This is a genomic window from Pelagibacterium mangrovi (assembly GCF_036662815.1).
In the GTDB taxonomy this organism is placed as follows: domain Bacteria; phylum Pseudomonadota; class Alphaproteobacteria; order Rhizobiales; family Devosiaceae; genus Pelagibacterium; species Pelagibacterium mangrovi.
Window position 1 is genome coordinate 57672 of the sequence record NZ_JBAFXA010000003.1, and the last position, 55465, is coordinate 113136.

A 55465-nucleotide genomic window follows, 5' to 3' on the forward strand; every position below is an offset into this window, starting at 1 on the left:
GAAGACCCCGGCTCGGAATCGACCGGGGTCTTGTCATTTTGTCCCTGGGAATGGTCGGCGGTCTTTGGAGCATTTCCGCGCTTCTTCGAAGCGCTTCAATTGCTCAGGTTGTTGTTCTATCGCGTTTCCGAACCGCAAAAGTGGTATCCACTTTTACTGGAAACGCTCTATTGACGCGAACAGGGATTGCGCCTAATCAGGCGCGGCATTTGCTGCCGGAAACCTTCCGCAGCCGACCCGCGAAACCCATGCGGGCAAGGGCGATTAGCTCAGTTGGTAGAGCGCCTCGTTTACACCGAGGATGTCGGCAGTTCGAGTCTGTCATCGCCCACCATTTCCTCTCTCGGAACCCTTGACGTTCAGCTATGCGGGCATGATCCAGATCGTTCCCGAGCGGGGATTGCGCGTCAATGTGGCGTCGATCCGAAAAACGTGGGACAGGTTCGCGGACGTCAGGACATTGTCGGGCCGGTCGCAAGCGACGAGCTGGCCGTGGTGAAGTAGGCACAGCCGGTCGCAGAACATGGCGGCGAGGTTGAGGTCATGCAAGGCGGCTATCACCGTGATGCCCAGGTTGCGGACGAAACGGAGCAGGTTGATCTGGTGGTGGATGTCGAGGTGATTGGTCGGTTCGTCCAGCACCAGCACGGCGGGCTGCTGCACCAGGGCGCGGGCCACCAGCACGCGCTGGCGCTCGCCGCCAGATAGGGTGCGGAACAGGCGTTCGCGCAGTGGTTGAAGCTGGAGCAGGTCCAGAGCGGCTTCGATTAGCTGATGGTCATGGTCGGTGTCGGCTTCGAGCAGGCGCTTGTGGGCCGAGCGGCCCATGGCGATCACGTCGCGCACGGTGAGGGGGAAATCGGCGGGCATGTCCTGCAGGACCGCGCCGACATGGCGGGCCGTCCATTGCGCGGATTGCTGCCACACGTCCTTGCCGTTGACCAGGACGCGGCCGCCCGTTGGGCGGTTCGTGCGGTAGATGGTGCGCAGGAGGGAGGATTTGCCGGCGCCATTAGGGCCGAGCAGGCCGATCATTTCCCCCGGCGCGACGTCGAGGGAGACGGACTGGACGAGCGACTTGCCGTTGACGGCAAAGCTCACGCCGTCGAGGGTCAGGGTTCCGGGGTCGATGACGCTCATATCGTTTCGCGGACCTTGGCGTCGCGGCGCAGCAGCCAGATGAAGAAGGGCCCGCCGACCAGGGCGGTGATGATGCCGACGGGCAGTTCGAGCGGGGAGATCACTGCGCGGGCCACGAGATCTGCCGCGATGGCGAAACTGGCACCGACCAGTGCGACCGCAGGAAGGGCGCGGCGGTGATCGGCGCCAACCAGAAAGCGGACGATGTGGGGCACGATCAGGCCGATGAAGCCGATGACGCCGGAGACGGCCACCATAACCCCGGTGAGGGCGGCGGTGAGGACGAACATGGTCTGGCGGAAGCGGTGCACGTCGAGGCCCAGTGCGGTCGCGCTTTCATCGCCGGCCATCAAGAGGTTGAGGCGCCGGGCCTGGATCAGCATTGTGCCAAGGCCCAGCACCAGTGCGGCAATGGGCAGGGGGAGCAGTTTCCATTGCGCGGCGGCAAAGCCGCCCAGCGTCCAGAACAGGACGCGCGATGCCAGTTGCGGATCGGGAGAGGTGAGAACCAGAAGGCTGGTGAGGGCGCTGAGGACAGCGCTCATCGCAATGCCGGCGAGGACGAGACGGGTGGGCGTCATCTGTCCGCCGGTTCGGGCGACCCAGAAGACGATGATAAGGGTGATGAGAGCGCCCGCGAAAGCAGAGATATAGAGCGCGAACGCGCCAAGGCCGATCAGGCCCCAGCGCATGACGACGACGGCGCCGGTGGCGGCGCCCGAGGAGACGCCAAGGATGCTGGGGCCGGCAAGCGGGTTGCGGACGATTGCCTGAATGGTCATCCCGGTTGCCGCGAGCGTGGCCCCGACCGCGCCGGCCAGAATGACGCGGGGGATGCGGGTTTCGATGATGATCGTCTCATAGACGTCGCGCCAGGTGACGGGGACCAATTCAAAGCCGAAGAGCCAATTGATGAGAATGCCCAGCGCTGTGGGCGCGGGGACGGAAACCGAACCGAACATCAGGCCCAGCACGGCAAGAATGGCCAGTGCAATGGCCAGAAGCCCCATGGCCAGTCCATAGGGGAGCGACGCCACCCGCTCGGTTTCGGGTGGCGCGTTGACCGCAAGAGAGCCGGCGCCCGAGGTGTCGGGCGTGGATCGCAACATGGCAAGGAGCCGGGACTGCTCCTCGCTGTCGATGGTGTCCGGCTTGCGGTCGAGCATGGGCTGCTTACTCGCCAAAGAGGTCCGGATGGAACGCTCTCGCCATGGTTTCGACGGCATCGATGGTGCTCGGGCCGGGCTGTCCGACGACCGAATCGATGAGGATGAAGTGGTCGTTGACCACGGCGGGCACGTCGGCGATGGCGGGGGTGGCCTTGAGGGTGTCGATACGGGCCTGGCCGAGCTCGGTATCGGGATCTTCAACGATCTGGCCGCTGGCCGTGCCGGAATAGAAGACCACGATATAGTCGGGTTCGCGCTCGGCGATCTGTTCCCAGCTCACCTGACCATAGCGGTTTGCGATATCGGCGAAGATGTTCTCGCCGCCCGCTGCCTCGACGGCTTGCGAGAGCAGCGTGTTGCCCAGAACGGCATTGGGTGTGGTGTCGCCGCCATTGAAGATGAAGACCGAAATGGGGTCGGTGCCTTCAAGGTCCTGTGCCACGGCGTCGAGGCGCGCGGACAACTCCCCGATCAGCGCTTCGCCGCGATCGGCGACGCCGAAGATGGATGCGACGGAGCGGATTTCCTCGAACAGTTCGGGAAAGCCGAACGGGCCGAGATTGCAGCCCTCGGTATTGAGGCGCGTCTGCATGCCAAGATCGTGCAACTGATCGCGGGTGTGGCGGGATTCGCTGAATCCGTCGGGGTAGCCGGCATAAACGAAATCGGCTTCGACCTCGATCAGTTCCTCGGTGGTGGCAACGAGGGGCGAGATGATCGGCACGCCGGCGTAGGCTTCGGCATAGGCGGGGCTGATCTCGAGGTTGGCCATGTAGGACGTGCCGGCCATCCGCTCTTCAAGCCCCAGTGCAAGCATCAGTTCGGTGGCGTTGTTGGAGAGCGTCACGGCCCGTTCGGGTGCCGCCTCATAGGTCGTGGAGACGCCGCAGTTCTCGTCGGTGTAGGGGAAGCCGGTGTCTTGGGCGGCAACCGGAACTGCGACCAGCAGGGCGAGCGTAAGCGCGCTTGCCTGGGCCAGCGGATGGCGGAGAGTATCGATCATGAAACGACCTCGATGGGTGGGGTTGTGAGAGAGGGAAGGGCCTGAAGCGCGCCGAGCGCTTCGCGGCCGAAAAGAGTGGCCATGGCATCGGCCTCCGGCTCGGGGACCTCGCCATTGCAATTGAAGATCAGGCGGATGCTGTCGATGCCGGTTTGCTGGCGGAGAGCCTCGAGCTGTTCGACGCAATCGTCGGGGCTGCCGGCGATCATCTGGTGGCTAAGAAAGACATCGCGGTCGATCGGCTTGATGGTGTCGAGAGGGCGGTTTTGGGCGATGGCGTAGCGCCTGCGGCGGTCGTAGAGCCGAGGCAGCAACGCATCGACGGCATTAAGGGCGGCGGCGCGCGAGGGCGCTATCGTCACATAGCGCGAGATGGAGAAATCGGCGGGGTAGCGCCCAGAGCGGTTGCCGGTCAATTCGTCATAGATTGCGAGCTGCCGGGCTTCGGGCGGTTCGAGGCTGAGGAGGAGGGGCAAGCCGTGATCTATCGAAAAGCCGATTGTTTCGGCGGTCGAACCGGCGGCGTAGACGGGCACGGTCTGGCCGGGAGGCAGAAGAGGACCAACGGCAAATGAGGAGCTTGGCCAAACGCTTTGTGCGGGGATCAGGGTCGGCTGGGTCCAGGCCGATGTCATGAGAGCGAAGGACTGCACGAAACGCTCACGGGTGCTGTCGGCCGATATGCCCAGAGCTTCAAGCGTTGTCGGATGCGTGCCGCGCCCGATGCCGAGATCGAACCGTCCGCCGCTCTGCCAATGGAGCTGGGCGATCTGCTCGGCCAGGAGCAGGGGGTGGTAGAGCGGAAGGACGACGATCGAGGTGCCGACGCGGATGCGTTCGGTCCGCGCGAAGATTGCGGCGGCTAGAAGTAGGGTGGACGGGTAGGGATCGGGCGGCTGCTGGAAATGGAATTCGTTGAACCAGATGCCATCATAGCCCAGAGCGTCCATTCTGGCGCAAAAATCCAGAACGGCACGGTGGTCGAGGGTTTTGGTGCCGCGTGTGAAGCCGGCGATATCAATTCTCAAGGATGGATGCTCCCCATGCCCGGCTGAACCCACGAGATGGCGTCAAACGGCGGCAGGAGGCCGCGCCGCAGAGCGCCGAGTCCGATTCTAGCGTTTAATGGAAAGATGGCGCCTGCACATTCCCGCTTTCCGGAAACGGGATGCAAGGATGCGGTGAAAAGCACACGGGAGCGGCGCGGTCATGATCTATCCCCTGCCGGAACACCTCGTCCGGCTTCATGGTATCGTGCTTGGGCAGGTCTCCTGGCTCGCGGCTCTGGCGCGTTCGCTGCCTTCCCGGACAAAGCCAGTGGCATGATTGCGAAACGCTCGCCGCTTACAGTTGCGAGGGCAGCCACGGTTTTGGCCCCTGATGGGTAATCCGCACCGTGTTCCCTTTTAATCCGCGCGCAATGGCGGAACCGAAGCGCAATGTTTCTTGCACAACGGTTCCCGCCAGACAAGATGCTCTATGGGTTCTGCTACCTCAATTGACGCAGAAGGGTTCGCGTTCGAGGCTGAGGCCGCCGCCCCAGGGGTTCCAGCGATTGACCAAGCGCCATTCGATCCTTTCGCAATCGCCGTTCCCATCCGAGGCCGCCTCGTCTTCCGAGCCGGGTTGAGGCTTTTGCTCGGGTTCTGGCTGGGGCACGGGCCGCGGACGTTCGACATCGAGCGAAAAGATCGCCGTGAAGTCTCGCTCCTCGGCGGGGGCGGCGTCGGTGGGGAACCTGCGGAAGGTGAGGGCGCCACCCTGGGCGTCGAATTGCCCGGTCCAGATCAGTTCGAACCCGCCATCGAGGGAAATAGAGAGGAGTTTCCCCTCCGGGTCGAGCTGGACCATGCCTTCGGGTGAGAGCGAACGCCAGATGCCATCGGCTTGTTCGGTGAGTATCACGGACACTTCGAAGCCGTTTTCCTCGTCTATCTCGCCCGTGGTGGTGAATTGCACGGTGCCATCGGCCAACCGGGAAAAGATCACCTCGGCGCTGCCCCAGTCGCGAAAAATGCTCGATCCGCCATCGACGGGGAACAAGTCGACGGAGAGACTTCCCGTATAGGCTTCATCGAGCGTGGCCGGAAAAGAAGTTTCCTGGGCGACAAGAGGGGCTGCCCACGGGATCGTTGCGGCGGCCAATATGACGCTTGCGCGTAATGAAATACTCATTCGCTCCTCCTCCTCCTTCCGGCCTTACTGCTTCATGCTTCAACGATTAGGACGTTTCGAGCCGGGCGAACCTTGGGCGATAGTTGCCGAAAAATGCAGCGTGGTCACCAATGGAGGTGATCAGTCATTCGAGGGGTTTTTCTGCCGGAGGGCCTTGATGGCGCCGCGATGGGTTTTGGTATCCATGCGCCGCCGCTTGGAGGCCAGCGTCGGCTTTGTGGGACGGCGCTTGCGGGGGACGATGGTGGCCGAACGGATCAGCTCGGCCAGACGGGACAGCGCGTCAGCGCGATTGAGCGGCTGGGTGCGGTGACGGTCGGCGGTGATGACGATAACGCCTTCACGCGTGGCGCGGGCGCCGGCCTTGTCGATGAGACGGGTCTTCACTGGCTCTGGAAGAGACGCCGAGGCCGGAACGTCGAACCGAAGCTGCACCGCCGTTGCGACCTTGTTGACGTTCTGGCCGCCGGGACCGGAACTGCGCACGAAACTCAATTCGATTTCGGAAAGGGGAATCGCAAGGTTTGGCGTGATTTCGAGCTGTTCGGGCATCTCGCTTGCGGTCAGTCGAGCTTGACGGCGGTGCCATAGGCGAGGATTTCCGCCGCGCCTTGCGAGATGGTCGATGTTGAGAAGCGCATTGCGATGATCGCATCGGCACCCATGGCCTGGGCGCTGGCCACCATCCGGTCGTAGGCCTGCTCGCGGGCCTCGGCCAGGAGCTTGGTGTATTCGGGGACCTCTCCGCCCACGATGTTACGCAGGCCGGCAATGATGTCGGTGCCGACGTGGCGAGCGCGGATGGTATTGCCGCGCGCGATTCCCAGGGTTTCGCCAATGGTGTGGCCGGCAAGGGTTTCGGCGGTGGTGACGATCATCGAGGCAGCTCCTATTTGTCGACGTTCTTGTCGTAATAGTCATCTTCGGCATTGCTGAGCCGCTGATAGATGACGACGACCAGCAGCCCGATGACAATCGCGATCGGGACGAGCCCGAGGACGCCGAACGGCACGGCGGCGATGATGCCGGTGACGGTCACCCCCAGCCAGAGCAGCGCAAAGACGATGACGATGGCGAGCGCTATGGCATCGAGTCGCATGGATTGGGCTCCAATCGAAGGCTGTGGAATAATCCTAGCAGCCAAGGTCACTCCGGGACAGCTTTTTAGATGGCGAAAGCTATTCGGAAATTCAAGGAGTTACGGGCCTTTCAAAGGCGTTCGGATCGGCGGTGACACGGAAAGTACATTTTCTTCACAAAAGCGGATGGGAAGCCGCTTGACTTGCACAGGGGTCCCCGTTAAACGAAGCCCACCTTGCGGGGGCCGAAGCGCTTCCGACACGCAAGGGGGTGTAGCTCAGTTGGTTAGAGCGCCGGCCTGTCACGCCGGAGGTCGCGGGTTCGAGCCCCGTCACTCCCGCCACTTTCTTCCAAAGTTTTCAGATGTTTAGGTGCTTTCCGTTGAAAGCACCTTTCGGTCGTTAGCGTCGGATATGAAAATGGGGCAGGCTGTAAAGCCTGGCCCCATTTCTGCATTCTCACAAACGTGGATGCTGAGCGGGTCAGCGCATTTCTTCGGAGATCGCCACGCCAGCAGCGCCACCGCCGGCCGCACCGAGGATGGCGCCCGGGGTTCCCGCGACCGCGCCGCCCAAGGCAGCTCCGGTCGCGCCGCCGATTGCGGCGCCAGTCAGATTTTGCTGCGTCGAGGTGCAGGCGGTGAGGGACAGGGCGCCAACGACGATCAGCGCGGTAGAGGCGAGCTTTTTCATGGATACGAATCCTCCAAGGTGTGGAAACAACGCCAGAATCTCTATGGGGCCAGCTTGTCCCAACCGTGGCGATATTTCGGCAAATGGACGCTGAGCGTGCCTTATTGTCGGAACTCCTGGAGCGTGCCGTCCTCATAGACAAGGGCACTGACGCAGGCGATTGAGGCGATATCGTCCGGATGGAGTTGTTCGAGGCGTTCAAGGACGGTGCCTGCGATAATTTCGTCATGAATATAGGGTTGGCCCGGCACGATTCCTTCGGCGCGTTCGAGGATGAATTCGGCGACCCGGTCGCCCAGCACGTCCTCGAAGCGGATCGTGCCGTCTATGAGGCGGATGCCCAGATCGCCCTGGAGCTCCAGGGTGATGGCGATGGCGCGTTCGTCGTCGGGGCCGGCGCCGTCGCGCAGCTCCCATGACTCTATCGCAAGAATATCGGAGGATTGGCCGTTGAGGCACTCGATGGCGAGAACGGCATGGGCTGGAGCGAGCCAGAGCGTTAAAGTCAAAAGTATCTGTCGCATTGCAATCTCCTGAAATGAGAAGGAAATGCGGCGAGGGACCAGTCGGTTTCATGAAAAAGCCGGGCGCGCGATGTGCCCGGCTTCTGACGTTGGGGAAAATTCTATGCGCAATAGACGCGAACGAGATTTCCGGAGGCATCAACCTCAAGATTGAGGCGGTCGGCGCGGAAATCCTGGGTGACGGCCATGCCTGGAGTGATGACGCGGATCGAGCCAGGGACTGCTATCGATTCTCCGCCTACGCGGACGTCCTGGGCGGTGCTGCCGATGACCGACTGTCCGGTTTTGCCGGAGAGCGCCTGTGCACCGCAATCGACCGGCGGCGGCATGGACGTGTCGGGCGGATTGGTCGTGCTCGAACAGCCGGCGAGGGCAAGCGCCGAGACCAAGGCGAAACCGGCCAGGGCGGATGATCTGGTTTTGATGGGGGGCATGCACGTCTCCTCTTGGTGATACTCAATCCCGGTAAACTGCAAGCGGACAACGAAAAAGGCCGGAAAACGATCCCGGCCTTGTGGCTTTGGCGAAATTGAGCCGCTTAATTGTTTAATTGTCTCGAGGGGAAACCAGCTTGCGCAGGCCACCCTTCACCCAGCGGTAAAAATGGCCGTAGCTTTCCCGCGCATCGCCTCTGAGATCCTGATAGATGCCCGAAAGCATCAGGCCGAGATCGCGCAAATTTTCCACCCACTCGGGTTCCGGCGCCGTCATGGCGGCCTGGGCGCGGCGGGCGCGCAGACGCAAAAGAAGCGAATTTTCGTTGCGGGCCATCTCAACCCCCTGTTTTATCGTTACTCAATCGTTGGCAATATAAGTGTGGCGAATGCAAGGACAATGTCCATCCTGCCAACAATGTTCCCAAAGGCGGGCGCCGTTGTGTTGCCGGACGATCACGCATATGGGTTGGCCGGGAAAATAACCGGCGAGAATCGGCCGCCGGTCAAGGGGATGGAAGGAATAATTTCGATGCATCAAGCTCTTCGGATCGCAATCGTTCTGGCCGGGGTGGTCTTTTCCATGGGACCGGCCATGGCGCAGCGAACCGATATCGTCGTAGGCTTGGTGCTCGAACCGCCCCATCTCGATCCGACATCCAATGCGGCCGCGGCCATCGACGAGGTGGTCTATGCCAATGTCTTTGAGGGGCTGACGCGGTTCGGGCCGGACGGAGACATTCTGCCGGCGCTGGCCGAGAGTTGGGACGTTTCCGAGGATGGGCTTACCTACACATTCCATCTGGCCGAGGGCGTGGCGTTTCATGATGGCAGCGCGATGACGGCCGAGGATGTCGTCTTTTCTCTCGACAGGGCGAGGGGCGATGGATCGGTCAACGCGCAGAAATTCCTGTTCGACGATATCGAAACCGTCGAGGCGGCGGACGATATGACGGTCGTCGTGACGCTGGATCGCCCCAATGGTAGCTTTCCCTTCAACATGGCGTGGGGCGATGCGGTGATCGTGGCGCCGGAAAGCGCTGAAACCAATGTGACGAACCCCGTGGGCACGGGACCGTTCCGGTTCGAGGGCTGGCGGCAAGGCGACAGCGTAACGCTGGTGCGCAACGAGGATTATTGGGGCGAGCCGGCGCTGCTGGAGCGGGCAACGTTCCGGTTCATCTCCGACCCCACTGCGGCGTTCGCGGCGATGATGGCCGAGGACGTTGATGCGTTTTCGGTGTTTCCGGCTCCCGAAACCTTGAGTCAGCTGGAGGTTGATCCGCGTTTCGAAGTGGTGGTGGGGACGACCGAGGGTGAGACGATTTTGGCGATGAACAATCGCCGCGAGCCGCTCGACGACGTTTTGGTGCGTGAGGCGATTGCGCATGCCATCGACCGGCAGGCAGTGATCGATGGGGCGATGTTCGGATATGGAACGCCGATCGGGACGCATTTCGCGCCGCATCATCCGGCCTATGTCGATCTGACGGAGTTGTCGGCCTATGATCCGGAGCGTTCACGGGAGCTTCTGGCCGAAGCGGGCGTGGAAGGGGTGCGGCTGTCGCTCGCTCTACCGCCCCCGGTGTATGCCCGGCGCGGCGGGGAGATCATCGCGGCGCAGTTGCGCGAGGTCGGCATTGAGACGGACATCGTCAATGTCGAATGGGCGCAATGGCTCGAACAGGTGTTCGGGAACGGGGATTTCGACCTGACGGTCATCTCGCATACCGAGCCGATGGATATCGAGATTTACGGGCGCGAGGACTATTATTTCGGCTATGGCGCGCCGGAGTTTCAAGCCCTGTGGGACGAACTCAGCCGCACGACAGACACCGAAGCCCGCAATGGCTTGCTGGGCGATCTGCAGCGCAACATCGCTGAGAATTTCGTCAACGCCTACATCTTCCAGCTCGCCAAGGCGGGGGTGGAGCGCGTGGAACTCGAGGGGATGTGGGTGAACGCCCCGACGCAGGCGACCGATCTGACCAAGGTGTATTGGGCACAGTGATGCGGCGAGGACGAGCGATGCGATGCTGAGCTTCGTCCTGCGCCGCGCGATTTCGCTGGCGGTCAGCCTCGTGGTCGCCAGCGTGGTTATTTTCTTCGTCCTCGAGGTGCTGCCGGGCGATCCGGCCAGGTTCATGCTCGGGCTCAACGCTTCGCCCGAAGCGCTTGCGGCGCTGCGGAGCCAATTAGGGCTCGACGTGCCGCTTCCCGTGCGGTTCTGGGACTGGATCGGGGGCATGGCGCGGGGCGATTTCGGGATCAGCTACACATATCGGGTGCCGGTGGCCGAATTAATCGGCGCGCGGCTGTGGGTGTCGCTGCCGCTGGCCATCTACGCGCTGGGGCTGGCGGTGCTGATCGGTATTCCGTTGGGCGCATTGGCGGCGAGCAAACGCAACACGCCTGTCGATTTCGGGGCGATGGGGCTGGCGCAGATCGGCATCGCGCTGCCCAATTTCTGGTTCGCCATGTTGCTGGTGCTGCTGTTCTCGGTGACGCTGCGCTGGTTTTCGTCCGGGGGATTTCCCGGATGGGACGATCCGGGGGCGGCGCTGGCGGCGCTGACTCTTCCGGCCGTCGCTCTGGCCTTGCCGCAGGCGGCGATCCTGGCGCGGGTGATGCGGTCGAGCCTGCTCGATACGCTTGATGAGGACTATGTGCGCACGGCGCGCGCCAAGGGGCTTTCACGGACACAGGCGCTGTGGCGCCACGCGTTCCGCAACGCGCTGATCCCGGTGCTGACCATCATGGGGCTGCAGTTCTCGTTTCTTCTGGCGGGCGCGATCATCATCGAGAACGTTTTCTACCTACCGGGTCTGGGGCGGCTGGCGTTTCAGGCGATTTCGGCGCGGGATCTGATCGTTGTGCGCTCGGTGGTGATGATCCTGGTCTTTGCAGTGATCCTGGTCACCTTCCTCGTCGATATCGGCTACGCGGCGATCGACCCGCGCCTGCGGAAGGGTGGGCGATGAGGCGGGCGGGGCTCAACCTTTGGATCGGCGCGGCGCTGACCGGATTGCTGGCCGCGACGGCGCTGGTCTCATTGTTCTGGACGCCATTCGATGTGACGCAGATTTCGGTTAGCGCGCGGTTGCAGGCACCGGGCGGCGAACATTGGCTGGGCACCGATCACTTCGGGCGCGATATCTTCTCGATGGTTCTGGTGGGCGCGCGGACGTCGATTGCCGTTGCGCTGGTCGCGGTCGGGCTGGGGATGGCGGCTGGCGTGCCGCTGGGGCTGGTCGCCGCTGCGCGGTCGGGCGGCTGGATCGACGATATGATCATGCGCGGCAACGATCTGGTGTTCGCTTTTCCGGCGCTGATCATCGCCATCCTGATCACGGCGGTGTTCGGGCCGGGGGCGATCAATGCGATAATCGCGATCGGAATTTTCAACATTCCGGTGTTCGCACGGCTGACGCGGGGGGCGGCGCTGTCGATCTGGCAGCGCGAATTCATCATGGCAGCGCGGCTGGCGGGCAAGGGCAGGGCGCTGATTTCGCTCGAACACATACTGCCCAATATCGGCAACATGCTGGTCGTGCAGGCGACGATCCAGTTCTCGCTCGGAATTCTGGCGGAGGCGGGACTGGCTTATGTAGGGCTGGGCGCCCAGCCGCCGCTGCCGAGCTGGGGGAGGATGCTGGCCGAAGCGCAGACGATGATCGCGCTGGCGCCGCATGTGGCGCTGGTGCCGGGGCTGGCCATCGTCTTTTCGGTGCTGGGGCTGAACCTTCTGGGAGATGGGCTACGGGACCTTTTCGACCCGCGTTTGCGTGGGAGGGCGGCATGAGCCTTCTCAAGATCGAGGGGTTGAGTCTTGCGATTGGCGAAGCACCCATTCTCGATGGGGTGTCGCTGGAGATCGGGGCGGGTAAAGTGCTGGGGCTGGTCGGCGAATCCGGATCGGGAAAATCGCTTACGGCGTTGTCGGTCATGGGACTTTTGCCTGCTGGAGCCGTGCGGACGGGTCGGGTCATGCTCGAGGGGCGCGATCTGGTGGCCGCCGGCGAGGGCGAGATGAATGCGTTGCGCGGCGACGCGATCGGCATGATTTTTCAGGAACCGATGACTGCACTCAATCCACTGATGACCGTCGGCGATCAGGTGGCGGAAACCGTCCGCGTTCATCGGCGAATGGGGAAGGCAGAGGCGAGGACGCTGGCGACCGAAACCCTGGAGCGGGTTGGGTTGGCAAGCATTTCGCCAACGCGCTATCCGCATGAACTTTCAGGCGGCCAGAGGCAGCGCGTGGGAATTGCCATGGCGATTGCCCTGCGGCCCAAGCTGCTGATCGCGGACGAACCGACCACGGCGCTGGACGTCACGACGCAGGCGCAGATTCTCGATCTGCTTGCCGGGCTCGTGCGCCAGGAGGGCATGGCCCTGATGCTGATCACCCACGATCTGGCCGTGGTGTCGCAGATGGCCGACGCTATTGCCGTGATGGAGGCCGGGCGGGTTGTTGAAGCCGGGCCGGCGCGTGCCTTGATCGCGGCGCCGCAGCATGCATACACGCAAAGGCTTTTGGCCGCGACGCGGCACGTACCGCGCAGGTTGGAGCGCGAGGTGGCGGGCGAAGCGCTGCTGCGAGTGGAGGGGGCGGTCAAGGACTATACACTCGGGCACGGGCTGTCGCTTGGGCCGCGAAAACTGTTCAGGGCGCTGGATGGCGTGGGTTTTGCGATTGGCCGAGGCGAGAGCGTGGGGCTGGTTGGCGAGAGCGGGAGTGGAAAATCGACGCTCGCACGCGCAATTCTGGGCCTCGATCGGTTGACCGAAGGGCGGATCGAATTTGCGGGGCAACCGGTCGGTGCGGCGGGCCGCGCGGCAAAGCTGCGGCTGCGCGATATGCAGATGGTGTTTCAGGACCCTTACGGCTCGTTCGATCCGCGCCACAAGGTTGCCCGACTAGTGGCCGAGCCGCTGCATCTTCTGGGAGAGGATGCGCCACGTGGCAAGGAGCGGGACGTGCTCGTCGGGCGGGTGCTCGACGCCGTCGGGATCGGGCCGGAGGCCGCTGAGAGGTATATCCATGAATTTTCGGGCGGGCAGCGCCAGCGGATCGCGATTGCGCGGGCGCTGATCGTGGAGCCGGCGCTGATCGTGCTCGATGAAGCGGTTTCGGCGCTCGATGTATCGATCCGCGCTCAGGTGCTCGACCTTCTGGCCGAGATCTCCAGGCGATCGCAAATCGCCTATCTTTTCATCGCTCATGATCTGGAGGTGGTCCGGGCCATCACCGACCGTGTGCTGGTGATGCACGCGGGACGAATCGTGGAAGAGGGGCCGACGGAACAGGTGCTCGACCATCCGCGCGACTACTATACCAAGGCGCTGGTTGCCGCGACGCCGCGCCTTGCGACGGGCTGAGGCTTGCATGGGGTAGCGGGCAACGGTATTGACCGCATATCGGCGCTACAATCACGACTGGGGCATTGAACGATGGTGGATTTTGCACGCGCACGCCGCACTATGGTCGACAATCAGTTGCGGACCAGCGGCATTACCGATTGGCGGATTCTCGATGCGATGAACCGCGTGCCTCGGGAGCGCTTCGTTCCCGACCATCGGGCCTCCTTTGCCTATAGCGACGAGGACATTCCGCTTTCGCCCGGTAGGACGCTGGTGGCGCCCGCCGATTTCGCGCGCATCGTGCAACTGGCCGACGTGGGCAGCCAGGATGTGGTGCTCGATGTGGGGTGCGGCACGGGGTATTCGACGGCCGTGCTTTCCGCGCTGGCCAATGCCGTGGTGGCGTTGGAGAGCGACGAGGTGCTGACGGGCAAGGCGAACGATATTCTCGCCGATCTCGATATCGGCAATGCGGCAGTGGTCGCCGGGCGGGTCGAACAGGGGCTGGCCAGGGAAGCGCCGTTCGACGTCATCATCCTCGAAGGTTCGGTTGACGAAGTGCCCGCGGCACTGTTTGCACAGCTTCGCGATGGCGGGCGGCTGGTTGCGGTGCTCGGGGACGGTAATGCAGCGGTTGCCCATCTCTACGTCAAATCGGGCGAGGACGTGGCCGGGACGCCTACGTTCAATGTCAGCCTGCCGCCGCTGAGTGCGATTGCCCCGGCGCCGGAATTTGTGTTCTGACAAGAAGTTGGAAGTCCTCGTTTATTTTCCGCTTGACATGCTTTGCTTCGGACCGAGTGTTGCCGACTCACAACTGATGCAATCTTGATGCAATGTTGCCGACATTAAAAATTGGATAAGGCGTCCGTTTGGCGTTGAATACGGACTAGCAGGCCCATAGGAATGGGGCGTGGCGCTGGAGGCCGCAGCAATGTTGTTTTATCGCGTAATGAAATTTGGCGCTGTTGCGCTGTTGGGGCTGACTACGGCAACGGGGGCACAGGCGGAAAGCCTGACGTCTGCTCTCGCCTATGCCTATGAAAACAATCCGGAAATTGCGTCCTCATTCGTCTCTGTCCGCAGCGCGCGGCAGGACGTGGTTCAAGCCGGCGGGGCGCATCTGCCGACCATCGGGGCGCAGTTGAGCCTCAATCAGACGTTCACCAATTCACCGGAGGGGGTCAACCCGATTACCGGACAGACGGTCGGCGGACGCAGTTCGAGCACCAGCGACAGCATCGGGCTCAACTATTCGCAGAATCTCTGGGACAATTTCGCGAGCGACGCAGGGATGCTCGCCGCACAGGCGGCTTACGAGGCGCAGGCCTATTCGGCGGCCAACACCGAGCAGACGGTTCTGCTCAGCGCCGCGACGTCGTATTTCAACGTGCTGCGCGATCGGCGGCTGGTGCAGATCGCCGAGGAAAACCTCGGCTTCGTGGGCGCGCAGTTGCAGTCCGCGCGCGACCGGCTGGAACTCGGCGAGGGAACCGAACTCGACGTGGCTCAGGCACAGGCCGCAGTGGCGCAGGCAACGGCTGCCTTTCAGGCGGCGCGTGCGAGCCTGCTTTCCAGCGAAGCGTCGTACCAGCTCAATGTGGGCCGTGCGCCCGGCGGCCTTTCGAGCGGTTTTATAACCGCCAGCATGCCCGGTTCCATCGATTCAGCATTGGCAGCGGCGCGTACGGCCCATCCGGCCCTTCTGGCGTCGCAGGCGCAGGTGCGGGCTGCGGCACACCAGGCCGATCAGGTCGACGCCAGCTTCGGACCGCAGCTTTCGCTGAGCGCCGGCGCAGGCGTCAGCGGGTTTACCGGAACCGATGGTGTGACCCAGCAGGCGCAGATCGGGCTCAACCTTTCGGTGCCGATCTTTACGCCGACCCGCGACCCGAGTGTTGAGCGCGCAAATCTGGCGCGGATCAGCAGCGAGTTGCAATCGCTTTCCACCTACAACACCCTCGAAGAGGCGATCCGCAGCGGGTGGGCAGGCGTGCAGACGGCCACCGCGCAGATCGAAGCGACCACGGCGGCGGTCGCGGCGAGCCGACTGGCGCTCGACGCGGTGATCGACCAGAACGAACTGGGGCAGGCGACGACCCTCGATGTTCTCGACGCGCGTGCGGATTTGCTGGCGGCCGAAGAACAGCTCGTGCAGGCCCAGGCCCAGCGCGCGCTCGCCAGCTATTCGCTGCTCTCGGCAACGGGACGGATGACGGCCACCTCGCTTGGTCTTCCGGTTCAGCCGCGCACGGTGGAAGGTGATGTCATCGTTCCGGCCGCTGCGCCGGAAACGAGAGATGCCTGGAGCGGATTGCGGTAAATACCTAGTGGTTTCTTCCATTGGTGGAAACGCAGGCCTGTTTAAAGCCTTGGTTTTTAACGTTTTTCGCGATTGAAAAGGGCGTGTCCCTTTTCCAAGAGGATTTTGGCTCCGCTTTTCCGTGGATTACCGCGGCGCAGCGGAGCCTTTCTCTTTTCGGGCGCAAAACTCTCGCGTTAAGATAACGTAAAGCGAATCAACGGTCTCGCGCCGTTGGGGCGCCCAGCATGAGTGATGGCCACGACGGCCAGAGAGAGTTTGCGGTGCCTTCGACGGCGATTTTCGTCGAGGCACCCGAAAGCGGGGCAGACATGAATCAGCCGGCATCCAAAGAACCGACAATGGACGAGATTCTCTCGTCGATCCGGCAGATCATCGCCGATGACGACGAGGCTGCGGCCCAGAAGATGCCGTCGCCCAAGGCTGTGGCGCTAAAGCCCGTTCCAGCGCCTGAGCCGGTTCCCGCACTGGCGGAGATCGACCCGTTCAGCGACGATGACGACGACATCGTTCCGCCGCTGGCGCTTTCGCCCGAGCAGATCGTCAAGGATGTCCCGACGGAAGCCGAGCCCGAGCCCGAGGTTCAGGACGAGCCGGTTGCGGCCAGCTTCGAGGCCGTGGCGGATCTGGTCATGCCGGACGATATTGCGTTCGCGCAGGACAAGGAAGAGGAGCCGCGTCCTGCGGCTCAGCCCCAGGCAAAGGCGGAAACGGTTGCCGCTCCCAACCTCGCGGGTTTCGCCCAGGCAGCGCCGATGCCCGATCCCGATCTGAGCGACGATCTCGTCGAGGAACTGCTGGAGCCGGCAACGAGCGCGGCGGTGCGCAGTGCGTTCGCCAAGCTCGATACGCCCAAGCCCACCCCTGATCTGGCATTGGGAGCGGGCGGGTTGACCATCGAAACGATGATCCGTGAGATGCTGCGGCCCATGCTCAAGGATTGGCTGGAAGAAAACCTGCCTTCCATGGTCGAGCGGATCGTCGCTCAAGAGATCGAACGGGTATCGCGCGGCGGTTGACTTCACCGGCCGGCTTGGCTTTACACATAGACAAATTTTTTTCGAGACTCGCTCGAGGTCATTTCATCGTTTCGCAAGGACGCTGAAATGACCTCGGTCGTTGTTTTGTGACGCTTCCCGACGGCAAAAATGATAGCCGTTTGCAGCGCCGCAGGCTCGGGCGGGTCGGATCGTCTGGCGGCTGAACGTCGGGCGGTTCGGGCATTCAAGTGACAGGTATCGGCAAAGATGATCGAAAAGACCTACGAACCGTCTTCGGTTGAAGGGCGCATTTACCAGGCCTGGGAAGGCGCTGGGGCTTTCAAGGCGGGGGCCGGGAGCAAGCCCGGTGCCGAGAGCTATTCGATCGTCATTCCGCCCCCCAACGTGACCGGCTCGCTCCATATCGGGCACGCGCTCAACAATACCATCCAGGACGTTCTGGTGCGCTTCGAGCGCATGCGGGGCAAGAACGTGCTTTGGCAGCCGGGTACCGACCATGCGGGCATCGCCACCCAGATGGTGGTCGAACGCCGCATGATGGAGCGGCAGGAGCCGGGGCGCCGTGAGATCGGGCGTGAGAAATTCATCGAGAAGGTCTGGGAGTGGAGGGCCGAGAGCGGGGGAACGATCCTCAACCAGCTCAAGCGGCTGGGGGCGTCGTGCGACTGGTCGCGCGAGCGGTTCACCATGGACGAGGGATTGTCCGAGGCGGTTCTGCACGTTTTCGTGGAGATGTACCGCAAGGGGCTGATCTATCGCGCCAAGCGGCTGGTCAACTGGGACCCGAGGTTCGAGACGGCGATCTCCGACATCGAAGTGGAGAACAGCGAAGTCAACGGCCATATGTGGCACTTCAAATACCCGCTGGCCGGCGGCGAGACCTATACCTATATCGAGAAGGACGACGAGGGGAACGTCATCCTTGAAGAGGAGCGCGACTATATTTCGATCGCGACGACGCGGCCCGAAACCATGCTGGGCGATGGCGCTGTTGCGGTGCATCCCGATGACGAGCGCTATGCGCCGATCGTGGGCAAGATGTGCGAAATCCCGGTTGGTCCCAAGGAGCATCGGCGGTTGATCCCGATCATCACCGATGAGTATCCGGACCCCGAATTCGGCTCCGGCGCGGTCAAGATCACCGGCGCGCACGATTTCAACGACTATGAAGTCGCCCGGCGCAACGACATTCCGATGTATTCGCTGCTCGACACTCGCGCCGTCATGCGGGCCGACGGGGCGCCTTATGCCGAACAGGCGCAGATCGCCCAGGCCATTGCGCGCGGCGAGATCGAGTTCGACGACGAGACGACAACGGCGATCAACATCGTGCCGGACGAATATCGCGGGCTCGACCGCTATGAGGCGCGTAAGCGGATCGTGGCCGATATCGACGCCGAAGGGCTGATGATCAAGGTTGAAGACAAGAAGATCATGCAGCCGTTCGGCGATCGCTCGAAGGTGGTCATCGAGCCGTTCCTGACTGACCAGTGGTTCGTGAAGGCGGATGTGCTGGCCAAGCCGGCGATTGCCTCGGTGCGCGAAGGCCGGACGAAGTTCGTGCCCAAGAATTGGGAAAACACCTATTTCAACTGGATGGACAACATCCAGCCCTGGTGCATTTCGCGTCAACTCTGGTGGGGACACCAGATTCCGGCCTGGTACGGGCCCGATGGCGAAGTGTTCGTCGACTATGACGAAGCGGGTGCGGCCAAGCTGGCCGAGGCCCATTACCGCGAGCCGGTTGCGCTGACGCGCGACGAGGACGTGCTGGATACCTGGTTCTCATCGGGCTTGTGGCCGTTCTCGACCATGGGGTGGCCGCAGAAGACCGACGAACTCAAGACCTACTATCCCACCGCCACCCTGGTGACGGGGTTCGATATCATTTTCTTCTGGGTTGCCAGGATGATGATGCTGGGTCTTGAATTTACGGGTGAAGAGCCTTTCGAGACGATTTATGTCCATGCGCTGGTCCGCGACGAGAAGGGCCAGAAGATGTCGAAGTCCAAGGGCAACGTCATCGATCCGCTTGAGCTGGTGGATGCCTATGGGGCCGATGCGACCCGGTTCACGCTTGCGGCGATGGCTGCGCAGGGGCGTGATATCAAGCTCGCGACCTCGCGGGTGGAGGGCTACCGGAACTTCGTCACCAAGCTCTGGAACGCGGCGCGGTTCCTCGAGATGAACGAATGCGTGAGGGTTGAAGGGTTCGATCCGACGACGCTTTCGGACTCGCTCAACCGGTGGATCGCCGGCGCGACGGCGAAGGCTGCGGCGAATGTGACGCGGGCTATCGAGGACTACAAGTTCAACGAAGCGGCAAACCACGCCTATGATTTCGTGTGGGGCACGTTCTGCGACTGGTTCGTGGAACTGGCCAAGCCGACGCTGTCTGGAGAGGATGCCGCCGCCAAGGCCGAGACGCGGGCGACGGCAGCGTGGGCGCTCGACCAGATTCTGAAAATGCTGCATCCGTTCATGCCGTTCGTCACCGAAGAGCTTTGGGCGGAGACCGGCAAGGTCGGGCCTGCTCGCGATGGCTTCCTGATGCTTTCGGAGTGGCCCGCGCTCGACGGTATCGCTTATCCGGAGGCCGATGCGGAACTGAGTTGGCTCATTGAGGTGATTTCGGCGATTCGGTCGGTGCGCACCGAGATGAACGTTCCGGCAGGCGCCAAGGTGCCGCTGGTCGTGGTCGGGGCCAATGAGGAGACGATCGCCAGGATCGGGACGCATCGCGCCGCCATTGAGCGGCTGGCTCGCGTTTCGACGATCGAGACGGCGGGATCGATTCCGCAAAGCTCCGCGCAGTTCGTCGTGGGAGAGGCCAATTGGGGGCTTCCGCTTGCCGACCTCATCGATATCGATGCCGAACGGCAGCGACTCGGAAAGGATATCAAGAAGCTCGAGGGCGAGATTGGCGGGCTGGAGAAAAAGCTCGGCAACGAGCAGTTCCTGGCCAAGGCTCCCGAAGAGATCGTGGTGGAGCAGAAGGAGCGTCTTGGCGAAGCCCAGGCGCGCCGGGAAAAGCTGCGTCAGGCGCTGGAGAGCCTGTCGTAAGACGTCCTGCACCTCCATCTTGTGACAATTTTACTACATGTGAACCAGACTCGTGATCGCGCCCAGTGCGGTCACGGTTTGCTAAGGGACTGCGCCACAATCTTACCCTAAACCAGCCCGACAAAGGTTGGCGGTGGGCGGATATGGCAATATGGGCGCTGTGTGTTTAGCGCCCCAATGCCTGTGCCTGCCGGAAAGTCCGAGTGGAGGGAAATCGCTTCCCTGCCGACGGACCAGGAGCAGGGTAGATGTCCACCGGCGCAATCCAGTGCAGTGATCTGGCGGTCCTTTGGACCGAGACGCCTGCCGTTCGCACGAAAAGCGATTGCTTTAATGCGGACACAATGGATCGGTACCTTTCTTCCAATGAACTGAAAGGACCGCTTTTGGCGGTCCCAACGGCGGGGTCCGCCATACGGCACAATCTGGCCGGGCGGTTGTTTAACGCCGCCGGAATAAAAAACAACAAGACTAACAACAGGGTGGTGGCGGACACACGATCTGTCGCCCATTTCGATACTGTAGAGTTTCCCGGGGACGTGGGGCGCGTGCATTCAGCCGTGCGCCAAACGTCGGAACGGGGCGCGAGAAGGTGTGTGATGTCCAGTGCAAGGAGTGCCGCGTTCGCTCTGGCTGCGGCCTGTTCAGCTTTACTTGCGGTCGGAACCGCGTTGCCCGCCAGAGCGCAGAGCGCGCTCGATGCGGCGCAGGAGCTCGCGCAGATGCTCGATGGAGCCAATGCGACCGAGCTGAGCGGTGACAATCTGGTTTCCGCACTCGAAGGCGCCGCTTCGGCCGGCCAGCCGATAGCCCTGTGGCAATTGGGCGTCATGTACGAAACCGGCGCGGGCGTCGAAAAGGATCCTGCCAAGGCATTCCAGTATTTTTCGCGTATCGCAAACGAGAACGCGGACGCCCCTCCGAGTTCGCTCGATGCCGATATCGTCGCGCAATCCTTCGTCAAGATCGGCGATTATTTCATGCATGGCGTACCTGACGCGGGAATCCCCGAGGATACGTCGCGTGGGCATACGCTGCTGATGCATGCCGCGACCTATTTCGGAGACGCGGATGCGCAGTATCGCGTGGGGATGCTTTACCTAAACCCCGACGAGCTGGGCATGAACCCGCTTCAGGGCGCGCGCTGGCTGTCGCTGGCGGCCCGCAAGGGCCATCCGGGCGCTCAGGCTCGGCTCGGCGAACTGCTGATCAAGGGCGAAGGAATACAGGCGCAGCCCGTGGAAGGGCTGATGTGGCTCAACATCGCTTATCGCGGCGCGCTGGGGACGGCCGATGAAGGCTGGATTCATGAATTGATGAATGCGGCGATGGCTACGGCCGATCCGGCGGAAGCCGAAGCGGCCGTTAGAGCCGCCGACACGCTCAGCGGGCAGTTCGCCCAGTTTTAACGGTTCTCTCAGGCCGCTTTCGCCGAGAATCCTACGAGAGCGAAATCGCCCTCGACGGGAACGTGGTCGGACGGTTTGTCCCAGCCGCGCGTATCCTTGTGGATTTTGACGCCGTTCAGGCGATCCGCCGCTTGAGGTGAGAGCAGCAGGTGATCGATGCGGATGCCGGCGTTGCGGCGCCACGCACCGGCCTGGAAATCCCAGAAGGTGAAGACCTTGTCGTTCGTGGTGGCGCGCAGGGCGTCGGTCAGGCCGAGATTGAGGAGGCGGCGCCACTTTTCGAGGCTTTCCGGGCGGAAGAGGGCGTCACCCCACCATACGCTGGGATCGTGGCAATCATGGCCGGTGGGGATGAGGTTGAAATCGCCCATGAGAATGAACGGCTCCTCATAGGCGAGGCGCTGCTCCACGAAATCGTAAAGCCTATCCATCCAGCCCAGTTTGTAGGGGAATTTCTCGGTGTCCACCGGATTGCCGTTGGGCAGATAGATGTTGCACACACGAACCACGCCGCCATCTTCGGTGGAAAATACGCCCTCGATCAGGCGCGATTGCGGGTCTTCGTCATTGCCCGGCAAGCCGCGATGGATTTCATCGAACGGAAGCTTGGAGAGCAGCGCGACGCCGTTGAAACTTTTCTGGCCATGGGTCGCGACGTTGTAGCCGCGCGATTCGAACTCGGCGCTGGGAAAATTCTCGTCGAGGCACTTGATCTCCTGCAGGCCCACGATGTCGGGTTTGACCTCATCGAGCCAAGCGAGAACGGCTGGGAGGCGCGCATTGATGCCGTTGATGTTCCAGGTGGCGATGCGCATGAAAAAATCTCCGAAATCTACCGGTCCGACAGGGCGAGGCGCAGGCCCATGAACCCGAAGGTTGCCGCGAAGCTGCGCCGAATCCATTTGAGCACATCAGGGCGGGAGATGACATAGTCGCGCGCCAGCGCGGCGCAGGCTCCGTAGCCGATGAAGGTTACGAAGGTTATCGCCATGAACACGGCGGCGTGCAACAGCATCGTTTCGGTGGCGTGGGGCGTATCGAGCGGCACGAACTGGGGCAGGAAGGCGAGGAAGAACAGGCTCAGCTTGGGATTGAGCACGTTTATGAGCGTGCCGTTGATCGCCACTTTCGACATCGATGCGGGGGTTGGCGCCGCCTTGAAGCTCATGGCCCCGCCATCGCGCAGCATCGTCCAGGCCATATAGAGCAGATAAGCGGCGCCGAGATATTTCAGAACCTGAAACGCCAAGGCGCTGGTGTGGAAGATCGCGGCGAGACCGACGATGGAAGCAAGCGCGGAGGGGACGATGCCCAGCGTGCAGCCGCATGCGGCGGCGATCGAAGCCTTGAAACCGCGCGTGAGGCCGATGGCGAGCATGTAGAGCACACCGGTGCCCGGAAGCAGACAGACAATCAGGGCGGTGAGCAGGAATTCGACCGTCATGCTTTTCCCTCCAAGCGTGCCTCAGACAAGCATGGAAAGAATGGCGGTTCTACCCGAAAATGACGTGGGTCAGACTGAGAAGCTCGTGCCGCAGCCGCATGAGGCGACCGCGTTAGGGTTCTTGATCTGAAACGACTGGCCGATCAGATCATCGACGAAATCGATCTCGGCGCCACCCATGAATTCAAGACTCATCGAATCGATATAGACGGTGGCGCCATCTCGCGTGAGAACCAGATCGTCTTCGGTGGGGTCTTCCTTGACGAGGTTGTATTCGTACTGGAAACCCGAACAGCCGCCGCCGGCGACCGATATGCGAAGCACGGTGCCCGGCTCTTCCTTGGCCGCGATACGGTTGATGCGCTTGGCGGCGCGGTCTGTCAAAACCACTTGGTTTGGTGCTAGTTGGGTGTCGGTCATGGCGCTTAAACGATCCGCTTTCGATTACGGTTCAACTTAATATCGTAAGGCTACGATGAAAAGGGGCACTCCCGCATGAGTGATATGCAGGCTTCCTATGCCGCAGATCCATCGCATTCACGGGGACGCATCCATCGGCCCAGCGCCAGCCCGACGCGGAACGAGTTCCAGCGTGACCGGGATCGGATCATCCATTCCACGGCATTCCGGCGATTGCAGCACAAAACCCAGGTGTTTCTCCATCATGAAGGGCAGCATTTTCGTACCCGGCTGACCCATACGCTGGAGGTGAGCCAGATCGCGCGGTCCATCGCGCGGGCGCTCAGGCTCAATGAGGATCTGGCCGAGGCGGTCGCGCTGGCCCATGATTTGGGGCATACGCCCTTCGGGCATGCGGGGGAGCGCGTGTTGGCCGACAAGATGGCGCCATGGGGCGGGTTCGACCACAATGTGCAGGCGCTGCGGGTCGTGACGTTGATCGAAAATCGGTATGCCGAGCATGATGGGCTCAACCTTACCTGGGAAACGCTCGAAGGGATATTGAAGCACAATGGCCCGGTGATCGGAGGTGCTTCACGGCATGGGCAGGATATGGAAAAGGCCTTGGCGGATATCCCGGCAAGCTGCGATCTCATGGCCGACACCTATGCCAGCCTTGAAGCTCAGGTGGCGGCGATTGCCGACGATATCGCCTATAATGCCCATGATATCGATGACGCGGTGCGGGCAGGGCTGTTGTCCATCGACGATCTGGTCGAGGTTTCGCTGGTGGGGCCGCTCGCGCGGGAAGTGCTCGATCTCTGGCCGGGGCTCGATGGCCGCAGACAGATGCATGAGGTGCAACGGCGGCTGATTACGCGGACGATCGAAAACGTCATCACCGATAGCGCGGAGCGCATCGCGGCGTTTGCGCCGAAAAGTGCCGATGAGGTGCGACATGCCGGGCGGACGCTGATCGGGTTTCCCGAGGAGATGGCCGTGGCGGAAGGCGAGCTCAAGCGGTTCTTGTTTGCCAAGGTCTATCGCGACGAGCGCGTGATGGAGCCCGTGCGCAGGAGCGAAGCGGTGGTGGGGCGCCTGTTCGATGCCTATATGGCTGGTGGCGACATGCCCGGACGATGGGGCGCGGCATACCACGAGGCGGCGGTCGATGAGCAGCGCGCCAGGATCGTCGGCGATTTCGTCGCGGGAATGACCGATCCGTTCGCGCTGGACGAATATGCCCGCTTGTTTGACGAGCGTCCGGATTTCCGGTAACCGGCACGCCTGTTTTCCAGTTAGACCACAGGTTTCCTTCCATGGATGTGTTTGCCCTTTTTGAAGGGCGCGTCGCCGATGCGCTGAAAGCGAGCTTTCCCGAGCTGGCCGACAACACCGAACTCTTGTCGCGTGTCGTCGTGGAGCCGCCGCGCGATGCTGCCCATGGAGACCTCTCGACTAACGCGGCGATGGTCGTGGCAAAGCCTTTGGGCAAGAACCCGCGCGAAGTCGCAACGGCTCTGGCCGGGCATTTTGCCGATGATACCGATGTGGATGCGGTCGATATCGCAGGGCCGGGGTTCATCAATTTCCGCTTGAAACCGTCCGTTTGGTACGAGGTGCTGGCATCCGTCGCCGCGATGGGAACCGATTTCGGCCGCGCCGATGTGGGCAGGGGCGAGAAGGTCAACGTGGAATTCGTTTCCGCCAATCCGACCGGGCCGATGCATGTCGGACATACGAGGGGCGCCGTATTCGGCGATGCGCTCGCCTCGCTGCTGGCTTATTCCGGCTATGACGTGACGCGCGAGTATTACATCAACGATGCGGGCTCGCAGGTCGATACGCTGGCGCGGTCCGCTTATCTTCGCTATCGCGAGGCGCTGGGGGAAGCGATCGAAATTCCCGCCGGGTTCTATCCGGGCGAATACCTCGTGCCGGTGGGCCAGTCGCTGGTGGCCGAATTTGGCAACAGCCTGCTCGACAAGCCGGAACAGGCGTGGATGGCTCCGGTCAAGCAGCACGTGCTGGCCGCGATGATGGAACTGATCAAGGCGGACCTCAAAAAGCTCAATATCGAGCATGATGTCTTCTTTTCGGAAAAGACGCTGCACGGGCAGGGGGGCGATATCGACCTGACGCTCGACTGGCTGCGTGAGCGGGGGCTGGTTTACGAGGGGCGGCTTGAGCCGCCGAAGGGCAAGGCGCCCGAGGATTGGGAAGACCGGGAGCAGACGCTGTTCCGCGCCACCCAATTCGGTGACGACGTCGACCGGCCGCTGATCAAATCTGATGGCAGCTATACCTATTTCGCTGCCGATATTGCCTATCACCGCAACAAGGTCGAGCGCGGGTTCACGACGCTGATCGATGTGCTCGGCGCCGATCATGCGGGGTACGCGACGCGTATCCAGGCGGCGGTGAAGGCCGTTTCCGACGGCAAGGCTGTGGCCGATGTGCGGTTCTGCCAGCTCGTCAAGCTGCTTCGGAACGGCGAGCCAGTGAAAATGAGCAAGCGTTCCGGAGACTTGGTGACGCTTGCTGATGTGGTGGAAGAGGTTGGTGTGGATGCGACGCGGTTCATGCTGCTGTTCCGCCGCAACGACGCGCCGCTCGATTTCGACTTCGCGCTGGTCAAGGAGCAGAGCAAGGACAATCCGGTGTTCTATGTGCAATACGCGCATGCCCGGACGTATTCGGTGTTCCGCAATGCGCAGCGAGACTTGCCGGAGCTCGATACATCAGTAGAGGCGTTGCAGAGCGCAGACCTTACGCGGCTTTCGACGCCCGAGGAGATCGAGATCATCCGCACGCTGGGGTCCTGGCCCCGTCAGGTTGCGGCGGCGGCGCGGGCGCATGAGCCGCATCGACTTGCGTTTTACTTGCATGAACTGGCCGCGCAGTTTCACGCGTTCTGGGGTAAGGGCAAGGAAGATCCCAGCTTACGCTTTGTTAACGACGAAGACGCGAAACTGACGCTGGCTCGACTCGCGCTTGTGGATGGCGTGCGCCGAGTGCTCAGCAACGGGCTTGAACTTCTGGGCGTTAGCGCACCGCAAGAGCTTTCATAATTACGGCGCATTGCTGTGGATAGTTCTGTGCACTGCTCAAGGGAAGGGCAAGTCAAAGCCGAATACTTTTGGGGCGCTGCTCTATGGACAATACCAAGCACAACCAGCCAGCCGCCGCGCAGGACTCCGACGACCTGATCGCGGAACTGGCGCGGCTTGTGGCGCAGGATGCGCGCAACACCTCGACTCACAGCGACGCCTATCGGCGCGAAGAGCCGCAGGTGGCACCCGAGACGACGCCGGACGAGCCGGTGCAGAACGATTTCTACCAAGCCGAGCAGAGCTTTGGCGAACCTGCGGATCGCAATGAACCGCAGCCGGAGCCCGAATGGCCTGCTCAGGACGAGCCGCAGCCAGCGGATGACCAGACCGCCAATTTCGATTTCGGGTTTGGGACGGTTGAAGCGCCAACTTCGGAGGCTTCGGACGCCGATCCGATCGCCGAACTGATCGCCGATGCGGAAGTAGAAGCCTACGACCGCGATTTCGAACAGGATGGCGAATGGGCCGAAGAAGTCGGCTATGAGATTTCTCAGCAGGAACCGGTCGAAGCTGCGCCGAGCTATCAAGGCGCCGACGAATTCTCGGTTTCGGCTGTCGAACAACCCGCCGCTTACGCGCGCGACGACGATCCTTTGAGCGAGATCGAAGCCTTGATCGGAGAGGCGGCGCGCGCCAATGCCGGCGATACGGGATTCTCCGGGCGCCGGGTGCGTTCGAGCTATCTCGACAATGAGCCGACGGATGAGGCGGTTAATGCCGCTGAATCGGCGATTTTGGCCGCTGCTGCGGCGACTGGAGCGTCGCTTCGGCGAAATGAGCCGGCAATGGAACCCGATGCTCGCGCGGTGCCGGAAGAAAACGGTTGGGAAACATCGCGATCCGAGCCTGTGGCGGCAGAGTCCGAGTTTTCGAACAGTACGGGTGAACGGATTCCCGATCCGCTGTTTTCCGCTCCGTCCGCTGTCGCTGGCGCGCGTCAGGACGCAGCGGATTTCGACGAGGAAGAAGCCGAGTACGCGGAGGAACGTCCGCGCCGCAAGATCAATGGGTTTGTTTTGCCCATAGCGGCAGGCGTCGCCATCGTGGCGCTGATCGGCGGGGTTTATTTCGCTTTCTTTTCCGGCCCGCCTGAGCCGGGCGAAGCTCCGGTTCTGACGGCCGATAGCCAGCCGCTCAAGGAGCAGGCTGAGCAGACGCCGACCGAGACCGCCGCCAGCGAATCGGTGGTTTTCAACGAAATCGAGGGCAATACCGCGGTGCCCGAAGACGAAGCTCTGGTTTCGCGTGACCAGACGGGTGGTGCCAGCGGGGCTGACGTGGCCCAGGTTCTGGCACCGGAGGAGGGCGAAACCGAACTCGCCAACCGCCCCGTGCGAACCGTGACCGTGCGGCCCGACGGGACTATCGTTCAGGCGGACGACAGCGTTGCCGGCTCCAACGTCCTGCCGGTCGAGCGGCCTGATGTACCTGCGGTGCCCAACAGCACTTTGACCGCCGATCCGATCGGAGAGGCAATCGCGCAGGCCATGTCCGGCGAAACTACTGCGGCCGCCGATGGCGGCGATGCCCAGTTGGCGGCGCTTGATGCCCCAGCGGGGGTGACGGAGACGGCAGCAGACACGACCGACGATGCGGCGACCCCACTTGCGGGCGATGACGTGACGGCGCCAACCGCTGACGATACCACGGCTCCTCGCCCGATCCCGCGTCCGGCGGGGCTCACGGCCGCGGCGGCGCCCAGCACTGTCCCTGCAACGCCTGCGGCACCGGCAGCGGCCGAAAACACCGTCGCTTTGGCTCCTCCCCAGGCACAGGCGGCCACGCCGGCTGCACAGGCTCCCGCAGCGTCCAATGTGGGTGCCTGGGTTCAGCTTTCATCGCAGCGTACCGAGGAAGAGGCGCGAGGGGGTATTCCCACGTTGCAGGCTCAGTATGGCTCGCTCTTCAATGGTGCGACGCCTGAGGTGAGCCGGGTCGATCTCGGGGAGCGCGGCATCTATTACCGCGTCCGGCTGCCCCAACCCACGCTGGCCGCCGCAAATTCGGTCTGCGGCGCGATACTGGGGCAGGGCGGCGATTGTTTCGTGATGGACAATTAGTCCGCAGGGTTCCTGACAACTTGACGGGATCGAGGGGAGTGGCAATGCTGCTCCCCTCTTTCGATTTTCCAGCAGCACATTATGGCTGAAACCTCAAATCCCTGGTTCGACGAAACGCCGGAACGTTCCGAAGCGGCTGTGCTGCACGTGGACGTTGGCGGCTATGAAGGTCCGCTCGACCTGCTGCTCGATCTTGCGCGCAAGCAGAAGGTCGATCTGTCGGGGATTTCGGTGCTGGCATTGGCCGAGCAATATCTGGCATTCATCGAATCCATTCGCCAGCAGCGGATCGAGATTGCCGCCGATTATCTGGTGATGGCGGCCTGGCTGGCTTATCTCAAGAGCCGGCTGATGGTGCCGCAGCAACAGGACGATGAAGAGCCGAGCGGCGAGGAAATGGCCGCGCTGCTGCAATTCCGCCTGGCGCGACTTGAAGCGATGCGCGAGGCGGCGGGCCGGCTGCTGAATCGGTCACGGCTGGGGCGGGAGATTTTCGCGCGCGGCATGCCGGAGCCGGTTTCGATTACGCGCCATGCGTTATGGGAAGCCGATCTCTATCAATTGCTGCGCGCTTACGCGGCCCAGCGCGAGCGCGGTATTCCGGCGGAATATTCGCCATATCACAGGACGGTATGGGCGTTGCAGGACGCACGGGAAATCCTCGAGAGATTGATCGGGCAAAGTTATGAATGGGTTTCGCTCGATACCTATCTCGCCGAATATCTGGCGCGGCCGGAGGAGCGCGTGACGGCGATGGCATCGAGCTTCGTCGCCTCGCTCGAACTGGTGCGGCTGGGGCAGGTCGAACTGCGGCAGCAGCAGGCATTTTCGCCGCTTCTGGTGCGCAGGCGGCAAGGGGGCGAACCGCAATGAGCGCCGACGAATTCGAAGTCGCCGAGATCAGGGAGCGCAATCTGCGCATCCTCGAAGCCCTTTTGTTCGCTTCGGAAGAACCGGTCGACCTCAATGCGATCAAACCCTTCCTATCCGATGCTGCAGATGTGGATTCGCTAATCGACGAATTGCAGGCCCTTTATGCGCGACGGGGGGTAAACCTCGTGCAGCGCGGGTCGAAATGGGCATTTAGGACTGCCGAGGATCTGAACTTCCTGCTTCGGCGGGAGGAAACCGATACGCGGCCGCTGTCGCGGGCGGCACTCGAGACATTGTCGATCATCGCCTATCATCAGCCGGTGACGCGGGCGGAAATCGAGGAGGTTCGTGGGGTTTCCATTTCAAAGGGTACGCTCGATGTGCTCATGGAGGCCGGCTGGGTTCGCATGCGAGGTCGCCGGCGCACGCCGGGTCGGCCGGTGACGTATGGAACGACGGAAGCGTTTCTCGATCATTTCGGGCTCGAAAGCCTTGGAGATCTGCCGGGGCTGGAGGAATTGAAGGGGGCAGGGCTGCTTTCGAGCCGGGTTCCGGCGAGCTTTCAGGTGCCCATGCCATTCGACGGATCGCTGCGTGAGGACGAAGATCCGCTCGATCCCGACGATCTGGGAGAACTTGAGCCCGAAAGCCAGGATTGACAGGACACACCCATTTTACCGGATGACGTCAATAACGTGGATCAGGTGATCGGTCAGTCCTTGTTTTCGCCAGCAATAATCAATATCTGTGGGCCGAAGATATCGGTCGGTCGACGCAACCGAGTTGCGTCGACATCTAGGAGGTACACATGAATCCCGGACCTTGGGGACTTCTGATTATCGCGGTCGTCGTGCTGCTGCTGTTCGGTCGCGGCAAGATTTCGGGCCTGATGGGTGAAGTTGCAGGCGGCATCAAGGCGTTCCGTAAGGGAATGGCCGAAGAAGAGACGCCGGACGACAAGCCCGTCGCCACGATCGACCAGAAGCCCGGCCAGGCCGAGCCCACGCTGAACCAGACCAAGGACGCCGAGCGCAGCAAGGACGTCTGAGGGGATCGGTTCGGCATTGGTTCCAAACAAGGATAGATCCTGATGCTTGGCCTTGGCTGGAGCGAGATGCTGGTCATCGGCGTCGTCATCCTCATCGTTGTAGGTCCCAAGGACCTGCCGGTGATGATGCGTAACATTGGCCGCATGATGGGCACCGTGCGCCGGATGAGCAATGAATTCCGGCGCGAGATAGACAAGGCCATCGCCGTCGACGAGATTCGGGAAGCAAAGAAAGCGATCTCGGACCCACTCAAGCAGACGAGCCAGGACATCAGCCGCGAATTCAATGCCCTGCGGAACGGCAAGGTAGAGCCCAGCGGCAAGCTGGCTCCGGCCGAGCCGGGCAAGGAAAGCGTCGTCGACGAGATTCGCGAGAAGGCGGGCATGTCGCCTGCCGCTCTGGCGCTACGCACCAAGGTCAGCGAGACCGTCGCCAAGCCCGCCAACGCGGTGACAACCACCGCTGGGGCCGATGAGCCCGCGCCGATCAAGACCAAGGCCGCTCCGCGGAACGCCAGGACATCGACAGCCGGAAGCAAGGCGGCCAAACCGGCGACGGCGGCAACGCGGGCCAGGACGACGAAGAAAGCTTCACCGGAAACCGGATCGGAAACGGCGCCGGCATCGGTTGAAGCAAAGACGGCGCCCAAGCGCGCGACAAAGAAAACACCGGCCAAGAAAACGCCAGCCAAAAAGGCAACCGCGAGCCGTGCCAAGAGCACCAAGAGCGCGGCAGATGTGGGCGGCGAGGACTGATAGATGGCCGAACCGCAAAAGAAAATTTCCGGCAATCAATCGCCTGAAGACGAACTCAAGGGCAGCGAAGCGCCGCTCATCGAACATCTGACGGAGTTGCGGACGCGGCTGATCTATTCGGTGATCGCGCTCGCCGTGTTGTTTATCATCTGCTTTTTCGTGGCAGACCCCATCTACAATTTCCTGCTGGGCCCGTTCATCGCGGCGGCAGGCGGGCCCGAAGCTGTGCGGCTGATTTATACGGCACCGCAGGAATTCTTTTTCACCAAGCTGTCCGTGGCGCTGTTTTCGGCCATATTCCTGGCGTTTCCGATCATTGCGTCGCAGATATATGCCTTTGTGGCGCCGGGCCTGTACAAGAACGAGCGCATGGCGTTCCTGCCGTATCTGGTTGCGACGCCCGTCTTTTTCGCGCTGGGCGGAGCGGTGGTCTATTACGGCATTATGCCGTTGGCGCTCGGCTTTTTCCTCGGCATGCAGCAGACCGATCCCAATGGCGTCACCATCGAGATGATGACGCGGGTTTCGGAATATCTGAGCCTCGTGATGACGCTGCTGCTGGCGTTCGGCGTGTGTTTCCAGCTTCCTGTTATCCTCACGCTTCTGGCGCAGATCGGCCTGATCGGTGTGGACAATCTCAAGGCCTGGCGGAAATATGCGATCGTGGCGATCGTCATTATCGCGGCGTTTCTGACCCCGCCCGATCCGATCTCCCAGATCGGGCTCGCGATCCCTTTGCTGGGACTTTACGAGCTCTCGGTTATTGCGGTGCGTATCGTCGAAAAGCGTCGACTGGCCCGTGAGGCTCAACTGGCCAAGGAACTCGAAACCTAAGCGCGCCTTGAGTTTCGAGGCCGGCTCGGCTAGGCACTAGGCCGCTCAACGTTTTTCAGCGGACCCGCCCACATGCTCGACATCAAATGGATCAGCGCCAACCCCGAGGCCTTCGACGCCGCACTCAAGACGCGTGGGATGGAGCCGCTGTCCGCATCCCTGATCCTGCTCGACGAGCAGCGCCGGTCGGTGGTCGCCGAACTCAATGCCGTACAGGAAAAACGGAACGCCGCTTCCAAGCAGATCGGGCAGGCCAAGGCGCAGAAAGATGAGGCCCGCGCGGCCGAATTGATGGCCGAAGTCGGTGGCCTCAAGGACAGGCTGGGCGAACTTGAAGCGCGCGAAAAAGAGCTGACCGAAGAGATCCGCATCGCGCTTTCGATGATACCGAACCTCCCGGCCGAAGGCGTGCCGGTCGGAGAGGACGAGAGCGGCAACGTTCCCTATTTCCGGGCGAATGAATCGGATGCGACGCGGCCGGCCAAGCCGAATCTATCGTTCGCGCCAAAGGAGCATTATGAGCTCGGCGAGGCGATGGCCGGCATGGATTTCGAGACGGCTGCCAAGCTTTCGGGCAGCCGGTTCGTGTTGCTCAAGGGGCAGGTCGCGCGGCTGGAGCGGGCGATCGGGCAGTTTATGCTCGATCTTCACGTCAATGAGCATGGCTATACCGAGGTGGTGCCGCCTTATCTGGTGCGCGACGAGGCGATGTTCGGGACGGGGCAATTGCCCAAGTTCGATGGCGATTTTTTCTTTGCGGGACATGGGGATAGCCGGCTGGCGCTGATCCCGACCGCGGAGGTGCCGCTGACCAATATCGTGCGTGAATCCATTCTTGCCGATGAGGAATTGCCCTTGCGGTTTACGGCGCTGACGCCGTGCTTCCGTTCGGAGGCCGGCTCGGCGGGGCGCGACACACGGGGGATGCTGCGCCAGCACCAGTTCAACAAGGTCGAAATGGTGTCGATCACGACGCCGGATCAATCGGCTGACGAACATGAACGGATGCTCGCCTGCGCCGAGGAAGTGCTCAAGCGGCTGGGAATCCACTATCGCGTCATGCAATTGTGCACCGGCGACATGGGGTTCGGGGCGCGGCGCACCTATGATATCGAGGCGTGGTTGCCGGGGCAGGACACCTATCGCGAGATTTCCTCGGTGTCGGTGTGCGGGGATTTCCAGGCGCGGCGCATGGATGCGCGCTACCGCGATTCGAGCGGCAAGCCGCAGTTCGTCCATACGCTCAACGGCTCGGGCGTTGCTGTCGGTCGGGCGCTGATCGCGGTGATGGAAAACTACCAGAACGAGGACGGATCGGTGACGATTCCCGAGGCGCTCAAGCCCTATATGGGCGGGATCGAAAAGATCGGCGGATGAAAATCAACCCCCGCATTTTATTGACCAATGATGATGGTGTTGATGCGCCTGGTTTGGCGGTGTTGATCGATATTGCACACACGCTTTCCGACGACGTCTGGGTGGTCGCTCCGGCGAACAATCAGAGCGGCACCGGACACCGATTTACCTTCGGGTACGAAATCGAGATCGAAGAGCGTGGCGATCGAATTTTTGCGCTCGATGGCACGCCGGCCGATTGCGTTGTGGCGGGCGTCACTCATGTACTCAAGGATCGCAGACCCGATGTCGTGCTCTCAGGTGTGAACCGGGGGCAGAATCTGGGTGACATCATGCATTGCTCGGGCACGGCGGCCGGGGCGAGGGAAGGGGCGTTGCATGGGGCCGTGGGAATCGCCCTGAGCCAGGCGATGGATTACGACCATGGGCGTGACGAGATCGACTGGGCATGTGCCACGGAACTGGGCGCGCAGGCGGTAACGGCGATTCTCGATGTGTTCGATGCGCGCGACACCTATTTCAACGTCAACTTTCCGCTCTGCGCTCCCGATGAGGTGAGCGGCATAAGGGTGGTGCCGCATCAGCGATTCGTGCACTCGCCGTTCGAGCTCTATCCTAGCGACAATCCGGGCAAGCACTTCGTCACGATCCTGCAGACGCCCAAACCGCTGGACGCGGGCGCCGATTTCCATATTCTGCATGAAGACAACGCAATCACCGTGACGCCGCTGATGCTGCAGCAGACCGACATGGATTTCGTCAGGCGATTCGACGGGCGGCTCCCGTTCGAGGGGCCGAAGCGCGCATGAGCGATGAGGGCCCCGGCGTAACCGATCTCTGGGAAGCGCGGGCGGGCCTGATTCTGAACTTACGGCAGGTCGGCGTTACCGATCCCGATTTGTTGCGCGCCTTCGAGACGGTTCCGCACGAGCGATTCGTGCCCGAGGACTATCGGGAATACGCCTATCGCGAATCCTCGCTTCCCATCGAATGCGGACAATCGATCACCGCGCCGGGGATTCTGGCGCAACTCATGGTGCAGCTTGCGCCGCAAGGCACCAACAAGGTGCTCGAAGTGGGCACGGGGTCGGGATATTCGGCGGCACTGCTGGCGCGAATGGCAAGGCGGGTGTTTTCGATAGAGAAGTACCGCACGCTGGCCTCTCTGGCACAGGCGCGCTGGCAGGCCGAAGGCATTACCAATATCGTGGGACTGCATGAGGACGGGCTGCTGGGCCTCGAGCAACAGGCGCCTTTCGACAGGATATTGCTGACCGGCTCGGTGAGCGAAGTGCCCCAGGACCTGGTCGAGCAATTGGGCGATGGGGGAATCGCGGTGATGGCTGTCGGGGCGCCCGCCGATCGGCAGGCCATATTGCGCATCGAGCGGGCCGACGACGATTTCGTCGAAACGGAGATGGGCAGCGTGCGCCTCGCGCCCCTGAGTCCGGGGCGTTCGCGCACATTATAGTCAAGGCCCGGTCCGCTTTAAGTTCGTCTTTACCTTAACAAGTCTACTCTAATTGCATCGAGTAGATGAGTTGACGGGCTTTCCCATGACCATGAGCGTAACTGGTTCCAATCTGCGCGGCGCGGGCTCCGCACTTGCGATGAGTGTCGCCGCACTGGTGCTGGCAGGTTGTTCTTCCATGGGGTCCTTCGGGGGCGATCCGACGGTGACCGGCGCGACTTCGCGCATGGGCGGCGCGGTGATCAACCAGCCAATGCCGGCATATCTTCCCCCCGCCAGCATCGGTGGCGGCACGATGATGGCCGCAGCCAATCAACCCGGTCTGATCGATCGGACGACCGCCACGCCCATGGGCGCGCAGTCAGGCGTCGTCTCCCAGGACCTTCCCGCATTGCAGCCATCAGTAACGAGTACCCAAGCCATGCCTGCACAAACTGCCGCCGTCTCCACGCCTTCCGCCCCCGCGCTGCCTCCACAGACTTCGTCGCCGCAGCTCGGGGTCGTACAGGGCGATACCTACACCCACACCATCGCATCGGGTGAGTCGCTCTATACGATCGCCCGCCGCTACGATGTGAGCGCCACCGATATCATTTCGGCCAACAATATCGGCTCTCCCGACCGGATCACGGTTGGCCAGCGGCTGGTGATCCCCGGTCGCCCCGACCTTCTGGCACAGCGCGGCCAGACCCAGCAGGTGGCGGCCGCGTCGGGAACTCAGACCCTGATGACCCCATCGGGAACGCCTGCAACCCAGACGACCACGACCAGCACGCCGCAAACGACGACAGCCGTTGCGCCGACCCCGACGCCCGCACCGGCGGAGGCCCAGCCGACTACCCAGGTCGCGGCGGCACCGGCCCAGCAGCCGGTGGCAAGCGCTACGCCGGCGGCGACCAGCGACAAGTTCCGCTGGCCGATTTCGGGTCGCGTCATCACCGATTTCGCGGCTTCGCGCGGCACGGGCATCAACATCGAAGCGCCCGAAGGCAGCTCGGTTCGCGCCGCCGAGAATGGCGAAGTGATCTATGTGGGCAATGCCGTCGAGGGCTATGGCAATCTGGTGCTGGTCAAGCACGCCAATGGCTTTGTTTCGGCCTATGCACACCTCAACACGATCGGCGTGGTCAAGGGCGACGCGGTTTCGCGCGGCGATGCGATCGGGACCGTGGGCATGACGGGCTCGGTCAGCCGTCCGCAGCTTCACTTCGAGCTGCGCAAGGGCGCGACACCGGTCGATCCGATGCCGCTTCTGGCCGGCTAAGAGAATAACTGGAAGGCAATGCTCCTTGTGGAGGCCGGCCCAAAAGGGTCGGCCTCTTTTTTTGGGGGCGGACTCAGCGCGCCCCTCATCCGTCTCGCCCTTCGGGCGATCCACCTTCTCCTACCAGGGGAGAAGGGGAGCTTGGGGGTGAGGTTGCGGCACCTGCTATGCGATCGACTGGCCCTTTTCGCCGGCCAGGTGCCGGACGAACTGGATGGCGACGCGGCCCGAGCGTGAGCCGCGGGTGGCGGACCACTCGATGGCCTTGGACCGCAGTTCGGCTTCATCGACCGGGATGCCGTAATGGTCGACATAGTTGCGGACCATGGCGAGGTAGGTGTCCTGATCGCAATTGTGGAAGCCCAGCCAAAGCCCGAAACGGTCCGACAGCGATACCTTTTCCTCGACGGCTTCGCCCGGATTGATGGCCGTGGCGCGCTCATTGTCGATCATGTCGCGGGGCATCAGGTGCCGGCGGTTCGACGTGGCGTAGAAGACGGTGTTGGCGGGCCGGCCTTCCAGCCCGCCGTCGAGCACGGATTTGAGGGCCTTGTAGCTCGATTCATCCTTATCGAAGCTCAAATCGTCGCAATAGATGATGAAGCGTTCCGGCCGTTCGATCAGGAACCGGAGCAGGGCAGGGAGGGAGGCGATATCCTCGCGGGCGATCTCTATGAGAATCAGGCGGGAGAGGCCGGGCTCGTCGAGCGCGGTGATGTGGGCGTGGATGGCCTTGACCATCGAGCTTTTTCCCATGCCGCGCGCGCCCCAGAGCAGTGCATTGTTTGCGCCGTGCCCGCGTGCGAAGGCCAGGGTGTTGTCCAGAAGTATATCACGAAGATGTGCGACGCCTTCGAGCAGTTCGAGCGGCACCCGGTTGACGTGCCGGACCGGGATCAAGGCGTGTTCGGCGCCATCCCAGAGATAGGCGTCTATGCCGTCCTCGATGGCCGCGCGGGCCTGGGTGGTCCCCGCAAGGGCATCGAGGGCGTGCGCAATGCGTTCGAGCGCAGTCGAAATGCGTGAAAGCTGGTCTTGATTTTCCACTGGAGATTGGTCCCTGAAAGCGCCCGATAGGCTTTGCCTTTCGCCGGGCCCGCTAGTATAGTCCGCGCGATTTTTTGGGCAGATAACCTCGCCAAAAACCGCTTGCGCCCCTATATGGGGCAATCAGTCCTGCTTTGACAAGCAGACCGCTACGGAGTGTCTTAATGTTCGTTACCCCCGCCTATGCCCAGGGTGCTGCCGCGCCCTCCGGTATGGATTTTGTTTCCAGCTTTATTCCCATCATCCTGCTTATTGCCATTTTTTGGTTCCTTATCTTCCGCCCGCAGCAGAAGCGGATGAAAACCCATCAGGCAATGCTTGCAGCGGTAAAGCGCGGTGATACCATCGTCACTAATGGCGGTGTGGTCGGCAAGGTGACCAAGGCGGTCGAGAACGAAGATCTCGAAGTCGAAATCGCCCAAGGGGTGAAGATCAAGGTCGTGCGCACCATGGTGGCCGACGTGCGGACCAAGTCCGAGCCGGTCAACGACAACAAGTAATCGGACGCATTTGAGCACCTGTTTTGACGGATCAAACAGGTGCTCCGTGAACTCAACCCGTTAGCGTCGGCGCTCGCCTTGCGGCAGCGCTGGCGCTATCGGTCATAGAGGACGAATTTATCAAATGAAGAGCTCGCCATTCCGGTTAATCGCCGTCCTTCTCGTGACGCTGGTCAGTATCATCGCGGTGCTGCCCAATTTCCTGAGCGACGAGACCGTAGCCGGGATGCCGGATTTTCTCCCCAAGGACGAAATCGTTCTCGGGCTGGATCTGCAAGGCGGCTCGCATCTTCTGCTGCAGGTCAATCGCGACGACATCGTCGAGGGACGTATCAACGATATCCGGCGCGAGGCGCGGTCGCTGCTGATCGATGCCGGAATCGGCAGCATGATCACCACGAACGGGTCGACGCTCGATGTCGAATTGACCGATCCGAGCCAGTTCGAGGCAGCGCAGCAAACCCTCGCACCGCTTGAGCGCATGATCGAGGGCGGGATGTTCCAGGCCGGAACGACCCCTGAAACCCAGGTCACCACATCGGGCGGCCGCATCCGCATCACCCTGACCGAAGACGCGATTTCGAGCCGGATGTCCTCTCTGGTGGCGCAATCGCTCGAAGTCATCCGCAGCCGTATCGACGAGGTGGGCACCACCGAGCCCATCATCCAGCGGCAGGGCGATGACCGTATTCTGGTGCAGGTTCCCGGCTTCGGCGATTCCGAACGGCTCAAGGAGCTGATCAGCCAGACCGCGCGCCTGACCTTCCACCTCGTCTATCCCTCGATGACCGCGGCGCAAGCCGAGGCCCAGGGCCTGCCGGCCGGCACGATGATCGTTCCGAGCACCGACGGGTTCGACGAGCTGCTTTATGAAGACGTGGCGCTGGGCGGCGAACAACTTATCGACGCGCAGCCGGCTTTCGACCAGAACAGCCGCGCGGTCGTATCCTTCCGTTTCAACACCCAGGGCGCGCTGACGTTCGGGGAGATCACTTCCCAGAACGTGGGGCGGCGCTTTGCCATCGTTCTCGACGACCAGGTGATTACCGCGCCGACCATTCAGCAGCCGATCACCGGCGGCACGGGGCAGATTTCGGGCACCTTCACGCCCGAAACCGCGAGCGATCTGGCGGTCCTGCTCCGCGCGGGCGCGCTTCCCGCGACGCTCGACGTGGTCGAGGAACGTACGGTCGGTCCGAGCCTTGGCGCGGACTCGATCAACGCGGGCATTACCGCCGGCGTGATCGCCACCATAGGCGTGGTGATCTTCATGTTCGTATCCTATGGCGTGTTCGGGCTATTCGCCAACGTCGCATTGCTGATCAACATCGCGATGATACTCGCGGTGCTATCGGTTCTGGGGGCGACGCTGACGCTACCGGGCATTGCCGGTATCGTTCTCACGATCGGCGTGGCCGTGGACTCCAACGTGATCATTTTCGAGCGAATACGCGAGGAGTTCGCGGCGGGACGATCGGCGGTGCAATCGATAGCATCGGGGTTCCAGCGCGCCATGCTCACGGTGGTGGACGCCAACGTGACCACACTGATCGCGGCGGGCGTGCTGTTTTTCCTCGGGTCGGGTCCGGTGCAGGGCTTTGCCGTTACCCTCGCCATCGGCGTGGTCACGACGATGTTCACCGCCTATACGGTGACCCAGATGTTCGTGGAAGGCTGGTTCCGCTGGCGGCGGCCCAAGACGTTGCGCGTCAACATGCTGGAAAAATTCCTGCCGCTCGAACCCAAGATTCCGTTCATGAGCTGGCGCATCCCCGCGCTGGTGCTCAGCGGAATTCTGACGGTCGGCGCCATAGCCTCGCCGTTCCTCACCGGGCTCAATCTGGGTATCGACTTTACCGGCGGCACTGCCATCGAACTGCAAGCGCGTGAAGGCGATGCCGATATCGCCGATCTACGCCAGAGGCTCGGGGAACTGGGGCTTGGCGAAATTCAGGTGCAGGAATTCGGAACGCCGCAAGACGTGCTCGTGCGGATCGGCATTCAGGAAGGCGGCGACGCAGCCCAGCAGGTCGCTGTCGCCCAGGTGACCGACACAGTCTCCGAAGACTATGAAATCAGGCGCACAGAGGCCGTCAGCGGGACGGTGTCGGGTGAGCTCGCGATGAGCGGCACGATCGGCATCATCGTCGCCGTGATCGGCATCGTGATCTATGTGTGGCTGCGGTTCGAATGGCAGTTCGGCATCGGCGCGATGCTGGCGCTGGTCCACGATGCGGTGATGACGCTGGGGTTGTTCGCGCTGTTGCAGCTCGAATTCAACCTGACCAGTATAGCGGCCATTCTCACCGTGATCGGCTATTCGCTCAACGACACGGTGGTGATTTACGACCGAATACGAGAGAACCTCAACAAATACAAACGGGTGACCCTGGCCGAAGTCATCGACATGTCGCTCAACCAGACATTGGCGCGCACCATCCTCACCGGTGGCACGACGGCGATGGCGCTGTTTGCGCTCATAGTGTTCGGCGGCGAAGTGATCCGCGATTTCACCATCGCCATGGCGTGGGGTGTTTTCGTGGGCACGTATTCGTCCCTGTTCATCTCGGCGCCGGTTCTGCTGTATCTCGGCGTCAAGACACGGGCCGATGCCACGACTGAACAGGCCAAGCCCGAGCGGCGCGCGGACGGCGCGGCGGTATAGGTTGGCATGACCTGGGAAACGGGGCAGGGGCACTATCCCTACCAGGCCGTGATAGACGCCTATGGCGATGGCGGGTTCCGCTTCGCCGAGATGTCCCATCGCGGCTCGGTCATCTCGCTTCCCAGCGGCATGTATGCCTGGGAGGTCGAGGCCCCGGCGCAGATCACGCTGGCCTCGCTTTCGCGGGTGCTGGACCAGGCTGAGGCTCTCGACGTCCTGCTGATCGGGACGGGGCACGATATTGCGGCGATCGCGCCCGATATCCGGCCTGCCTTCAGGGAAAAGGGCGTCATCATCGAGGCGGTTTCCACTGGAAGCGCGGTACGGACCTACAATGTGCTGCTGGCGGAAAGCCGGGCCGTGGGCGCCGCGCTGATCAGCGTCGAAAAGGCCCGTTGATGGGCGATAGCGCTGTGCTCGCGGCGGATGAATTGCGCGAACTCGATTGGGATCGTTACGCGGCGAGCCTTGTGGTGCCGGGCGAACACCGACGGGGCGTGCAGGCCATTTTTGCGTTTTCAGCCGAGATCGCGGCGATCCGGGAGCGGGTATCGGAGCCCGGGCCGGGCGAAATCCGGCTGCAGTGGTGGATGGATGCCATCGAGGGCGATGGGCATGGCGCTATCGCCAGCAATCCGACGGCGGACGCGCTGCTGAAGGCGCTCGAGACCTACGCGCTGCCGGCGGGGCCGCTGTTGCGGCTTCTGGCGGCCCGGCGGTTCGATCTCTACAACGATCCCATGCTCGATGTGGGGCAGTTCGAGGGCTATGCGGGGGAAACGGTTTCGGTTCTCTATCAGTATGCCGCGATGATCCTGTCCGGCGGGCCTGTCGATGAAGCGGCGGATGCGGCGGGGCATCTGGGGGTTGCGTATGCGCTGACCGGGCATTTGCGCGCTTTCGGCTACAATGCCCAGCGAGGACAGCTTTTCCTGCCGCTATCGGTTTTCAGCGCGCATGGCGTGCGGGAGGCAGACATCCATGCCGGAGTGGAGAGCGACCAATTGCGGGCGGCTCTGGAACAGATTGTCGAGCTGGCGCGGCATCATGCCGATAAGGCGAAAGCGGCCATCGCTGGCCTGGGGCCTGCAATCAAGCCTGCTTTTGCCGGCATCGCCCTTGTGGAGCGAGATTTGAAGACCGCCCGGCGGTATGTGGTGGCGCCATACGCCGGCCACGCCGCTCCGGCCCGGTTGTCGAGGCTATGGGCGTTGACGTGGTGGATGCTGCGGCACGGCCGGGGTTAGAGTGTTTCCAGAAAAGTGGATACCGCTTTTTCGGTTCGGAAACGCGATAGATCAAAGGCCTAGAGCCAGCCGGCCAGATCATCCAGCGCACGGGAAGTGATGGCTTTTTTCTTGGCCTTTGCCTTTTCCGGGCCACGCCACCGGCCCTTGAGGTCTTCGGGCTTTTTGATTTCGATGGGCGGGAAGAGGCCGAAATTGACGTTCATGGGCTGGAAACTGCGGGCGCCCGAATAGGCCTCCGCTTCCAGATGGCCGCCGGTGATGTGGGCGATGAGGGCGCCGAAGGCCGTGGTGGCCGGGGGCAGGGCAGGCGTTTCCCCCTTGGCTTCCGCTGCCGACAGCCGGCCGCAAATCAGACCCATGGCAGCGCTTTCGACATAGCCTTCGACGCCGGTGACCTGGCCGGCAAAGCGCAGGCGCGGATCGGCCTTGAGCCGGAGGTCGGGACGCAATAGGCGCGGCGAATTGAGGAAAGTGTTGCGGTGCAAGCCGCCCAGCCGTGCGAACTGGGCGTTTTCCAGACCGGGGATCATGCGGAAGATTTCGGTCTGCACGCCGTATCGCATTTTGGTCTGGAAGCCGACGATGTTCCAAAGCGTGCCCAAAGCGTTGTCCTGGCGGAGCTGGACGATGGCATGGGGCTTGTTTTCGGGATCGCGCGGATTGGTGAGCCCGACCGGTTTCATGGGGCCATGGCGCAGGGTTTCGCGGCCACGCTCGGCCATCACCTCGATGGGAAGGCAACCGTCGAAATAGGGGACGATTTCCCAATCCTTGAACTGGTGCAGGGGCGCTTCGAGCAGCGCGTCGATGAAGCGGTTGTACTGCTCTTCATTCATCGGACAGTTGAGATAGTCCGCGCCGGTGCCGGCGGGGCCGGGCTTGTCGTAACGCGACTGCGCCCAGACGATATCCATATCGATGCTGTCGGCATGGACGATAGGGGCGATGGCGTCGAAGAACGCCAGCGAATCTTCCCCTGTCAGCTTCTGGAGAGCTTCGGCCATGGCGGGGGAGGTGAGGGGGCCGGTCGCAACGATCACATTGTCCCACTCGGCAGGGGGCAGGCCCGCGACTTCCTCGCGCGCGATGGTGATGCGGGGGTGATTTTCGAGCGCTTGGGTCACCGCCTCGGAGAAGGCGTCACGATCGACGGCCAGCGCGCCGCCCGCGGGCAGCGCATGCTTGTCTGCACAGGCCATGATCAAGGAATTGGCGCGGCGCATTTCCTCGTGAAGCAGGCCCACGGCGTTGTGCTCATGATCGTCCGAGCGGAAACTGTTGGAGCAGACCAGTTCGGCAAAGCCGTCGGTATAGTGCGCGTCGGTGGGCTTAACCGGGCGCATCTCGTGGAGGACGACATCCACTCCGGCCTGCGCGACCTGCCAGGCCGCCTCCGAACCCGCGAGACCACCACCGATTACATGCACCACAGCCATACGACCCGTCCGTTCTTATCGAGGAAGCATGGCTATAGACGAAAAGCGCGCGGCAATCCAAGGCGGCACACGCTTCGTTTGGTCACAGGAAGGGGAAGGAAAAGAAAAGGGCACCCGTTGTCGGGGTGCCCTTCAGAAATCGGCGGGATGGGAATTGCGATCAGAGCGCGCTGGCATGATCGCGGGCAATGCGCTGGATGTCGGAGCGGGCGATGCCGAGATCGCTCAGTTCGCGGTTGCCAAGGGCATTGAGTTCCCGAACGGTCTGCTGGTAAGCCGACCAGCGCTTGAAGGTCTTGCGGATGTCCATCGAAATCTCCTTTGTTACACGCACTAGCTAGTCAATATCGGCGCGGTTTTGCAGCGGCGGATTGGTCATTGCGGCCTTGCACGCGCTGCATGACTGTTGGAAGGTTCGATTCACCTTTGGTTAGGGAATGAGTCTGTCATGAACGACATCGTCCTTTGGGGACGCGCCAACTCCTCCAATGTGCAAAAAACGGTCTGGGCGCTCGAAGAAGCGGGCGTCGTCTATGACCGTCGGGATGCCGGCGGCAAGTTCGGGCTGTTGGATACGCCCGAACTTGTGGCGATGAATCCCAACCGTCTGGTGCCGATCCTGCAGCATGGTGAGCTCACGCTGTGGGAGAGCCATGCCATCGTGAGATATGTTGCCGCGCAATTCGGTGGCGAAGCCTTATGGCCAGCCGATGCCGGAAAGCGGGCGATCGTCGATCAATGGACGGACTGGACGCTGAGCACGTTCCAGAAAGGGTGGATCACGCTGTTCTGGCTGCTGGTGCGCACGCCAGTCGAACGACAGGATCGTGCGGCCATAGCGGCCGCCCTTGCCGATAGCGTGGCCGCGTTCCGGACTATGGAAGCGCAACTGGAAAGGACGCCGTATCTTTCGGGAGAACGGTTCGGCTATGCCGATATCGTGGCCGGGGTATCGCTCTACCGCTGGACGACGATGGAAATCGAGCGCCCTGACCTGCCGGCCGTGGCGGCTTGGCATGAACGCTTGCGGGAAAGGCCTGCCTTCGAAAAATCCGTCTGCGTTTCCTACGACGACCTGCGGGGCCGGCTGGCGTTCTGAATCAAAAAAGGCACCCGATCAGGGATGCCTTTTTCGTGTTTCGACGTTGGAGGTCGCCTGAAACTTAAAGCTGGCTGGCATGATCACGCGCGATGCGTTCGATGTCGCCACGGGTGATGCCGAGATCGTTCAGTTCACGGTTGCCGAGGGCGTTGAGTTCACGAACCGTCTGCTGATAAGCCGACCAACGCTTGAGGGTCTTGCGAATTCCCATTTCTATTCTCCTTTCGTTTGATGGCTTGCATGTAGTCTTTAAAACTCGACCTTTGTACTAGGGATTTAATCATCACCGATATGCGGTTTCCGCATGGCTGAACCGGGCGTGATGATTTTACCCCTGCCGGTCGAACAGGCCCTTGGTCATCTTGTCGAAATCGCGGATCGGGGCGAGGTCGTAACCGCGCCGGGCGCCGGGGGGAATACGGCGCAGGGTTCTGAGTTCAGATGCCAATGGGACAGGTTTTTCCCAAGTGATACGAACGAACATGGACACCACCATGCTGGTTGCTTGCACCTCAGAAAGATAAGGGCGAATCATGGTGCGGAGTTAGCCGGCAACGCGCACGCCGTCCCTGCGCGGGCTGCATGGCACGGGCCATCAAACCGTCGCACAAAGTGGGCTATACTGAAGCTTCGTGCGCCCTGCTATTGAGCGGCGCTCATTCGCTGCGGACGACGCTCCATTACTTCCTTGAGGAAGCGGCCCGTATGGGAGCGCGAATTTTCGGCAACGTCCTCGGGCGTGCCCACGGCAACGATTTCACCGCCGCCATCGCCACCCTCGGGTCCCAGATCGATGATCCAATCCGCTGTCTTGATGACTTCGAGATTGTGCTCGATGACGATCACCGTGTTGCCTGTGTCGACGAGTTCCTGAAGCACTTCGAGAAGTTTTGCGACGTCGTGGAAATGCAGACCCGTGGTCGGCTCGTCCAGCACGTAGAGCGTGCGGCCGGTGGCGCGCTTGGACAATTCCTTGGCCAGTTTCACGCGCTGGGCCTCGCCGCCCGACAATGTCGTCGCCTGCTGGCCGATCTTGACGTATCCCAGGCCCACGCGCTGGAGCGTGACCAGCTTGTCGCGAATGACCGGAACGGCCGAGAAGAACTCGACGCCCTCGTCCACGGTCAATTCCAGGACGTCGGCGATCGACTTGCCCTTGAACTGCACTTCGAGCGTTTCCCGGTTGTAGCGATGTCCCTTGCACACGTCGCAGGTGACATAGACGTCGGGCAGGAAGTGCATCTCGATCTTGATGACACCATCGCCCTGACAGGCTTCGCACCGTCCGCCCTTGACGTTGAACGAGAAGCGGCCCGGCGCATAACCGCGCGCCTTGGCTTCGGGCATGTTGGCGAACCAATCGCGAATATGGGTGAACGCACCGGTATAGGTTGCCGGATTGGACCTGGGCGTGCGACCGATGGGGCTCTGATCGATATCGATGACCTTATCGAGAAATTCGAGGCCCGTGAGGCTTTCATGGGGCGCGGGATGAACGCGCGCACCATTCAGACGCCGCGCAACGGCCTGATAGAGAGTGTCGATCGTCAGCGTCGACTTGCCGCCGCCGGACACACCGGTGATCGCCACGAACATGCCCAGCGGGATATCGACGGAAACGTTCTTAAGGTTGTTTCCCGTCGCGCCGGCGAGCGAGAGCTTGCGGCCCTTTTTGGGCTTGCGGCGCTCCGCGGGAATTTCGATCCCCATGCGGCCGGAAAGGTATTTGCCGGTAAGGCTGTCGCGCGAGTTGAGAATATCGGCGGGCGTGCCCTGAGCGATGATATGACCACCGTGAACGCCGGCGCCCGGACCGATATCGAGGACGTGATCGGCGGTCAGAATGGCATCCTCGTCGTGCTCGACGACGATCACCGTATTGCCGAGATCGCGAAGACGGCGCAGGGTTTCGAGCAGGCGGGCATTGTCGCGCTGGTGCAGGCCGATCGAAGGCTCGTCGAGCACATAGAGCACGCCGGTGAGCCCAGATCCGATCTGGCTGGCGAGCCGGATGCGCTGGCTCTCTCCGCCCGAAAGAGAGCCTGAATTGCGCGACAGGGTGAGATATTCGAGCCCCACATCGTCGAGGAAGGTCAGGCGCTCGCGGATTTCCTTGAGGACGCGCTCGCCGATGGCCGCCTGTGTCTCATTGAGATGATCGGGCAGGTCCGTGAACCATTGGACCGCCGTCTTGATCGAGTAATCGGCGACTTGGCCGATGTGAAGACCGTTGATCTTGACGGCCAGGGCCTCGGGCTTGAGCCGATATCCATCGCATGCCGGGCAGGGGGCCGCCGACATGTAGCGCTCGATATCCTCGCGCGCGGCGGAGGATTCGGTTTCGCGATACCGCCGCTCGAGATTGCCGATCACGCCTTCGAAGGGCTTGTTCGTGGTATATTTGCGCAGGCCGTCATCGTAGACGAACTCGATCGGCGTCTTGTCGGTGCCAAAGAGCACGGCGTGCTGCACTTCGAACGGCAAATCCTGCCAGGCGGTGCCGGTGGAAGCCTTGAAATGGCGCGTCACGGCCTGCAGCGTTTGCAAATAATAGGGCGAAGAGGTTTTCGACCACGGCTGGATGGCGCCATCGCGCAGCGAGAGCGATCCGTCCGGAACGACGAGGTCGGGATCGATCTTGGCTTCGGTGCCCAGACCGGAACAGACCGGGCAGGCGCCGAAGGGGTTGTTGAAGGAAAACAGGCGCGGTTCGATTTCCGCGATCGTAAAACCGGAAACCGGGCAGGCGAATTTTTCCGAGAACGTCAGGCGCCTGGGCGTTCCATCCTCTTGGGTGCCATCGGCAAATTCGGCCAGCGCGATGCCGTCGGCCAGCCGCAGAGCGGTCTCGAAGCTCTCGGCGAGGCGGCTGGAAATCTCGGGATTGACGACGACGCGATCGACCACGACTTCGATATCGTGCTTGAGCTTCTTGTCGAGCGCGGGGGCTTCCTCGATCTCATAGAACTCACCGTCGATCTTGACGCGCTGGAAGCCCTTTTTCATGAGCTCGGCCAGTTCCTTGCGGTACTCGCCCTTGCGGCCGCGCACGATGGGGGCCAGAAGGTAAAGCCGGGTGCCTTCCTCGAGCGCCAGAACCTTGTCGACCATCTGGGAAACCGTCTGGCTCTCGATGGGCAGACCCGTGGCCGGCGAATAGGGAATGCCGACGCGCGCGAACAGCAGGCGCAGATAATCGTAAATCTCGGTGACCGTGCCGACCGTCGAGCGCGGGTTGCGCGAGGTGGTTTTCTGCTCGATGGAAATGGCGGGGGAGAGCCCGTCGATCTGTTCGACATCGGGCTTTTGCATCATTTCGAGGAACTGGCGCGCGTAGGCCGAAAGGCTTTCGACATAGCGGCGCTGGCCCTCGGCGTAGATGGTGTCGAAAGCGAGCGAGGATTTGCCCGAGCCCGAGAGGCCGGTCATGACGATCAGCTTGTCGCGGGGCAGGCGGACGTCGATATTTTTGAGGTTATGCTCCTTGGCGCCTCGTATGACGATATCGCGATTGGGATTGGAGATGTCGTTCATCGTGTCGCAACGTCCAAGGGTATCGGCCCGATGGGGCCGGCAAAAACAATTTAACGGGCGCGGGAAGCGTCTGGTTCACTTAAGCACAACGAAGCCCGGCTGCAAGATCGCCAAGCGCACATCTGCGATGCACTCGGAACATAATAAGAACGAATGATTTTCTGTCAAGCTTGACAGTGCCATTTTATCATGAACAAATTAGGAACAAAGGAGTTGTGCAAAGCGCCTCATGGCGATGAACTTTGCGCGGCTCTCGCTATATAGTGCGTCCCAACGTGACTGGCCGGATTTCGGTTCGGCGGACAAGAGACAGGAAGGCGAAAGATGTCGGGAAGCGTAAACAAGGTTATTTTGGTCGGCAATCTGGGAGCGGACCCCGAAGTGCGCTCGCTTCCGAGCGGCAGCCCGGTCGTCAATCTGCGCATCGCGACTTCGGAACGCTGGCGCGACCGCAATACGGGCGAACCGCGCGAGCGCACCGAGTGGCACCGGGTGGTGATCTTCAGCGAAGGTTTGGCCAAGGTGGCGCAGAATTACCTGCGCAAGGGCTCCAAGGTTTATATCGAGGGCCAGTTGCAGACCAGGAAGTGGGAAAAGGACGGGCAGGACCAGTACACGACCGAGATCGTGCTGCAGGGGTTCAACTCGACCCTGACCATGCTCGATGGGCGCGGGGAAGGCGGCGGCGAGAGCGCCGGCGGCGGCTATGGCTCGGGCGGATATGGCGGCGGCGGCCGGCAGGTGGAGAACCGCAGCCGGCCCTCGAGCGCGCCGGCCTTCGAGCCCGGCGGCATGGACGACGATATTCCGTTCTGATGAACAGGCAGGGCGCCGGAAGGCGCCCTGACCGGCTTTTGCCGGAAACTCTCTAGTCGGCGATGTGATCGGCGACATAGGCGCCGCGTTTGCCCATGGGCTTGTCGGGGCCGACCGTAGTGTCGACTATCGTCTGGAGTTCGATCTCGGCATTGAATGCCGCGCCCAGGACGAAGATCTGGGCGGAGATATAGAGCCAGAAGAGCAGTACGACCGCTGCCGCGAGCGAGCCGAAGCTGGCTTCGAATTCTCCGAAATTTTCCACATAGAGCGAAAACGCCAGGCAGATGCCGAGCCAGAGCAGGGCGGAGAGCACTGCGCCGGGCCAAATCCAGCGCGCCTTGGCCGCTCGCCGGTCTATGGTGAAACGGTAGAGCAGCGAGAAGGCGATGACCGCGAGGCCCATGAGAACCGGCCAACGCAGCAGAAGCGCGAGCTGTTCTCCGGTGCCCGGGATGGGGCTTAGCCCCGTGAGGATGGGGAGCGCCGCCGTCAGGGACAGCGCCACGATCATAAAGCCTGCGCCGAGGACGGTTACGACGAAGGAAAGGATGACGGCGACGATGAAGTTGCGGTCCACTTTTTCGTAGTAGGCGGCAGATGCTGTGTAGATGAGCGCGTTGACGCCGCGCGAACCGCTCCAAAGGGCGACCGCTATCGAAATGGCGAGCCCTATGCCCAGGCCGGCGGGTGGCTGGTTCATCAGCTTGTCGAGTTGGTCGACGATCACGGAAAAGGCGATGTCGGGCATGAAAAACGACAGACGCTCAAGCTGATCGATCAGGAATGAGCGCTCGGCCAGAAGGCCGACGAGCAGCACGACGATGGCGATCGAGGGGAAGATCGACAGGAAACTGAAAAAGGCCACGCCGGCGCAGCGCAGCGACGTGTCCATGTCGATCATCGTCTTGCCGGTCCGGAGGAGCACCTGCTTCCAGTCCGACCATTTGAGGTCCAGCGGCCTGCGGGCGTGATTATCCATCGGCACCGCCTCAGCCGGCGCTCAGGATACGCTCTATCTTATCGACGGGATGGTTGGTGAGGTTCTTGGGCACCTCGCCAATGACCTTGGACGAGACTTCCGGATGCAGCTCCTTGCGCAACTCGCCCAGGATGCGGGGGGCGGCGCAGAGCACGATCTGCTTGAAGCGGTTGTCGTGCGCGAATTTGTAGAGCAGTTCGGCCGCGTCCTTGGCGAACCGATCCTGAGCCAGCCGGTGCCAGTCGGTTTCTTCCATGGCGCTTTGTCCCGATCCGACGTCGTTCATGCGCCCGGGGCTGTCGGTGCCTTGTTCGCGGGTGGGCGGATTATCCTGCTCGAGCTCGCGTACCACCTTGAAATCGGGCGTTTTGCGGTTGCCGGCGTTCTCGAAAAACAAGGCTTTTTCGCCGTCGGCAACCAGCACCCAGACCTTGTTGTCGAGGTTGAAATTCATTTCCTGCACGGTGGCGTCTCCCTGTTCCTCAAATGCACCGGGGGAACGGCCAACGGGGGTTGGGGTTCCGAGCGATCAGTCGGCGCTGAAGTTTGCGTAGCGGGCGAGCGAAGACAGAGCGAGCGTTACGAGGATGAGAGCGGCGGTGCCGAGCAGGACTGGCGAAAAACCCGTGTGCTCGGCGATGAAGCCGATGGCCGACGGTGCGACCAGAATGCCCGAATAGCCCATGACCGTAACTATGGAAAGACCGATCCCCGGCGCGACACCGGGCAGATTTCCGGCAGCCGAAAAGGCGATGGGGACCATGTTGGAAATACCGATGCCGGCGATGGCAAATCCGAGGATCACCAGTTCGGGCGTTGGCGCCAGCGCGCCGGTAACCATGCCCGCCAGGGCGAAAATGCCGCAGACCCGCAACGTCGTCACGGCCCCCAGGCGCTGCCGGATCGCATCGCCCGCGAAACGCATGATGGCCATGGTGGCCGAGAAGGCTGCAAACCCCAGGGCGGCCAATTCGATGCTCGTTCCGTGGTCGCGCTGAAGATAAAGGGCGCTCCAGTCGAGGATGGCGCCTTCGGGGATCATGGAGAACAGCGCCATGATGCCGACAAGATAGGGCAGGGGCGAGGACGGGAAGCGCAAGGGCGGCCGAGCCTCGGCCTCGCCCGACGGCTGGTCCTGCGCGATCAGCGGCAGGACGGGCAGGGCGATGAGCGCGGCGATGATTGTCACGGTAACGGCGTGACCGATCTCACCGAGCCAGCCGAGCAACAGCCCGCCCAATGAGGCCCCCAGGAGGCCGCCGAGACTCCAAAAGCCGTGGCAGGACGACATGATGGCGCGGCCCATGCGCTTTTCGACCTCTACCGCATTGGTGTTCATCGCCACGTCCATGCCGCCGACGAACCCGCCGAACGCGAATACGACGATGGCCGTTGTAACGATCTCGGGGGCGAGCGAAATCAAGAAGAGCAGCGGCAGGACGATCAGCGCGGCGAGTTTGAGCATGGGCGCCGAACCGTTTCGCGCGGTGAGCGTGCCGAATATCGGCATGATGAGGATCGAACCCATGCCGAACGCGAGAATGAGCAAGCCCATGACCGATTCCGTGATGCCGAGCCGAGCCATCAAGACGGGGATTTTGGGCGCCCAACTGCCGACCAAAAAGCCGTTCATCAGAAACAGGACGGACACGGCGATGCGATCGCCGCGCATACCGAAATAGAGCGGCACCAAGCCGCGTGAGGTGGCCAGGTCGGACATTGTAAAACACACGCGAAAGAGAAACACTTGAGCCGCTCATTCAACCCGATAGCGTCGGTTGAGCAAGCAATTTCATGTAATCGATAACATCGGTTGCGATTTGGCGACAAACTGTGCCCGTATTGCGCCACCATGGTGCGCGAAACTGGCATCCTGACGCGGAATCGAATAAACCCGATGCCAGAAGAATCAGTGCAGAAACGAGTATCGTGACAGACACGCCAGAAGATGACGCGGGCGGCATGTTGCCCTCCGACATCAACCCGATCTCGATAACCGACGAGATGCGCAAATCCTACCTCGATTACGCCATGAGCGTGATCGTGAGCCGGGCCTTGCCAGACGTGCGCGATGGGCTGAAGCCGGTCCACCGCCGCATTCTCTTTTCGATGCATGAGCAAGGATACGAGTACAACAAACCGTACCGCAAATCGGCGCGCGTCGTCGGTGACGTGATCGGTAAGTATCACCCGCACTCGGACGATGCGGTTTATATGTCCTTGGTCCGCATGGCGCAGAATTTTTCGATGCGTGTGCCGCTGATCGACGGGCAGGGCAATTTCGGTTCGGTGGATGGCGATATGCCGGCGGCCATGCGCTACACCGAGGCGCGCATGGAGAAGGTCACCGGGTCGCTCCTCGACGATCTCGACAAGGACACCGTCGATTTCCGCGACAACTACGACGCGAGCGAGCGGGAGCCGACCGTTCTGCCGGCGCGGTTCCCCAATCTGCTGGTCAATGGCGGCGGCGGTATCGCCGTGGGCATGGCGACCAATATCCCCAGCCACAATCTGGGCGAAGTGATCGAAGCCTGTCTCGCGGTGATGGAAAACTCAGACATCACTGTCGAACAGCTCATGGAAATCATCCCGGGCCCCGACTTTCCCACGGCGGGCATCATCCTGGGCAAGTCGGGTATCCGCTCGGCCTATGAGACCGGGCGCGGCTCGGTTTTGATGCGCAGCCGCGTGACGGTCGAAGAGGTCCGCAAGGAACGCGAAGCGCTCATCGTCCACGAGATTCCCTATCAGGTGAACAAGGCGACGATGATCGAGAAGATCGCCGAAATGGTGCGCGACAAGCGTATCGAAGGCATCTCCGACATCCGCGACGAGTCCGACCGGCAGGGCATGCGGGTGGTGATCGAGCTCAAGCGCGACGCCGTTGCCGATGTCGTGCTCAACCAGCTTTATCGCTATTCGATGCTGCAGACCTCGTTCGGCTGCAATTTCGTGGCGCTCAACGGCGGCAAGCCCGAGATCATGCCGCTCAAGGCGATCCTGGAAGCCTTCCTGCGGTTCCGCGAGGAGGTGATCACCCGGCGGACGCGGTTCCTGCTCAACAAGGCACGCGACCGCGCCCATGTGCTGGTCGGCTTGCTGGTTGCCGTCAACAATGTCGACGAAGTGATCCGGCTGATCCGTTCGTCGCCCGATCCTGCCACAGCGCGCGAAAAGCTGCTCGATCGCGACTGGCCGGCCAGCGACGTTATCGATCTGATCGGGCTGATCGACGACCCGCGCCACAAGGTCAACGATGACGGCACGTTCAGGCTTTCCGACGAGCAGGCGCGCGCCATCCTGGCCCTGACCCTGTCGCGCCTGACCGCGCTGGGCCGCAACGAAATCGGCGAAGAACTCAATACGCTCGGCGAGCAGATAAAGGATTATCTCGATATCCTTCGCTCGCGCGAGCGCGTGCTGCAAATCATCCGCGACGAGCTGACCGAGATTCGCGATCAGTACGCGACCCCGCGCCTGACGCAGATCGACGAATTCGCTGGCGACCTCGACGACGAGGATCTGATCGCGCGCGAAGACATGGTGGTGACGGTCAGCCACGCCGGCTACATCAAGCGGGTGCCGCTCTCGACCTATCGCGCGCAGCGCAGGGGCGGGAAGGGACGTTCGGGGATGTCCACGCGCGACGAGGATTTCGTTTCGCGCCTATTCGTCGCCAATACTCACACGCCGGTGCTGTTCTTCTCCTCGCGTGGCATCGTCTACAAGATGAAGGTCTGGCGCCTGCCGGTCGCCGCGCCGAATGCGCGGGGCAAGGCGCTGATCAACATGCTGCCGCTCGAAGAGGGCGAACGCATCACCTCGATCATGCCGCTTCCCGAGGACGAGACGAGCTGGGAAAGCCTCGACGTGATGTTCGTCACCCAATCGGGCAATGTGCGCCGCAACAAGCTTTCGGACTTTGTGGAAGTGCGCCAGAACGGCAAGATCGCCATGAAGCTCGACGAGGGCGATGGCATCGTGGGCGTCGAGACGGCAAGCGAAGCCGACGACATCCTGATCACGACCTCCAACGGCCAGTGCATCCGGTTTGCCATCACCGACGTGCGCGTGTTCAAGGGACGCGATTCGACGGGCGTGCGGGGCATCAACCTTGCCGAGGGTGACGAAGTGATCGCCATGTCGATCCTGCGCCACTTCGAGGCTTCGGGCGACGAGCGGGCCGCATATCTCAAGATGAGCCGTGCCGTGCGTGGCGAAACCGAAGAAACCGCCGAGAACGACGAGGAAGCGACCGGCGATGCGCCGCTCGATCAGGAGCGCTACGCAGCCATGAGCGCTTCGGAACAGTTCGTGCTGACGATTTCGGAAAAGGGCTTCGGCAAGCGCACGTCGTCTTTCGAATACCGGATCACCGGCCGCGGCGGCAAAGGCATCGTCGCCATGGCGGTGAACGCGCGCAATGGCAAGCTGGTCGGCTCTTTCCCGGTGGAAGACGACAATCAGCTCATGCTGGTCACCAATGGCGGGCAGGTCATCCGCGTTCCCGTCGATGGCATCCGGATCGTGGGGCGCTCCAGCCAGGGCGTGACGATCTTCCGCACCGCCGCCGATGAGAAGGTGGTGTCGGTCGAGCGGATCGTGGAGCCCGACCACGATGACGACGAATCGGGTGAGGAGCCGGAAGGTTCTGCATCCGAGGAATAATGGGCGATTGCCACGGTCTCTTGCCAAGCGCCGGAGACCGTGGCTAGCTTTCTATGATTTCTTCGGAGGCTGCCATGCCGGAACCGTCCTCGCTTATCGCCTTTCTCGTAGCGTCGTTTTTTATCGCCGTGGTGCCCGGCCCCACGGTTACCGTCATCATCGCGAGTGCGCTGGCACGGGGCACACTGGCGGGCATGGCCATCATCCTGGGCACGCAATTGGGGCTCGTTTCGATGATCGCGGTCGTCGCGCTGGGCCTTGAGGCCGTTATGAGCGTGATGGGATGGGCTTTCGACTGGATCAAGATGATCGGCGCGGCCTATCTCATATGGCTCGGTTATCGGATGCTGCGGTCGAGCGGCGATATCGAATCGGGCAAGGACGAGCGGCACAAAACGCTTTGGGGCTATGTCGTTCAGGGCTTCATCGTCATCTGGTCCAATCCCAAGGCGTTGCTGATGTTCGGTGCGTTCCTGCCGCAGTTCGTTGTCGATAACGGCGCCGCGTTTCCCCAGATTCTGCTGTTGGGAGCGCTGTTCATGCTGGCGACGACGCTGAGCGATTCCGTCTATGCGGTGCTCGCGGGGCAGGCACGGCACTGGATCAGCGCGGCGCGCGTGCGGCTGGTCAACAGGGTTTCCGGTGCCGTCCTGATCGGCGGCGGCATCTGGCTTGCACTGCAGCGCCGGGCGTGACAAAAACCCGTCATGACTGAGCGCGTGGGATTTTATCCTGGTTCTTTCGATCCGGTAACCAATGGCCATCTCGACGTGATCGAGAGGGCTTGCAAGCTCGTGGACCGGTTGATCGTCGGCATCGGGGTCCATGCCGCCAAAACGCCCATGCTGAGCGCCGCGCAGAGGCGCGAGCTGCTGGCCGAGACGGCTGGAGCGATTGCAACGCGCAAGGGCGTCGGCATCGAAATCGTCGAGTTCGACGGACTGATGGTGCAGGCAGCGCAGCGGGTTGGAGCCGGGTTGGTCATCCGTGGGCTGCGCGATACGACCGACTATAATTACGAGATGCAGATGGTGGGCATGAACGCGCAGATGGCGCCCGATATCCAGACGGTTTTCGTGCCGTCGAGCCCCTATGTCCGCCACATTTCCGCAACGCTGGTGCGCCAGATAGCCCAAATGGGGGGCGACATTTCCCCCTTCGTGCCTCGCTCCGTTCTCAAACTGGTGGAAAAATAATGGCCCGACATGCCGATAAACCGGCCAACCGCGCGGTTGGCCTTCTTGCCTTTGCCTTCGTTGCGACATTCGGCACGATGGTAGCCTTGCCCTACCTGCCTTTCGGACAGACGCCCGCGATGGCGCAGGCCGCTTCGGAAGTCCCAGCGGACGCTCCCATCGCCACGCTGACGCTCGAAAGTGGCGAGGTGACTATTGCGCTGCGTCCCGATCTGGCGCCCGAGCATGTGGCGCGGATCACCGAACTGGCCAATTCGGGCTTTTATGACGG

Annotated in this window: 55 protein-coding genes, 2 tRNA genes and 1 riboswitch (1 of these 58 running past the window's edge); of the genes, 33 read left to right on the forward strand and 24 right to left on the reverse strand. The window is 62.1% G+C overall.

Annotated features, from left to right (window positions below; all coding sequences use genetic code 11):
• Nucleotides 1–258: 258 nt before the first annotated feature.
• Nucleotides 259–334, forward strand: a tRNA-Val gene (locus V4T21_RS05395).
• Between the two features lie 29 nt (nt 335–363).
• Here V4T21_RS05395 and V4T21_RS05400 read toward each other — a convergent pair.
• From V4T21_RS05400 to V4T21_RS05435, 8 genes are all read right to left on the reverse strand, one after another.
• Nucleotides 364–1140 carry an ABC transporter ATP-binding protein gene (locus tag V4T21_RS05400; RefSeq protein ID WP_332714188.1) on the reverse strand — a complete coding sequence of 259 codons (777 nt, stop codon included), beginning with the start codon at nt 1138–1140 and terminating at the stop codon, nt 364–366.
• The gene (locus V4T21_RS05405; RefSeq protein ID WP_332714191.1) at nt 1137–2306 is read right to left on the reverse strand and encodes a FecCD family ABC transporter permease; all 1170 of its coding nucleotides are present in this window, start codon (nt 2304–2306) and stop codon (nt 1137–1139) included. Before V4T21_RS05405 ends, V4T21_RS05400 begins: the two co-directional genes overlap by 4 nt.
• Nucleotides 2307–2313: 7 nt before the next feature.
• Nucleotides 2314–3312: an ABC transporter substrate-binding protein gene (locus tag V4T21_RS05410; protein WP_332714194.1), complete on the reverse strand. Its 999-nt coding sequence runs from the start codon at nt 3310–3312 to the stop codon at nt 2314–2316.
• Entirely contained in the window at nt 3309–4340 is a 1032-nt protein-coding gene (locus tag V4T21_RS05415; protein WP_332714197.1) for an LLM class flavin-dependent oxidoreductase, read from the reverse strand. Before V4T21_RS05415 ends, V4T21_RS05410 begins: the two co-directional genes overlap by 4 nt.
• Before the next feature lie 216 nt (nt 4341–4556).
• Nucleotides 4557–4761: riboswitch (cobalamin riboswitch) on the reverse strand.
• 45 nt (nt 4762–4806) lie between these two features.
• A complete protein-coding gene (locus tag V4T21_RS05420; RefSeq protein WP_332714200.1) occupies nt 4807–5487 on the reverse strand; it encodes a hypothetical protein in 681 nt (226 codons plus the stop codon).
• Nucleotides 5488–5607: 120 nt separating this feature from the next.
• Complete coding sequence (arfB, locus tag V4T21_RS05425) at nt 5608–6039, reverse strand: alternative ribosome rescue aminoacyl-tRNA hydrolase ArfB (protein ID WP_332714202.1); 432 nt, start codon at nt 6037–6039, stop codon at nt 5608–5610.
• Nucleotides 6040–6050: 11 nt separating this feature from the next.
• Complete coding sequence (locus tag V4T21_RS05430; protein WP_332714205.1) at nt 6051–6365, reverse strand: YbjQ family protein; 315 nt, start codon at nt 6363–6365, stop codon at nt 6051–6053.
• A gap of 11 nt (nt 6366–6376) precedes the next feature.
• Nucleotides 6377–6586 carry a hypothetical protein gene (locus V4T21_RS05435; protein ID WP_332714207.1) on the reverse strand — a complete coding sequence of 70 codons (210 nt, stop codon included), beginning with the start codon at nt 6584–6586 and terminating at the stop codon, nt 6377–6379.
• Nucleotides 6587–6833: 247 nt separating this feature from the next.
• Here V4T21_RS05435 and V4T21_RS05440 point away from each other — a divergent pair.
• Nucleotides 6834–6910 (forward strand) — tRNA-Asp (locus V4T21_RS05440).
• A 139-nt stretch (nt 6911–7049) separates the two neighbouring features.
• Here the strand turns inward: V4T21_RS05440 and V4T21_RS05445 are convergent.
• The 4 genes from V4T21_RS05445 to V4T21_RS05460 form a co-directional block, all read right to left on the reverse strand.
• Nucleotides 7050–7259 carry a YMGG-like glycine zipper-containing protein gene (locus V4T21_RS05445; RefSeq protein WP_332714209.1) on the reverse strand — a complete coding sequence of 70 codons (210 nt, stop codon included), beginning with the start codon at nt 7257–7259 and terminating at the stop codon, nt 7050–7052.
• Nucleotides 7260–7360: 101 nt separating this feature from the next.
• Complete coding sequence (locus tag V4T21_RS05450; protein WP_332714212.1) at nt 7361–7783, reverse strand: hypothetical protein; 423 nt, start codon at nt 7781–7783, stop codon at nt 7361–7363.
• Between the two features lie 101 nt (nt 7784–7884).
• Nucleotides 7885–8217, reverse strand: a complete 333-nt coding sequence (locus V4T21_RS05455; RefSeq protein WP_332714215.1) for an I78 family peptidase inhibitor — start codon at nt 8215–8217, stop codon at nt 7885–7887.
• Between the two features lie 112 nt (nt 8218–8329).
• Nucleotides 8330–8554, reverse strand: a complete 225-nt coding sequence (locus tag V4T21_RS05460; protein WP_332714218.1) for a hypothetical protein — start codon at nt 8552–8554, stop codon at nt 8330–8332.
• A 195-nt stretch (nt 8555–8749) separates the two neighbouring features.
• Between V4T21_RS05460 and V4T21_RS05465 the strand changes: the two genes are divergently transcribed.
• The 9 genes from V4T21_RS05465 (at nt 8750) to V4T21_RS05505 (ending at nt 21377) form a co-directional block, all read left to right on the forward strand.
• Nucleotides 8750–10228 (forward strand): ABC transporter substrate-binding protein, encoded by a 1479-nt coding sequence (locus V4T21_RS05465; RefSeq protein ID WP_332714221.1) that lies wholly within the window; start codon nt 8750–8752, stop codon nt 10226–10228.
• A 22-nt stretch (nt 10229–10250) separates the two neighbouring features.
• Nucleotides 10251–11198: an ABC transporter permease gene (locus V4T21_RS05470; RefSeq protein ID WP_332714223.1), complete on the forward strand. Its 948-nt coding sequence runs from the start codon at nt 10251–10253 to the stop codon at nt 11196–11198.
• Nucleotides 11195–12019 carry an ABC transporter permease gene (locus V4T21_RS05475; protein ID WP_332714225.1) on the forward strand — a complete coding sequence of 275 codons (825 nt, stop codon included), beginning with the start codon at nt 11195–11197 and terminating at the stop codon, nt 12017–12019. The genes V4T21_RS05470 and V4T21_RS05475 overlap by 4 nt, the downstream gene beginning before the upstream one ends.
• On the forward strand, nt 12016–13599 hold the full coding sequence (locus V4T21_RS05480) for an ABC transporter ATP-binding protein (RefSeq protein WP_332714227.1): 1584 nt from the start codon (nt 12016–12018) through the stop codon (nt 13597–13599). Before V4T21_RS05475 ends, V4T21_RS05480 begins: the two co-directional genes overlap by 4 nt.
• Nucleotides 13600–13671: 72 nt before the next feature.
• Entirely contained in the window at nt 13672–14325 is a 654-nt protein-coding gene (locus V4T21_RS05485; protein WP_332714230.1) for a protein-L-isoaspartate O-methyltransferase family protein, read from the forward strand.
• Nucleotides 14326–14515: 190 nt separating this feature from the next.
• Nucleotides 14516–15904: a TolC family outer membrane protein gene (locus tag V4T21_RS05490; RefSeq protein ID WP_332714233.1), complete on the forward strand. Its 1389-nt coding sequence runs from the start codon at nt 14516–14518 to the stop codon at nt 15902–15904.
• A gap of 227 nt (nt 15905–16131) precedes the next feature.
• Complete coding sequence (locus V4T21_RS05495; protein WP_332714236.1) at nt 16132–16923, forward strand: DUF2497 domain-containing protein; 792 nt, start codon at nt 16132–16134, stop codon at nt 16921–16923.
• A gap of 228 nt (nt 16924–17151) precedes the next feature.
• Nucleotides 17152–19968 carry a valine--tRNA ligase gene (locus V4T21_RS05500; RefSeq protein ID WP_332714239.1) on the forward strand — a complete coding sequence of 939 codons (2817 nt, stop codon included), beginning with the start codon at nt 17152–17154 and terminating at the stop codon, nt 19966–19968.
• Nucleotides 19969–20639: 671 nt separating this feature from the next.
• Nucleotides 20640–21377 (forward strand): tetratricopeptide repeat protein, encoded by a 738-nt coding sequence (locus V4T21_RS05505; protein ID WP_332714242.1) that lies wholly within the window; start codon nt 20640–20642, stop codon nt 21375–21377.
• Between the two features lie 8 nt (nt 21378–21385).
• On the opposite strand, the gene xth is transcribed toward V4T21_RS05505, so the two are convergent.
• The 3 genes from xth to erpA form a co-directional block, all read right to left on the reverse strand.
• On the reverse strand, nt 21386–22192 hold the full coding sequence (gene xth / locus V4T21_RS05510) for an exodeoxyribonuclease III (protein WP_332714245.1): 807 nt from the start codon (nt 22190–22192) through the stop codon (nt 21386–21388).
• Nucleotides 22193–22209: 17 nt separating this feature from the next.
• A complete protein-coding gene (locus V4T21_RS05515; RefSeq protein WP_332714248.1) occupies nt 22210–22821 on the reverse strand; it encodes a LysE family translocator in 612 nt (203 codons plus the stop codon).
• Nucleotides 22822–22890: 69 nt separating this feature from the next.
• Nucleotides 22891–23241, reverse strand: a complete 351-nt coding sequence (erpA, locus tag V4T21_RS05520) for an iron-sulfur cluster insertion protein ErpA (RefSeq protein WP_332714251.1) — start codon at nt 23239–23241, stop codon at nt 22891–22893.
• Nucleotides 23242–23316: 75 nt separating this feature from the next.
• Between erpA and V4T21_RS05525 the strand changes: the two genes are divergently transcribed.
• From V4T21_RS05525 to V4T21_RS05580, 12 genes are all read left to right on the forward strand, one after another.
• Complete coding sequence (locus tag V4T21_RS05525; protein WP_332714253.1) at nt 23317–24498, forward strand: deoxyguanosinetriphosphate triphosphohydrolase; 1182 nt, start codon at nt 23317–23319, stop codon at nt 24496–24498.
• A gap of 41 nt (nt 24499–24539) precedes the next feature.
• A complete protein-coding gene (gene argS, locus V4T21_RS05530) occupies nt 24540–26291 on the forward strand; it encodes an arginine--tRNA ligase (protein ID WP_332714256.1) in 1752 nt (583 codons plus the stop codon).
• Nucleotides 26292–26374: 83 nt separating this feature from the next.
• Nucleotides 26375–28393 (forward strand): hypothetical protein, encoded by a 2019-nt coding sequence (locus V4T21_RS05535; RefSeq protein ID WP_332714259.1) that lies wholly within the window; start codon nt 26375–26377, stop codon nt 28391–28393.
• Nucleotides 28394–28474: 81 nt separating this feature from the next.
• A complete protein-coding gene (locus V4T21_RS05540) occupies nt 28475–29266 on the forward strand; it encodes a segregation and condensation protein A (protein ID WP_332714262.1) in 792 nt (263 codons plus the stop codon).
• Nucleotides 29263–29925: an SMC-Scp complex subunit ScpB gene (gene scpB / locus V4T21_RS05545; RefSeq protein ID WP_332714265.1), complete on the forward strand. Its 663-nt coding sequence runs from the start codon at nt 29263–29265 to the stop codon at nt 29923–29925. Before V4T21_RS05540 ends, scpB begins: the two co-directional genes overlap by 4 nt.
• Before the next feature lie 149 nt (nt 29926–30074).
• The gene (tatA, locus tag V4T21_RS05550; protein WP_332714267.1) at nt 30075–30314 is read left to right on the forward strand and encodes a twin-arginine translocase TatA/TatE family subunit; all 240 of its coding nucleotides are present in this window, start codon (nt 30075–30077) and stop codon (nt 30312–30314) included.
• A gap of 42 nt (nt 30315–30356) precedes the next feature.
• Nucleotides 30357–31070, forward strand: coding sequence for a Sec-independent protein translocase protein TatB (gene tatB, locus V4T21_RS05555; RefSeq protein ID WP_332714270.1), 714 nt, complete (start codon nt 30357–30359; stop codon nt 31068–31070).
• 3 nt (nt 31071–31073) lie between these two features.
• A complete protein-coding gene (gene tatC, locus V4T21_RS05560) occupies nt 31074–31904 on the forward strand; it encodes a twin-arginine translocase subunit TatC (protein WP_332714272.1) in 831 nt (276 codons plus the stop codon).
• A gap of 72 nt (nt 31905–31976) precedes the next feature.
• Nucleotides 31977–33281, forward strand: coding sequence for a serine--tRNA ligase (serS, locus tag V4T21_RS05565; protein ID WP_332714275.1), 1305 nt, complete (start codon nt 31977–31979; stop codon nt 33279–33281).
• The gene (gene surE, locus V4T21_RS05570; RefSeq protein WP_332714278.1) at nt 33278–34069 is read left to right on the forward strand and encodes a 5'/3'-nucleotidase SurE; all 792 of its coding nucleotides are present in this window, start codon (nt 33278–33280) and stop codon (nt 34067–34069) included. The genes serS and surE overlap by 4 nt, the downstream gene beginning before the upstream one ends.
• A complete protein-coding gene (locus tag V4T21_RS05575) occupies nt 34066–34731 on the forward strand; it encodes a protein-L-isoaspartate(D-aspartate) O-methyltransferase (RefSeq protein WP_332714281.1) in 666 nt (221 codons plus the stop codon). The genes surE and V4T21_RS05575 overlap by 4 nt, the downstream gene beginning before the upstream one ends.
• 85 nt (nt 34732–34816) lie before the next feature.
• A complete protein-coding gene (locus tag V4T21_RS05580) occupies nt 34817–35995 on the forward strand; it encodes a peptidoglycan DD-metalloendopeptidase family protein (RefSeq protein WP_332714284.1) in 1179 nt (392 codons plus the stop codon).
• A gap of 165 nt (nt 35996–36160) precedes the next feature.
• Here V4T21_RS05580 and V4T21_RS05585 read toward each other — a convergent pair whose 3' ends face one another.
• Complete coding sequence (locus tag V4T21_RS05585; protein WP_332714287.1) at nt 36161–37042, reverse strand: ATP-binding protein; 882 nt, start codon at nt 37040–37042, stop codon at nt 36161–36163.
• Between the two features lie 164 nt (nt 37043–37206).
• Between V4T21_RS05585 and yajC the strand changes: the two genes are divergently transcribed.
• The 4 genes from yajC (at nt 37207) to V4T21_RS05605 (ending at nt 41454) form a co-directional block, all read left to right on the forward strand.
• A complete protein-coding gene (gene yajC, locus V4T21_RS05590) occupies nt 37207–37542 on the forward strand; it encodes a preprotein translocase subunit YajC (protein ID WP_332714290.1) in 336 nt (111 codons plus the stop codon).
• Nucleotides 37543–37666: 124 nt separating this feature from the next.
• Nucleotides 37667–40207: a protein translocase subunit SecD gene (secD, locus tag V4T21_RS05595; protein ID WP_332714293.1), complete on the forward strand. Its 2541-nt coding sequence runs from the start codon at nt 37667–37669 to the stop codon at nt 40205–40207.
• A gap of 6 nt (nt 40208–40213) precedes the next feature.
• Nucleotides 40214–40606, forward strand: a complete 393-nt coding sequence (locus V4T21_RS05600; RefSeq protein ID WP_332714296.1) for an Mth938-like domain-containing protein — start codon at nt 40214–40216, stop codon at nt 40604–40606.
• Nucleotides 40606–41454, forward strand: coding sequence for a phytoene/squalene synthase family protein (locus V4T21_RS05605; RefSeq protein ID WP_332714298.1), 849 nt, complete (start codon nt 40606–40608; stop codon nt 41452–41454). The genes V4T21_RS05600 and V4T21_RS05605 overlap by 1 nt, the downstream gene beginning before the upstream one ends.
• Nucleotides 41455–41513: 59 nt before the next feature.
• On the opposite strand, the gene trmFO is transcribed toward V4T21_RS05605, so the two are convergent.
• Nucleotides 41514–42893 carry a methylenetetrahydrofolate--tRNA-(uracil(54)-C(5))-methyltransferase (FADH(2)-oxidizing) TrmFO gene (trmFO, locus tag V4T21_RS05610; RefSeq protein WP_332714301.1) on the reverse strand — a complete coding sequence of 460 codons (1380 nt, stop codon included), beginning with the start codon at nt 42891–42893 and terminating at the stop codon, nt 41514–41516.
• A gap of 160 nt (nt 42894–43053) precedes the next feature.
• Nucleotides 43054–43203 carry a DUF1127 domain-containing protein gene (locus V4T21_RS19170; RefSeq protein ID WP_014130631.1) on the reverse strand — a complete coding sequence of 50 codons (150 nt, stop codon included), beginning with the start codon at nt 43201–43203 and terminating at the stop codon, nt 43054–43056.
• 138 nt (nt 43204–43341) lie between these two features.
• Between V4T21_RS19170 and V4T21_RS05620 the strand changes: the two genes are divergently transcribed.
• Entirely contained in the window at nt 43342–43992 is a 651-nt protein-coding gene (locus V4T21_RS05620; protein ID WP_332714304.1) for a glutathione S-transferase family protein, read from the forward strand.
• Between the two features lie 64 nt (nt 43993–44056).
• On the opposite strand, the gene V4T21_RS05625 is transcribed toward V4T21_RS05620, so the two are convergent.
• The 3 genes from V4T21_RS05625 to uvrA form a co-directional block, all read right to left on the reverse strand.
• Nucleotides 44057–44206: a DUF1127 domain-containing protein gene (locus V4T21_RS05625; RefSeq protein ID WP_332714307.1), complete on the reverse strand. Its 150-nt coding sequence runs from the start codon at nt 44204–44206 to the stop codon at nt 44057–44059.
• A 117-nt stretch (nt 44207–44323) separates the two neighbouring features.
• A complete protein-coding gene (locus V4T21_RS05630) occupies nt 44324–44479 on the reverse strand; it encodes a hypothetical protein (protein ID WP_332714310.1) in 156 nt (51 codons plus the stop codon).
• 158 nt (nt 44480–44637) lie between these two features.
• Nucleotides 44638–47529, reverse strand: a complete 2892-nt coding sequence (gene uvrA / locus V4T21_RS05635; RefSeq protein ID WP_332714313.1) for an excinuclease ABC subunit UvrA — start codon at nt 47527–47529, stop codon at nt 44638–44640.
• A gap of 324 nt (nt 47530–47853) precedes the next feature.
• On the opposite strand from uvrA, the gene ssb reads away from it, so the two are divergent.
• Nucleotides 47854–48345, forward strand: a complete 492-nt coding sequence (ssb, locus tag V4T21_RS05640; RefSeq protein WP_332714316.1) for a single-stranded DNA-binding protein — start codon at nt 47854–47856, stop codon at nt 48343–48345.
• 52 nt (nt 48346–48397) lie between these two features.
• On the opposite strand, the gene V4T21_RS05645 is transcribed toward ssb, so the two are convergent.
• From V4T21_RS05645 to V4T21_RS05655, 3 genes are all read right to left on the reverse strand, one after another.
• Nucleotides 48398–49327, reverse strand: coding sequence for a YihY/virulence factor BrkB family protein (locus V4T21_RS05645; RefSeq protein WP_332714318.1), 930 nt, complete (start codon nt 49325–49327; stop codon nt 48398–48400).
• Between the two features lie 10 nt (nt 49328–49337).
• Nucleotides 49338–49781, reverse strand: a complete 444-nt coding sequence (locus V4T21_RS05650; protein ID WP_332715045.1) for a host attachment family protein — start codon at nt 49779–49781, stop codon at nt 49338–49340.
• Between the two features lie 75 nt (nt 49782–49856).
• Nucleotides 49857–51047, reverse strand: coding sequence for an MFS transporter (locus V4T21_RS05655; RefSeq protein ID WP_332714320.1), 1191 nt, complete (start codon nt 51045–51047; stop codon nt 49857–49859).
• A 242-nt stretch (nt 51048–51289) separates the two neighbouring features.
• Between V4T21_RS05655 and gyrA the strand changes: the two genes are divergently transcribed.
• The 4 genes from gyrA to V4T21_RS05675 form a co-directional block, all read left to right on the forward strand.
• A complete protein-coding gene (gene gyrA / locus V4T21_RS05660; RefSeq protein ID WP_332715047.1) occupies nt 51290–53998 on the forward strand; it encodes a DNA gyrase subunit A in 2709 nt (902 codons plus the stop codon).
• Between the two features lie 74 nt (nt 53999–54072).
• Entirely contained in the window at nt 54073–54693 is a 621-nt protein-coding gene (locus V4T21_RS05665) for a LysE family translocator (RefSeq protein WP_332714322.1), read from the forward strand.
• 12 nt (nt 54694–54705) lie between these two features.
• Entirely contained in the window at nt 54706–55194 is a 489-nt protein-coding gene (coaD, locus tag V4T21_RS05670; RefSeq protein ID WP_332714324.1) for a pantetheine-phosphate adenylyltransferase, read from the forward strand.
• Nucleotides 55194–55465, forward strand: the 5' end (the start) of a protein-coding gene (locus V4T21_RS05675) for a peptidylprolyl isomerase (RefSeq protein ID WP_332714326.1). 349 nt of this gene lie beyond the right edge of the window; only the first 272 of its 621 coding nucleotides appear in the window; it begins with the start codon at nt 55194–55196; the stop codon falls past the right edge of the window. Before coaD ends, V4T21_RS05675 begins: the two co-directional genes overlap by 1 nt.

What these genes read in the sequence shown, in the direction of transcription:
- V4T21_RS05400 (WP_332714188.1), bottom strand. Translation starts at nt 1,140, where the DNA reads ATGAGCGTCATCGACCCCGGAACCCTGACCCTCGACGGCGTGAGCTTT.
- V4T21_RS05405 (WP_332714191.1), bottom strand. Translation starts at nt 2,306, where the DNA reads ATGCTCGACCGCAAGCCGGACACCATCGACAGCGAGGAGCAGTCCCGG.
- V4T21_RS05410 (WP_332714194.1), bottom strand. Translation starts at nt 3,312, where the DNA reads ATGATCGATACTCTCCGCCATCCGCTGGCCCAGGCAAGCGCGCTTACG.
- V4T21_RS05420 (WP_332714200.1), bottom strand. Translation starts at nt 5,487, where the DNA reads ATGAGTATTTCATTACGCGCAAGCGTCATATTGGCCGCCGCAACGATC.
- arfB (WP_332714202.1), bottom strand. Translation starts at nt 6,039, where the DNA reads ATGCCCGAACAGCTCGAAATCACGCCAAACCTTGCGATTCCCCTTTCC.
- V4T21_RS05430 (WP_332714205.1), bottom strand. Translation starts at nt 6,365, where the DNA reads ATGATCGTCACCACCGCCGAAACCCTTGCCGGCCACACCATTGGCGAA.
- V4T21_RS05435 (WP_332714207.1), bottom strand. Translation starts at nt 6,586, where the DNA reads ATGCGACTCGATGCCATAGCGCTCGCCATCGTCATCGTCTTTGCGCTG.
- V4T21_RS05445 (WP_332714209.1), bottom strand. Translation starts at nt 7,259, where the DNA reads ATGAAAAAGCTCGCCTCTACCGCGCTGATCGTCGTTGGCGCCCTGTCC.
- V4T21_RS05450 (WP_332714212.1), bottom strand. Translation starts at nt 7,783, where the DNA reads ATGCGACAGATACTTTTGACTTTAACGCTCTGGCTCGCTCCAGCCCAT.
- V4T21_RS05455 (WP_332714215.1), bottom strand. Translation starts at nt 8,217, where the DNA reads ATGCCCCCCATCAAAACCAGATCATCCGCCCTGGCCGGTTTCGCCTTG.
- V4T21_RS05460 (WP_332714218.1), bottom strand. Translation starts at nt 8,554, where the DNA reads ATGGCCCGCAACGAAAATTCGCTTCTTTTGCGTCTGCGCGCCCGCCGC.
- V4T21_RS05465 (WP_332714221.1), top strand. Translation starts at nt 8,750, where the DNA reads ATGCATCAAGCTCTTCGGATCGCAATCGTTCTGGCCGGGGTGGTCTTT.
- V4T21_RS05470 (WP_332714223.1), top strand. Translation starts at nt 10,251, where the DNA reads ATGCTGAGCTTCGTCCTGCGCCGCGCGATTTCGCTGGCGGTCAGCCTC.
- V4T21_RS05475 (WP_332714225.1), top strand. Translation starts at nt 11,195, where the DNA reads ATGAGGCGGGCGGGGCTCAACCTTTGGATCGGCGCGGCGCTGACCGGA.
- V4T21_RS05480 (WP_332714227.1), top strand. Translation starts at nt 12,016, where the DNA reads ATGAGCCTTCTCAAGATCGAGGGGTTGAGTCTTGCGATTGGCGAAGCA.
- V4T21_RS05485 (WP_332714230.1), top strand. Translation starts at nt 13,672, where the DNA reads ATGGTGGATTTTGCACGCGCACGCCGCACTATGGTCGACAATCAGTTG.
- V4T21_RS05490 (WP_332714233.1), top strand. Translation starts at nt 14,516, where the DNA reads ATGTTGTTTTATCGCGTAATGAAATTTGGCGCTGTTGCGCTGTTGGGG.
- V4T21_RS05495 (WP_332714236.1), top strand. Translation starts at nt 16,132, where the DNA reads ATGAGTGATGGCCACGACGGCCAGAGAGAGTTTGCGGTGCCTTCGACG.
- V4T21_RS05500 (WP_332714239.1), top strand. Translation starts at nt 17,152, where the DNA reads ATGATCGAAAAGACCTACGAACCGTCTTCGGTTGAAGGGCGCATTTAC.
- xth (WP_332714245.1), bottom strand. Translation starts at nt 22,192, where the DNA reads ATGCGCATCGCCACCTGGAACATCAACGGCATCAATGCGCGCCTCCCA.
- V4T21_RS05515 (WP_332714248.1), bottom strand. Translation starts at nt 22,821, where the DNA reads ATGACGGTCGAATTCCTGCTCACCGCCCTGATTGTCTGTCTGCTTCCG.
- erpA (WP_332714251.1), bottom strand. Translation starts at nt 23,241, where the DNA reads ATGACCGACACCCAACTAGCACCAAACCAAGTGGTTTTGACAGACCGC.
- V4T21_RS05525 (WP_332714253.1), top strand. Translation starts at nt 23,317, where the DNA reads ATGAGTGATATGCAGGCTTCCTATGCCGCAGATCCATCGCATTCACGG.
- argS (WP_332714256.1), top strand. Translation starts at nt 24,540, where the DNA reads ATGGATGTGTTTGCCCTTTTTGAAGGGCGCGTCGCCGATGCGCTGAAA.
- V4T21_RS05535 (WP_332714259.1), top strand. Translation starts at nt 26,375, where the DNA reads ATGGACAATACCAAGCACAACCAGCCAGCCGCCGCGCAGGACTCCGAC.
- V4T21_RS05540 (WP_332714262.1), top strand. Translation starts at nt 28,475, where the DNA reads ATGGCTGAAACCTCAAATCCCTGGTTCGACGAAACGCCGGAACGTTCC.
- scpB (WP_332714265.1), top strand. Translation starts at nt 29,263, where the DNA reads ATGAGCGCCGACGAATTCGAAGTCGCCGAGATCAGGGAGCGCAATCTG.
- tatA (WP_332714267.1), top strand. Translation starts at nt 30,075, where the DNA reads ATGAATCCCGGACCTTGGGGACTTCTGATTATCGCGGTCGTCGTGCTG.
- tatB (WP_332714270.1), top strand. Translation starts at nt 30,357, where the DNA reads ATGCTTGGCCTTGGCTGGAGCGAGATGCTGGTCATCGGCGTCGTCATC.
- tatC (WP_332714272.1), top strand. Translation starts at nt 31,074, where the DNA reads ATGGCCGAACCGCAAAAGAAAATTTCCGGCAATCAATCGCCTGAAGAC.
- serS (WP_332714275.1), top strand. Translation starts at nt 31,977, where the DNA reads ATGCTCGACATCAAATGGATCAGCGCCAACCCCGAGGCCTTCGACGCC.
- surE (WP_332714278.1), top strand. Translation starts at nt 33,278, where the DNA reads ATGAAAATCAACCCCCGCATTTTATTGACCAATGATGATGGTGTTGAT.
- V4T21_RS05575 (WP_332714281.1), top strand. Translation starts at nt 34,066, where the DNA reads ATGAGCGATGAGGGCCCCGGCGTAACCGATCTCTGGGAAGCGCGGGCG.
- V4T21_RS05580 (WP_332714284.1), top strand. Translation starts at nt 34,817, where the DNA reads ATGACCATGAGCGTAACTGGTTCCAATCTGCGCGGCGCGGGCTCCGCA.
- yajC (WP_332714290.1), top strand. Translation starts at nt 37,207, where the DNA reads ATGTTCGTTACCCCCGCCTATGCCCAGGGTGCTGCCGCGCCCTCCGGT.
- secD (WP_332714293.1), top strand. Translation starts at nt 37,667, where the DNA reads ATGAAGAGCTCGCCATTCCGGTTAATCGCCGTCCTTCTCGTGACGCTG.
- V4T21_RS05600 (WP_332714296.1), top strand. Translation starts at nt 40,214, where the DNA reads ATGACCTGGGAAACGGGGCAGGGGCACTATCCCTACCAGGCCGTGATA.
- V4T21_RS05605 (WP_332714298.1), top strand. Translation starts at nt 40,606, where the DNA reads ATGGGCGATAGCGCTGTGCTCGCGGCGGATGAATTGCGCGAACTCGAT.
- trmFO (WP_332714301.1), bottom strand. Translation starts at nt 42,893, where the DNA reads ATGGCTGTGGTGCATGTAATCGGTGGTGGTCTCGCGGGTTCGGAGGCG.
- V4T21_RS19170 (WP_014130631.1), bottom strand. Translation starts at nt 43,203, where the DNA reads ATGGACATCCGCAAGACCTTCAAGCGCTGGTCGGCTTACCAGCAGACC.
- V4T21_RS05620 (WP_332714304.1), top strand. Translation starts at nt 43,342, where the DNA reads ATGAACGACATCGTCCTTTGGGGACGCGCCAACTCCTCCAATGTGCAA.
- V4T21_RS05625 (WP_332714307.1), bottom strand. Translation starts at nt 44,206, where the DNA reads ATGGGAATTCGCAAGACCCTCAAGCGTTGGTCGGCTTATCAGCAGACG.
- V4T21_RS05630 (WP_332714310.1), bottom strand. Translation starts at nt 44,479, where the DNA reads ATGTTCGTTCGTATCACTTGGGAAAAACCTGTCCCATTGGCATCTGAA.
- uvrA (WP_332714313.1), bottom strand. Translation starts at nt 47,529, where the DNA reads ATGAACGACATCTCCAATCCCAATCGCGATATCGTCATACGAGGCGCC.
- ssb (WP_332714316.1), top strand. Translation starts at nt 47,854, where the DNA reads ATGTCGGGAAGCGTAAACAAGGTTATTTTGGTCGGCAATCTGGGAGCG.
- V4T21_RS05645 (WP_332714318.1), bottom strand. Translation starts at nt 49,327, where the DNA reads ATGGATAATCACGCCCGCAGGCCGCTGGACCTCAAATGGTCGGACTGG.
- V4T21_RS05650 (WP_332715045.1), bottom strand. Translation starts at nt 49,781, where the DNA reads ATGAATTTCAACCTCGACAACAAGGTCTGGGTGCTGGTTGCCGACGGC.
- V4T21_RS05655 (WP_332714320.1), bottom strand. Translation starts at nt 51,047, where the DNA reads ATGTCCGACCTGGCCACCTCACGCGGCTTGGTGCCGCTCTATTTCGGT.
- gyrA (WP_332715047.1), top strand. Translation starts at nt 51,290, where the DNA reads ATGTTGCCCTCCGACATCAACCCGATCTCGATAACCGACGAGATGCGC.
- V4T21_RS05665 (WP_332714322.1), top strand. Translation starts at nt 54,073, where the DNA reads ATGCCGGAACCGTCCTCGCTTATCGCCTTTCTCGTAGCGTCGTTTTTT.
- coaD (WP_332714324.1), top strand. Translation starts at nt 54,706, where the DNA reads ATGACTGAGCGCGTGGGATTTTATCCTGGTTCTTTCGATCCGGTAACC.